General features: G+C 37.5%; 57 protein-coding genes, 3 pseudogenes and 1 riboswitch (1 of these 61 only partly in view). Of the genes and pseudogenes, 10 read left to right on the top strand and 50 right to left on the bottom strand.

Features of this window, described 5'->3' with window-relative positions:
- From MKZ14_RS13820 to nusB, 14 genes are all read right to left on the bottom strand, one after another.
- Positions 1 to 563, bottom strand: the start of a protein-coding gene (locus tag MKZ14_RS13820; RefSeq protein WP_312124230.1) for a FapA family protein. 1009 nt of this gene lie to the left of the window's left edge; the window shows 563 of its 1572 coding nt (coding positions 1-563); its start codon is at positions 561 to 563; its stop codon lies beyond the left edge, outside the window.
- A 298-nt stretch (positions 564 to 861) separates the two neighbouring features.
- Positions 862 to 1017: a hypothetical protein gene (locus MKZ14_RS13825; RefSeq protein ID WP_164835457.1), complete on the bottom strand. Its 156-nt coding sequence runs from the start codon at positions 1015 to 1017 to the stop codon at positions 862 to 864.
- A gap of 263 nt (positions 1018 to 1280) precedes the next feature.
- The gene (gene spo0A, locus MKZ14_RS13830) at positions 1281 to 2072 is read right to left on the bottom strand and encodes a sporulation transcription factor Spo0A (RefSeq protein ID WP_016993890.1); all 792 of its coding nucleotides are present in this window, start codon (positions 2070 to 2072) and stop codon (positions 1281 to 1283) included.
- Between the two features lie 385 nt (positions 2073 to 2457).
- Entirely contained in the window at positions 2458 to 3405 is a 948-nt protein-coding gene (locus tag MKZ14_RS13835; protein ID WP_339280127.1) for a SpoIVB peptidase S55 domain-containing protein, read from the bottom strand.
- Between the two features lie 122 nt (positions 3406 to 3527).
- Positions 3528 to 5219, bottom strand: coding sequence for a DNA repair protein RecN (gene recN / locus MKZ14_RS13840; RefSeq protein ID WP_339280128.1), 1692 nt, complete (start codon positions 5217 to 5219; stop codon positions 3528 to 3530).
- A 22-nt stretch (positions 5220 to 5241) separates the two neighbouring features.
- The gene (gene argR, locus MKZ14_RS13845; protein WP_016994727.1) at positions 5242 to 5691 is read right to left on the bottom strand and encodes a transcriptional regulator ArgR; all 450 of its coding nucleotides are present in this window, start codon (positions 5689 to 5691) and stop codon (positions 5242 to 5244) included.
- 100 nt (positions 5692 to 5791) lie between these two features.
- Positions 5792 to 6610, bottom strand: a complete 819-nt coding sequence (locus tag MKZ14_RS13850; protein WP_016994728.1) for a TlyA family RNA methyltransferase — start codon at positions 6608 to 6610, stop codon at positions 5792 to 5794.
- A complete protein-coding gene (gene dxs / locus MKZ14_RS13855) occupies positions 6610 to 8511 on the bottom strand; it encodes a 1-deoxy-D-xylulose-5-phosphate synthase (RefSeq protein WP_016994729.1) in 1902 nt (633 codons plus the stop codon). Before dxs ends, MKZ14_RS13850 begins: the two co-directional genes overlap by 1 nt.
- Before the next feature lie 163 nt (positions 8512 to 8674).
- On the bottom strand, positions 8675 to 9556 hold the full coding sequence (locus MKZ14_RS13860) for a polyprenyl synthetase family protein (RefSeq protein WP_016994730.1): 882 nt from the start codon (positions 9554 to 9556) through the stop codon (positions 8675 to 8677).
- A 3-nt stretch (positions 9557 to 9559) separates the two neighbouring features.
- Positions 9560 to 9793, bottom strand: coding sequence for an exodeoxyribonuclease VII small subunit (gene xseB, locus MKZ14_RS13865; RefSeq protein ID WP_008179899.1), 234 nt, complete (start codon positions 9791 to 9793; stop codon positions 9560 to 9562).
- Positions 9790 to 11148 (bottom strand): exodeoxyribonuclease VII large subunit, encoded by a 1359-nt coding sequence (gene xseA / locus MKZ14_RS13870; RefSeq protein ID WP_339280129.1) that lies wholly within the window; start codon positions 11146 to 11148, stop codon positions 9790 to 9792. Before xseA ends, xseB begins: the two co-directional genes overlap by 4 nt.
- 230 nt (positions 11149 to 11378) lie before the next feature.
- Positions 11379 to 12194, bottom strand: coding sequence for an undecaprenyl-diphosphate phosphatase (locus MKZ14_RS13875; protein WP_339280130.1), 816 nt, complete (start codon positions 12192 to 12194; stop codon positions 11379 to 11381).
- 130 nt (positions 12195 to 12324) lie between these two features.
- A complete protein-coding gene (folD, locus tag MKZ14_RS13880; RefSeq protein WP_016994733.1) occupies positions 12325 to 13179 on the bottom strand; it encodes a bifunctional methylenetetrahydrofolate dehydrogenase/methenyltetrahydrofolate cyclohydrolase FolD in 855 nt (284 codons plus the stop codon).
- A 31-nt stretch (positions 13180 to 13210) separates the two neighbouring features.
- Positions 13211 to 13594, bottom strand: a complete 384-nt coding sequence (gene nusB, locus MKZ14_RS13885) for a transcription antitermination factor NusB (RefSeq protein WP_004231146.1) — start codon at positions 13592 to 13594, stop codon at positions 13211 to 13213.
- 212 nt (positions 13595 to 13806) lie between these two features.
- Here nusB and MKZ14_RS13890 point away from each other — a divergent pair, with 212 nt between their 5' ends.
- The 3 genes from MKZ14_RS13890 to MKZ14_RS13900 all read left to right on the top strand — a co-directional run bounded on the left by MKZ14_RS13890 (position 13807) and on the right by MKZ14_RS13900 (position 16180).
- Entirely contained in the window at positions 13807 to 13971 is a 165-nt protein-coding gene (locus MKZ14_RS13890) for a hypothetical protein (RefSeq protein ID WP_016994734.1), read from the top strand.
- Positions 13972 to 13983: 12 nt separating this feature from the next.
- Positions 13984 to 14886 carry a MerR family transcriptional regulator gene (locus MKZ14_RS13895; protein ID WP_339280131.1) on the top strand — a complete coding sequence of 301 codons (903 nt, stop codon included), beginning with the start codon at positions 13984 to 13986 and terminating at the stop codon, positions 14884 to 14886.
- A gap of 124 nt (positions 14887 to 15010) precedes the next feature.
- Positions 15011 to 16180, top strand: coding sequence for an MFS transporter (locus tag MKZ14_RS13900; protein WP_339280132.1), 1170 nt, complete (start codon positions 15011 to 15013; stop codon positions 16178 to 16180).
- 92 nt (positions 16181 to 16272) lie between these two features.
- Here the strand turns inward: MKZ14_RS13900 and MKZ14_RS13905 are convergent, their stop codons facing one another.
- Together MKZ14_RS13905 and MKZ14_RS13910 are read right to left on the bottom strand one after the other, a co-directional pair.
- Positions 16273 to 16683 carry an Asp23/Gls24 family envelope stress response protein gene (locus MKZ14_RS13905; protein ID WP_004231142.1) on the bottom strand — a complete coding sequence of 137 codons (411 nt, stop codon included), beginning with the start codon at positions 16681 to 16683 and terminating at the stop codon, positions 16273 to 16275.
- 110 nt (positions 16684 to 16793) lie between these two features.
- Complete coding sequence (locus tag MKZ14_RS13910; protein WP_339280133.1) at positions 16794 to 17120, bottom strand: nucleoside triphosphate pyrophosphohydrolase; 327 nt, start codon at positions 17118 to 17120, stop codon at positions 16794 to 16796.
- Positions 17121 to 17222: 102 nt separating this feature from the next.
- Between MKZ14_RS13910 and MKZ14_RS13915 the strand changes: the two genes are divergently transcribed.
- The gene (locus MKZ14_RS13915; protein ID WP_339280134.1) at positions 17223 to 17630 is read left to right on the top strand and encodes a hypothetical protein; all 408 of its coding nucleotides are present in this window, start codon (positions 17223 to 17225) and stop codon (positions 17628 to 17630) included.
- 172 nt (positions 17631 to 17802) lie between these two features.
- Here the strand turns inward: MKZ14_RS13915 and accC are convergent, their stop codons facing one another.
- From accC to MKZ14_RS13980, 13 genes are all read right to left on the bottom strand, one after another.
- A complete protein-coding gene (gene accC / locus MKZ14_RS13920) occupies positions 17803 to 19170 on the bottom strand; it encodes an acetyl-CoA carboxylase biotin carboxylase subunit (RefSeq protein WP_339280135.1) in 1368 nt (455 codons plus the stop codon).
- A 14-nt stretch (positions 19171 to 19184) separates the two neighbouring features.
- Complete coding sequence (gene accB / locus MKZ14_RS13925) at positions 19185 to 19691, bottom strand: acetyl-CoA carboxylase biotin carboxyl carrier protein (RefSeq protein WP_339280136.1); 507 nt, start codon at positions 19689 to 19691, stop codon at positions 19185 to 19187.
- 200 nt (positions 19692 to 19891) lie between these two features.
- The gene (locus MKZ14_RS13930) at positions 19892 to 20446 is read right to left on the bottom strand and encodes a SpoIIIAH-like family protein (RefSeq protein ID WP_016994738.1); all 555 of its coding nucleotides are present in this window, start codon (positions 20444 to 20446) and stop codon (positions 19892 to 19894) included.
- Positions 20447 to 20866 carry a hypothetical protein gene (locus MKZ14_RS13935; RefSeq protein ID WP_339280137.1) on the bottom strand — a complete coding sequence of 140 codons (420 nt, stop codon included), beginning with the start codon at positions 20864 to 20866 and terminating at the stop codon, positions 20447 to 20449.
- A 62-nt stretch (positions 20867 to 20928) separates the two neighbouring features.
- Positions 20929 to 21072 (bottom strand): hypothetical protein, encoded by a 144-nt coding sequence (locus MKZ14_RS13940; protein WP_004231124.1) that lies wholly within the window; start codon positions 21070 to 21072, stop codon positions 20929 to 20931.
- A gap of 1 nt (position 21073) precedes the next feature.
- Positions 21074 to 21985, bottom strand: a complete 912-nt coding sequence (locus MKZ14_RS13945) for a stage III sporulation protein AE (protein ID WP_036076558.1) — start codon at positions 21983 to 21985, stop codon at positions 21074 to 21076.
- A 12-nt stretch (positions 21986 to 21997) separates the two neighbouring features.
- Positions 21998 to 22375 (bottom strand): hypothetical protein, encoded by a 378-nt coding sequence (locus tag MKZ14_RS13950; RefSeq protein ID WP_016994741.1) that lies wholly within the window; start codon positions 22373 to 22375, stop codon positions 21998 to 22000.
- 5 nt (positions 22376 to 22380) lie between these two features.
- Positions 22381 to 22590, bottom strand: a complete 210-nt coding sequence (locus tag MKZ14_RS13955) for a hypothetical protein (protein WP_012295089.1) — start codon at positions 22588 to 22590, stop codon at positions 22381 to 22383.
- A 90-nt stretch (positions 22591 to 22680) separates the two neighbouring features.
- Positions 22681 to 23688, bottom strand: coding sequence for a nitronate monooxygenase (locus MKZ14_RS13960; RefSeq protein WP_339280138.1), 1008 nt, complete (start codon positions 23686 to 23688; stop codon positions 22681 to 22683).
- A gap of 205 nt (positions 23689 to 23893) precedes the next feature.
- Entirely contained in the window at positions 23894 to 24451 is a 558-nt protein-coding gene (gene efp / locus MKZ14_RS13965; protein ID WP_004231115.1) for an elongation factor P, read from the bottom strand.
- Between the two features lie 17 nt (positions 24452 to 24468).
- Positions 24469 to 25530, bottom strand: coding sequence for a Xaa-Pro peptidase family protein (locus MKZ14_RS13970; protein ID WP_016994743.1), 1062 nt, complete (start codon positions 25528 to 25530; stop codon positions 24469 to 24471).
- A 2-nt stretch (positions 25531 to 25532) separates the two neighbouring features.
- Positions 25533 to 25967 (bottom strand): type II 3-dehydroquinate dehydratase, encoded by a 435-nt coding sequence (gene aroQ / locus MKZ14_RS13975; RefSeq protein ID WP_016994744.1) that lies wholly within the window; start codon positions 25965 to 25967, stop codon positions 25533 to 25535.
- Positions 25968 to 26089: 122 nt separating this feature from the next.
- Positions 26090 to 26515: a hypothetical protein gene (locus MKZ14_RS13980; protein ID WP_036076551.1), complete on the bottom strand. Its 426-nt coding sequence runs from the start codon at positions 26513 to 26515 to the stop codon at positions 26090 to 26092.
- 149 nt (positions 26516 to 26664) lie between these two features.
- Here MKZ14_RS13980 and MKZ14_RS13985 point away from each other — a divergent pair, with 149 nt between their 5' ends.
- Complete coding sequence (locus MKZ14_RS13985) at positions 26665 to 27597, top strand: DUF1385 domain-containing protein (RefSeq protein WP_016994746.1); 933 nt, start codon at positions 26665 to 26667, stop codon at positions 27595 to 27597.
- 85 nt (positions 27598 to 27682) lie between these two features.
- Positions 27683 to 29256, top strand: a protein-coding gene (locus MKZ14_RS13990; protein ID WP_128568306.1) for an IS3 family transposase whose coding sequence is annotated in 2 segments (ribosomal slippage) — positions 27683 to 28325 and positions 28325 to 29256 — 1575 coding nt in all. Because the reading frame shifts where the segments join, the coding sequence is not laid out codon by codon here.
- Positions 29257 to 29322: 66 nt separating this feature from the next.
- Here the strand turns inward: MKZ14_RS13990 and MKZ14_RS13995 are convergent.
- The 9 genes from MKZ14_RS13995 to MKZ14_RS14035 all read right to left on the bottom strand — a co-directional run bounded on the left by MKZ14_RS13995 (position 29323) and on the right by MKZ14_RS14035 (position 36123).
- Positions 29323 to 30057 carry an ABC transporter permease gene (locus MKZ14_RS13995; RefSeq protein ID WP_339280139.1) on the bottom strand — a complete coding sequence of 245 codons (735 nt, stop codon included), beginning with the start codon at positions 30055 to 30057 and terminating at the stop codon, positions 29323 to 29325.
- Positions 30054 to 30776, bottom strand: coding sequence for an ABC transporter A family member (locus MKZ14_RS14000; RefSeq protein ID WP_333005852.1), 723 nt, complete (start codon positions 30774 to 30776; stop codon positions 30054 to 30056). Before MKZ14_RS14000 ends, MKZ14_RS13995 begins: the two co-directional genes overlap by 4 nt.
- Complete coding sequence (locus MKZ14_RS14005) at positions 30769 to 31236, bottom strand: DUF3021 domain-containing protein (RefSeq protein ID WP_333005851.1); 468 nt, start codon at positions 31234 to 31236, stop codon at positions 30769 to 30771. The genes MKZ14_RS14000 and MKZ14_RS14005 overlap by 8 nt, the downstream gene beginning before the upstream one ends.
- Positions 31237 to 31246: 10 nt before the next feature.
- Positions 31247 to 31687, bottom strand: coding sequence for a LytTR family DNA-binding domain-containing protein (locus MKZ14_RS14010; RefSeq protein WP_048392281.1), 441 nt, complete (start codon positions 31685 to 31687; stop codon positions 31247 to 31249).
- A gap of 412 nt (positions 31688 to 32099) precedes the next feature.
- Positions 32100 to 33026 (bottom strand): alpha/beta hydrolase, encoded by a 927-nt coding sequence (locus tag MKZ14_RS14015; RefSeq protein ID WP_339280140.1) that lies wholly within the window; start codon positions 33024 to 33026, stop codon positions 32100 to 32102.
- 986 nt (positions 33027 to 34012) lie between these two features.
- The gene (locus MKZ14_RS14020; protein ID WP_339280141.1) at positions 34013 to 34150 is read right to left on the bottom strand and encodes a hypothetical protein; all 138 of its coding nucleotides are present in this window, start codon (positions 34148 to 34150) and stop codon (positions 34013 to 34015) included.
- A 10-nt stretch (positions 34151 to 34160) separates the two neighbouring features.
- The gene (locus MKZ14_RS14025; protein WP_257960702.1) at positions 34161 to 34637 is read right to left on the bottom strand and encodes a hypothetical protein; all 477 of its coding nucleotides are present in this window, start codon (positions 34635 to 34637) and stop codon (positions 34161 to 34163) included.
- Positions 34634 to 35440, bottom strand: coding sequence for a Nif3-like dinuclear metal center hexameric protein (locus tag MKZ14_RS14030; RefSeq protein ID WP_339280142.1), 807 nt, complete (start codon positions 35438 to 35440; stop codon positions 34634 to 34636). Before MKZ14_RS14030 ends, MKZ14_RS14025 begins: the two co-directional genes overlap by 4 nt.
- A gap of 158 nt (positions 35441 to 35598) precedes the next feature.
- The gene (locus MKZ14_RS14035) at positions 35599 to 36123 is read right to left on the bottom strand and encodes an ATP-binding protein (protein WP_339280143.1); all 525 of its coding nucleotides are present in this window, start codon (positions 36121 to 36123) and stop codon (positions 35599 to 35601) included.
- Between the two features lie 318 nt (positions 36124 to 36441).
- On the opposite strand from MKZ14_RS14035, the gene MKZ14_RS14040 reads away from it, so the two are divergent.
- Together MKZ14_RS14040 and MKZ14_RS14045 are read left to right on the top strand one after the other, a co-directional pair.
- Positions 36442 to 37485: an ArsR family transcriptional regulator gene (locus MKZ14_RS14040; protein WP_339280144.1), complete on the top strand. Its 1044-nt coding sequence runs from the start codon at positions 36442 to 36444 to the stop codon at positions 37483 to 37485.
- On the top strand, positions 37478 to 38692 hold the full coding sequence (locus MKZ14_RS14045; protein ID WP_339280145.1) for an MFS transporter: 1215 nt from the start codon (positions 37478 to 37480) through the stop codon (positions 38690 to 38692). The genes MKZ14_RS14040 and MKZ14_RS14045 overlap by 8 nt, the downstream gene beginning before the upstream one ends.
- 362 nt (positions 38693 to 39054) lie before the next feature.
- Here MKZ14_RS14045 and MKZ14_RS14050 read toward each other — a convergent pair.
- From MKZ14_RS14050 to MKZ14_RS14075, 6 genes and pseudogenes are all read right to left on the bottom strand, one after another.
- Positions 39055 to 40182, bottom strand: a pseudogene (locus tag MKZ14_RS14050) (hypothetical protein); the annotation flags it as partial.
- A gap of 61 nt (positions 40183 to 40243) precedes the next feature.
- Entirely contained in the window at positions 40244 to 41179 is a 936-nt protein-coding gene (locus MKZ14_RS14055; RefSeq protein WP_339280146.1) for a restriction endonuclease, read from the bottom strand.
- A gap of 205 nt (positions 41180 to 41384) precedes the next feature.
- Positions 41385 to 42038: pseudogene (locus tag MKZ14_RS14060) on the bottom strand (response regulator SirA); the annotation flags it as partial.
- A 228-nt stretch (positions 42039 to 42266) separates the two neighbouring features.
- Positions 42267 to 43148 (bottom strand): very short patch repair endonuclease, encoded by an 882-nt coding sequence (locus MKZ14_RS14065; RefSeq protein ID WP_258859891.1) that lies wholly within the window; start codon positions 43146 to 43148, stop codon positions 42267 to 42269.
- Between the two features lie 93 nt (positions 43149 to 43241).
- Positions 43242 to 44039: pseudogene (locus MKZ14_RS14070) on the bottom strand (ribonucleotide reductase N-terminal alpha domain-containing protein); the annotation flags it as partial.
- 200 nt (positions 44040 to 44239) lie between these two features.
- Positions 44240 to 45070, bottom strand: coding sequence for a biotin/lipoate A/B protein ligase family protein (locus MKZ14_RS14075; RefSeq protein ID WP_048392686.1), 831 nt, complete (start codon positions 45068 to 45070; stop codon positions 44240 to 44242).
- Positions 45071 to 45282: 212 nt separating this feature from the next.
- Between MKZ14_RS14075 and MKZ14_RS14080 the strand changes: the two genes are divergently transcribed.
- Positions 45283 to 45669: a rhodanese-like domain-containing protein gene (locus tag MKZ14_RS14080; protein WP_004231073.1), complete on the top strand. Its 387-nt coding sequence runs from the start codon at positions 45283 to 45285 to the stop codon at positions 45667 to 45669.
- A gap of 472 nt (positions 45670 to 46141) precedes the next feature.
- A riboswitch (glycine riboswitch) is annotated at positions 46142 to 46218 on the top strand.
- Positions 46219 to 46370: 152 nt separating this feature from the next.
- Positions 46371 to 47708, top strand: a complete 1338-nt coding sequence (locus MKZ14_RS14085) for an amino acid permease (RefSeq protein WP_339280147.1) — start codon at positions 46371 to 46373, stop codon at positions 47706 to 47708.
- A gap of 33 nt (positions 47709 to 47741) precedes the next feature.
- Here the strand turns inward: MKZ14_RS14085 and MKZ14_RS14090 are convergent, their stop codons facing one another.
- The 6 genes from MKZ14_RS14090 to MKZ14_RS14115 form a co-directional block, all read right to left on the bottom strand.
- Positions 47742 to 48707 carry a glutaminase gene (locus tag MKZ14_RS14090; RefSeq protein WP_036076526.1) on the bottom strand — a complete coding sequence of 322 codons (966 nt, stop codon included), beginning with the start codon at positions 48705 to 48707 and terminating at the stop codon, positions 47742 to 47744.
- A 69-nt stretch (positions 48708 to 48776) separates the two neighbouring features.
- The gene (locus tag MKZ14_RS14095) at positions 48777 to 50192 is read right to left on the bottom strand and encodes a M20 family metallopeptidase (protein ID WP_016992021.1); all 1416 of its coding nucleotides are present in this window, start codon (positions 50190 to 50192) and stop codon (positions 48777 to 48779) included.
- Positions 50193 to 50211: 19 nt separating this feature from the next.
- The gene (locus tag MKZ14_RS14100) at positions 50212 to 51432 is read right to left on the bottom strand and encodes an MFS transporter (RefSeq protein ID WP_312124267.1); all 1221 of its coding nucleotides are present in this window, start codon (positions 51430 to 51432) and stop codon (positions 50212 to 50214) included.
- Positions 51433 to 51745: 313 nt separating this feature from the next.
- Positions 51746 to 53047, bottom strand: coding sequence for a hypothetical protein (locus MKZ14_RS14105; RefSeq protein ID WP_339280148.1), 1302 nt, complete (start codon positions 53045 to 53047; stop codon positions 51746 to 51748).
- Positions 53048 to 53198: 151 nt separating this feature from the next.
- Positions 53199 to 56048 (bottom strand): hypothetical protein, encoded by a 2850-nt coding sequence (locus MKZ14_RS14110; protein WP_339280149.1) that lies wholly within the window; start codon positions 56046 to 56048, stop codon positions 53199 to 53201.
- A gap of 276 nt (positions 56049 to 56324) precedes the next feature.
- Positions 56325 to 57626, bottom strand: a complete 1302-nt coding sequence (locus tag MKZ14_RS14115) for an ATP-binding protein (protein ID WP_339280150.1) — start codon at positions 57624 to 57626, stop codon at positions 56325 to 56327.
- Positions 57627 to 57671: the final 45 nt, after the last annotated feature.

Raw genomic sequence — 57671 nt, forward strand, 5'->3', positions numbered from 1 at the left:
GCAGGAATCTTTTCACCTAGCCAAGAGCCTTCTGAAATTTCCGAAATAAAATTCATATCATAGTAATCCGCTTTACCGTCTTCACGAATGACTGGCTTTCTCTCGGGTTTAGGTAAGTATGTAATTTGTGCATCTATTCCTGCTATAGGTTGCTCGCCTTGAGCAATTAAGAATGCTTTTCCTGGTTCAGCCTTCAATATATCAAAATCCAATATTCCGTGTACAATTCCATTTTCATTAAGTGTTTCTCGGATTTGTTGTGTTAATTTTTCTTTATTATTTTGAATATAATCATGCGTTTCATATATAAAAACAGAGGCTGACATCTTATCACGTGCCACTTCTGCTTCAATGTTCGGAAGCCAGCGTCCAATTTCAACAGGATTTGTATTCTGGGTTGATAACACATTTTTTAAAATTGAAAAATTAGATAATTTCAGTCGTGGATGACTACGTAGGATGCTGTCAAATTCTTTTAATGGGAAACCAGGGCTAAAAGTAAGCATAAATACCTTGCCATTTTCCTCAGAAATTTCGAAGTTTTCATTTCGAACTAGAATCAAGCTACCTCCTCCTTCCCTCTATATGTAAGTATATACAATCCACTTACATTTGTTTAGAGACCATTGTCACTACCGAGAAAGAAAATAGTACCACCTAATCATTAAAACATGAGCCAATATTTTATTTTTTATAAATAAAAGTAGATAATTAATACCAATTAATTGTTTGTTTTTGAGTTTTTTTATTAAAATTACCGATAAATCCAAAGTAATTCCATTAGGCTATTTTAAATAAAACATCTCCCATTGACAGGTAATGAGGATTGCTTCTCGCTAAACTATAGGCAATTTAGGTATTTTAGACTATTTTATTGATATTACTTTCGATTTGGAAAGTAGAACCTAGTTGTTTCAATTGCTGTCGATTCATATATTGCATACTTATTTTACCATCGAATACTAAACGCACCTCAAATAGCTCTTCCTCAATCTGAGTGATTTCGAGCGAATTCATTCCCTCTAATTGAATATTTACACTTTTTACTGTGATCACCTACCATGAGAATAATAACTCCATTGCCCTTCTTACATGTATTTCGTGTATTTTTATCTGATTTAGACGTTCTTTTAACGGTTTCAATGTTAAAGGACAGCCACAGAAATTTCCATAGTATTTGTTGAAGTAACAAAAAAAGCGCCCTTTTAAACAATATGATTTAAAAAGGCGCTATACTATGCGAAGTATAATTGCTGTATATGTTAATGATTATATTGGTACTAGCTAGCCATCATATCAATGCGGATTTTGTCTGCGATCATGGCAATGAATTCGCTATTTGTAGGCTTTGATTTTAAGTGATGGACAGTATAACCAAACATTGACGAAATGGATTCATAATTGCCGCGATTCCATGCAACCTCAATGGCATGGCGAATCGCACGTTCCACGCGAGATGGTGTCGTATTAAACTTTTTCGCGATTTCTGGATATAAAATTTTTGTTACCGATCCTAATAATTCAATATCCTCAAAGACCATTTGAATGGCTTCACGTAAATAGGAGTAGCCCTTAATATGTGCGGGTACACCGATTTCTTTAATGATAGCAGTAATCGTACTGTCTAATTGATGCTGATTTAATTTTTGAGGTACTGTCGGTTGTAGTACGCTTGTCTTTTTCGGAAGTGTCGCCTTCTGTCCAGCGCAATGTAAAATCTTTTGTACCAATTGGTCGAATTCAAAGGGCTTTAGCATGAAATAGGAAGCTCCTAAATCTACCGCTTGTTTCATGACATCCTCTTGGCCAAAAGCCGTTAGCATAATGACTTGAATTGATGACATTTTTTCATTTTGATACATGGACTCTAAAACAGCTAAACCGTCAAGATGAGGCATTATTATATCTAGAAGTAAAATATCTGGTGTAAATTCCTCAAGCATTTGTAGACATACTTTTCCGTTTGAAGCAGTTGCAATAATTTCTATTTCGGCATGTCCTTGAAAATACTGCTCCATTGTTTTTAATAACTCACGATTATCATCTGCAATCGCTACTTTTACCTTTGTCATTTCAATTCCTCCTTCTGGACTTGCTTTGAACACCTCAAAGCGATAACCTAAACCCCTAAATGCCGTTTTTGGCACACTGTGGAATTTTCGACATTTTTGTTTTAAAAACCTTTTCTATTTCCAAAAATGAGTATGTAGTCCGATACTTTCTTTTAATATCGACAAGTTATGCTAAAGAACTGCGACCTGTCGAATGCTCTTATAACTTATTTTAGATAAATTTAGTAGATAAAACTACAGTTTTTTTAAATATCATGCCTTCTTCAGGAAATTATCGGAAATACATGTTGGATTCGATGAAATAAAGGTAAAAAATCCGTGTAGTTTCCCGCGGCTTTTGTCCTGCCTGGGGAAAATTAAACGGATTTTTACCTTTCATACCTTTTTATGAAGACCTTCTTAACATTTCCGCTACTGTTAGCGCTGCACCTTTTTTCGGCTCCTCCACAAACATATGTGTCACAGCACCGACAAAACGACCGTCTTGGATAATAGGACTGCCACTCATTCCCTGCAAAATGCCACCTGTTTTTTCAATGAGCTTCTCGTCAGATACTATAAATTCAAGGCGTTCATTTTCCAGTTTGGTAATTTCTATTGAAAAGGTTTCCACCTTACTGCCTTCAATGGCTGTATAGATTTCAGCTTTCCCCGTTTTTATATCTTTTTCATGCATAATTTCTATCGCTTTGGGTAATCTTTGTTGATAACCGTCTTCCCAGCGGCCAAAAATACCATAAATAGTATTTTTATCTATACTGCCTAGGCGTTCTTGATGCTTTTCAATGGAGGAAATTTTATAGCCTGGTTGGCCTGGTGTGCTTTTTCGGATTTGCTGAATAGAAGCTAAAAAAATGGAGCCAGCTCTAAAAACAGGGGCTTCTTGTAGGGTTGAATCGACAATTTGATGACCTAGTGCACCGTAATTTTTTGTCTCTGGATCAATATAAGTCAGTGTTCCTACTCCATCTGTTTCATCTTTTAAAAAGGAAATGACATGCTCTGCTTCTTGGTTTTGTAATTCCAATGTAATTTGTTGGCCTTCACTATTGATCGTCCATTTTTGTTGGCCATCTTTTGCCACAGCCTGCTTGGCTTCAGCAAGGGATTTTACTGGTATATCGTTTATTTTTTCAATAACAGCGCCTCCTTTCATCCACTGATTGGAAGCTAATAGTACATCGTGTGCGACAAATACATGTGACAATTGAAGTTGAATTCCAATTGCTTCGCCCATTGGTATAAGCTTTTTGGCGGCTAAAGCTTGTATAGGCATTACTAATAAAAAGATGAGCATAGGCAAAATGACTAATTGACGCCAATGACGATTCATACGACACCTCCTTTTCATTTTTGTCTTTTTACTATGTGTTGTTGTGACGTTCTTATAAGCGGTAAATATTTGCGCAAAATGAAAAAAGCCAGAAACAGCTGAAACTGTTTCTGGAATAATGGTTAACGCATTTGTTTTTTTCGTTCATCTGCCATTTTTAAAAGCTCCGTCGCATGCTGTAGTGTCAAAGCTGTAATTTCCGTTCCAGACATCATACGGCTAACTTCCTCTATACGAGCATCTTGATCAATTTCTGATAAGGAAGTAAACGTTCGATCATGCTCGACTTCTTTTTTGATGAAGTAATGATGATCTGCCATCGCTGCAACTTGAGGTAAATGGGAAATACATAAAACTTGAGAATTAACAGAAATCGCAGCAATTTTCTCTGCAATTGCTTGCGCAACACGACCACTGACACCTGTATCCACCTCATCAAAGATAATGGAAGTAATGCCATTGGAAGAAGAGAAAATGGTTTTCAACGCTAGCATCATTCGTGATAATTCTCCACCGGATGCAATTTTCGGTAAAGACTTTGGTGGCTCCCCAACGTTTGTGGAAATGTAGAAGATAATTTGATCTTTCCCATTGGCGTCGAAATAGGGTAATTCATCGAAATTGACAATAAATTTTGCTTTTTCCATATGTAATTCACGTAGCTCTGCCATAATTGCTTCACTCAATTGTTGAGCCGCAGCTTTACGTACAGTTGAAAGTTCACTAGCCAGCTCATTGAGTACAGCTTCCATTTCTAACACACGCCGTTCTTTCACCTGTAAAATCTCATCACGGTTCAACAGCTCATTTAACTCGTTTTTAATTTTTTCATAATAAGCCAAGATCTCTTCCACTGTCGTACCATATTTGCGTTTTAAAGTTTGCAACAACGCTAAACGCTGCTCAACCTCGTTTAAACGTGCAGGGTCAAATTCCAATTCATCTAACACATTTTTGACCTGATAGGCTGCATCCTGTAATGCATAAAACGCACTTGTAACTGCCTCCGATGATTCTTTGAATTGCTCATCAACCATTGCAGCATCTTCTAAAGCACCCATTGCTGTTCCGATCCAATCAAGCCCTTTTGTTTCGCCCTGTATGGCCTCATAGGCTGCACTAGAACGTTCAAAAATTTTATTAAAATTCATCAGACGACGGCGTTCGTCTAGAAGCTCGTCTTCCTCACCTAACTTTAAATTAGCTTCGTCCAACTCTTTAATTTGAAATTGATACAAATCGATACGTTGTGCCATCAGCTGCTCATCAATGGATATAGAAGCTAAGTCTTTTTTGAGCAAACGGTATTCATCATATTGGGCGCGATAGTTTTTTTGAATGGGCAATAGCTCTTCTTCTGCAAACTGGTCAAGCAAATTGATGTGTTGCTTTTCATCCATTAGCTCTTGATTTTCATGCTGACCATGAATATCAATGAGACTTGCCCCAATGTCTCTAAGCACCGATAAGGGCACAAGCTTTCCATTCACACGACAAATACTTTTACCAGTGTCATTTAAATCACGACGTAAAATAATCGTATCTTCTTCTATTTCAATGCCTGCTTCTTCTAACTTTTTCAGAACAGGATGAGCTGAACTCGAAATTTGAAATAAGCCACCCAATTCTGCTTTTCTTGCGCCATGTCGAATAAATTCAGTGTTGCCTCGTCCACCTGCAAGTAAATGCACCGCATCAATGATAATGGATTTTCCGGCACCTGTTTCCCCTGTGAGAACTGTTAAGCCTTCTAAGAAGCTGACAGTCAAATCCTCAATGATGGCAAAGTTTCGAATACTAAGCTCTCTTAACACAAAATGTCACCTCTAAATCAAATTAAAGCATATCTAATAAGCGATTTTTTGTATTTTCACGCTCATTTTCATTTCGACAAATAATTAAAATGGTATCATCTCCAGAAATCGTACCTAAAATTTCTGGCCAATCTAAATGGTCAAGTAGGGAGGCAATCGCATTCGCATTCCCAGGAAGAGCTTTCATGACTAAAAAATGAGATGCTCCATCAATACTTACAAAAGCATCTGCTAATGCACGATGTAATTTTTGGACTGGGTTGAAACGCTGATCTGCGGGTAAGCTATATTTATAACGCCCATCCTGTAATGGTACTTTCACTAAATGAAGCTCTTTTATATCCCTTGATACTGTAGCTTGTGTCACATTATAGCCTGCATCTTTTAAAAAATCGACTAAATCATCTTGTGTTTCAATTTCATGATTGGCGATAATATCCCGAATCCGTATATGTCGTTGTCCTTTATTCAACGAAATCACCTCTTATAAATAATTGTATATGTGTATAATCACACTACCATTTTCAACAAAAAAGCACAAGAAAAAACACGGCTCTATAAGCGAGCACGTGTTATTTTAAAGAATTATGCGCTTCTTCAACGAGTGCATTAAAAGCTGTATATGCAGGTAGATCTTCTTGTCCAATAGGATTCACTAAATGGAATAAAAATTCAATATTTCCTTCTCCACCTGTGATTGGAGAGAAGGAAGCATCTTTCACTACAAAACCAATCTCTGTTGCCATTGCTGCCGTTTTTTCCAAAACTTCTAAATGGACTTTTTTATCACGAACAATTCCTTTTTTACCTACTTTATCTTTCCCAGCTTCAAACTGAGGTTTTACCAATGCCATAACATCCCCACCTGGCAGCAATAATGTTTTTAATACTGGTAAAATCAGTGATAACGAAATAAAGCTGACATCGATTGTTGCAAAATCAGGTAAACCTTCTGATAAATCGGCTGCCGTTGTATAGCGAAAATTCGTTTTCTCCATTACTGTCACTCGTTCATCTGAGCGAATTTTCCATGCTAATTGATTCGAACCAACATCTAGTGCATAGCAATGTCTTGCACCATGCTGTAAGGCACAATCTGTAAAGCCACCTGTAGAGGAGCCAATGTCAAGCATCAGCTTCCCCTCTACAGACATATCAAAAATTTGTAGCGCCTTTTCTAATTTAAGGCCACCACGACTCACATATTTTAAATCTGAGCCCTTTACTTGTAGCGGTGCATCGATGGCAATTTTCTCGCCTGCCTTATCAATTCGTATTTCATTCGAAAAGACAAGGCCCGCCATAATGGAGCGTTTTGCTTTTTCTCTTGTTTCACATAGTCCACGCTCTACAAGTAAAATATCTACTCGTTCTTTTGGTTGTTTTGTCATTATTTATTTAAACCCACTTGCTGTTTTTGTTGAAGTAATACGTGCATACGTGCAACCGTATCCTCCGCTGTCATATGAATTTCTGCGAGTAGCTGATCTACGTTGCCATGCTCAATATATTGATCTGGGATACCCATTCGATCAATAAGCGCATTTAAATAGCCATGGTCATGAGCAAATTCTAATACACCACTACCAAATCCACCTTGTAGAACAGCTTCTTCAATAGTTAAAATCGGTTTTTGGCTAGATAATATACGGTGGAGCATATCTTCATCCATCGGTTTGATAAAGCGTGCATTGACTACTTCAATATCGATCCCTTGTTGCGCAAGCATTTCTGCAGCAGCCATTGCCATTGGAATCGTTGTTCCAAATGTCAAGATAGAGGCGTCTTTCCCCTCACGTAAAACTTCCCAGCTACCAATTGGTAAAGCTACAAGCTCATCATCTAATGGTACACCAATTCCATTACCACGTGGATAACGAAGTGCAATTGGACCACCATCATAATCAATCGCTGTTTTTACCATATGTTGCCCTTCATTCTCATCCTTTGGCATCATGATTGTCATGTTTGGAATATGACGAAGGAAAGCAATATCAAATACACCTTGATGTGTTTCCCCATCTGCTCCCACTAAACCAGCACGATCAATACCAATAAAGACATTTAAATTCGGGCGAGCAATATCATGCAATACTTGGTCATATGCACGTTGCAGGAATGTGGAATAAATCGCTAAAAATGGTTTCATCTTTTGCGTCGCTAATCCTGCAGCCATCGTTGCCGCATGTTGCTCCGCAATCCCTACATCAAAGAAACGATTTGGGAAGTCCTTTTGAATACCTTGCAATTTTGAACCTACAGGCATGGCAGGTGTAATCGTTACCACTCGCTCATTTTCATGAGCAATTTTACGAACTGTCTCAGCAATTAAACTACTCCATGCTGGTCCAGTAGTCTCAGACTTCACAAAGGCACCATTTTCAATTTTATAAGGACCTGTTCCATGCCAATTCCCAATTGTATCATCCTCGGCTGGTTTATAGCCCTTTCCTTTTTTCGTAATAACATGAACAAGGACTGGCCCTTTTACTTTTTTCGCATGTGATAATGTCATTTCAAGCGCTTCAAAATCATGTCCATCAATTGGACCAAGGTATTTAAAGCCTAGCTCCTCAAAAAACACACCAGATACTACTAAATATTTTAAGCTATCCTTTACGCGTTCAACAGTAGAGGCAAGCTTTCCACCTAATACTGGAATCTTATTAATAAGTGATTCCAGCTCTTCCTTGGCTTTTGAGTATTCCTTGGCTGTACGTAGACGACCTAAAACATTGTGTAATGCGCCAACATTTGGTGCAATCGACATTTCATTATCATTGAGGATGACAATCATATTTGTTTTTGCATGGCCAATATGATTTAATGCCTCAAGTGCCATACCACCTGTTAAAGCCCCATCACCAATAATAGGGATAACAAAGTTGTTTTCTTTTTTTATATCACGTGCTGCTGCCATACCCATGGCTGCTGATAAAGATGTCGAGCTATGACCTGTTTCCCACTCATCATGTTCACTCTCCACGCGCTTTGGAAATCCACAAAGCCCTTTGAACTGACGTAGTGTGTCAAATTGACTCGCACGACCTGTTAAAATTTTATGCACGTAAGCTTGGTGGCCAACATCCCACAAAAACTTATCTTTAGGACTGTCAAACATTTTATGCAGCATCATCGTTAACTCAACTACGCCTAAATTCGGCCCGATATGCCCACCTGTGACAGAACATTTTTCGATTAAGAAGGTACGAATTTCTTGGGCAAGCTGCTCAAGCTCCTTCTTATTTAAGTTTTTTAAAAAGGATGGACTAGTTATTTTATTTAAATCCACCTTTCTCACACACCTTTTCAATAAAATATTCACCGCAATTGTGTTTCCACCATTATAGCAGTGTTATCAATATGCTAAAAGTACGAGCACTTCATTGTTTGCATATTGCAAACGTTCCCACCTATTCTAGCATATTCTTTTCCTTCAACGCCTTGATTTTCTCTTAGTTTTTACGATGAACTATATAAGCAGCAAAGTCACGTAATAGGCTTACATCTATTGGTAATTGATCGAGTGCGTTAATGGCATGTTGATAATGCTCAGCAAGCTTTTCTTTTGCTCCCTCTAATGTTAGAAGTGCTGGATAGGTGCTTTTATCACTAGCGACATCTTTCCCAGCTGTTTTTCCTAGTTCTTCAGTCGTTCCCTCAATATCTAAAATATCGTCTTGAATTTGGAAAGCTAAACCAATATGATGCGCATACTCCTTCAATGTAGCACGGTCTTGTTCTGATACATCTGCAAGTACGGCTCCCGCTTCAATACTAAAACGCAATAAAGCACCTGTTTTATTGACATGGACTTGTTCCAATTCAGCTAAATTAAGCTGACGTTGCTCCCCTTCCATATCTAGTACTTGACCACCAACCATGCCTTCTGCACCTGCTGCAACGCTTAGCAATTGGACAAGTTCAATACGCTTTTCAGCAGAGATATTCATGCGTGCTAAAATGCCAAATGCCAGTGTGTTTAACGCATCACCAGCAAGCGTAGCCAGCGCTTCTCCGTAAACTTTATGATTTGTTGGCTTGCCTCTTCTGAAATCATCATTATCCATGCTTGGTAGATCATCATGGATTAAAGAATACGTATGAATGATTTCAATCACTGAACCGACAATCAAACCGTCCTGGAGATTTTCACGGTAAAGCTCTAGTACCGCTAACACAAAAAGTGGACGAATTCGTTTACCGCCTGCCTTTAATGAATAAAGCATGGATTCCTTTAAATCTGCTGGTGCATCAATTTGTTCAACAAGTGCAAACATCGTCTCTTCAATTTGTGGTGTATTGCTTTCAATAAAGTACTTTAATGGCTCATTCATTTCCTAATTCTCTCCCTTTAGTGGATCAAATGCTGTTGTTTCACCAGTCTCTTGGACAATTGATACAAGCTGCTCCTCTGCATGTTGCAGCTTACTATGGCAAAACTTTGATAGCTCCATTCCTTGCTTGTATAAATCAATGGCATTTTCCAATGGCACATCACCTTGTTCTAACTGGCGAACAATTTCTTCTAGTGCCGTCATGGCTTCTGCAAATGTTTGTTGTTTTTCTGTCACAACAATTCCCCCTCATTCTTTGGCAAGATATTCGTCACTTCAGCCACAACCTTTCCATCATGGAAGGTCAGTGTCAGTTGATCCTGCTTTTGCACCTCAGTGGATGATTTGATCATTTGCTGATCTTTATATGCTACTGTAAAGCCTCTTGTTAGAATGGACAGTGGATTTAAAGCTTCTAATGTTCTAACGTTTGACTCAAATTGTTGTTGCTGTTTCGCCACATAATACGTAGTCGCACGTGTTAATTGTTGGACGCGCGCTTCAAGCTCTCTCTGATGAAAAGCAAGTGCCTTTTTGGGTGAATGTTGCTCCACCGTACTATGTAATTGTTGAAGTTGGGCGGTTTTTTTCATCAAGCTTACTTGCATCGCTGTCTGCAATCCTGATTCAAGCTGTGCCAATCTTTCTGTAAAAGGGCGATAAAGTCTTTCTGGCATTGACAATGGATAAGACTGCTGGAGCTTATTTAGACGCTGTCGCTCTGCCATAAGTTGCGACCTAACCATTTGATGAAGCTGTGATTTCTGCGTAAGCACCCGTTGGTAGAGCTCCGCCTGATCTGGCACAGCCATCTCAGCAGCTGCTGTTGGAGTAGGTGCACGTAAATCAGCTACATAGTCGGCGATCGTCGTATCTGTTTCATGGCCAACCGCACTTATAATAGGGATTCGGCTTTCAAAAATAGCTCGTGCCACAATCTCTTCATTAAATGCCCATAAATCCTCGATGGAGCCCCCTCCTCGCCCAACAATCAACACATCACAGCTTGTCTCTTGATTAGCACGTTGAATATTTTGCACAATATTCGGTGCTGCTTGAGCTCCTTGCACAAGTGTTGGATAAATCAAAATTTCAGCAAGTGGGTAACGTCTCTTTAAGGTTGTACAAATATCCCGTATAGCTGCACCAGTAGTTGAAGTAAGCACACCAATTTTTTCAGGAAATTTTGGTATTGGTTGTTTCCATTCAGATTTAAAAAGACCTTCTTTTTGTAATTGCTCTTTTAATTGATTAAAGGCAACAAACAGGCTGCCAATGCCATCTGGCTGCATTTCCTGTACATATAGTTGATAGGTTCCATAGCCTTCGTAAACGTTTACATCCCCACGGATAAATACTTGCATGCCTTCCTTTGGTTCAAACGCTAATTTGGTAGCTGCTGTTTTAAACATCGTAGCAGCTATTCGGGCACCATCATCCTTTAATGTAAAGTAAATATGGCCGGATTGATGAATTTTCACATTCGATAATTCACCTTTTACATACACTTCACGCAAATGTGGATCTGCATCGAATTTTCGTTTAATATATTTTGTTAACGCTTTTACTGTTAAATAAGAAGCAGAGGACATGTTTTCGGCTCCTTTACTAAAATCAAGTTTTTCACAAAACTACACCTATCATAACATTTTTTACAGTCGTTGACGTGCTAAAATGCAGTTTCGCTAGAAAAAATGACTGTCTTTCTTCTATCGAAAAACAACTATAACACATTCCTACACGTTCTCACTATTAGAAACCGTATATTATGACAAATAACAAACAAAGCCTCATAACTTCATACGTTATGAGACTTTATATTTTAATAGAATAGTAATAAAAGAGTTCCGACAATAAAACAATAATACGTAAAGTAGCTAAGTTTACCACTTTTCATAATGCCCATAAACCAACGCATTGCGAAATAAGTCATGATGAGTGTTGCCAAGAAAGTGGCGGCATAAGGAAGAGCTAAGGCACCTTTATTCGGCTCATCTAAAAAATCTGTAATGCCAAGGACTACCCCACCCAAACTTACAGGAATATAAAGCATAAAGGAAAAACGTAAGGCTGTATCCTGCTTCATCCCTACTGCTATGGCCGAAATAATCGTAGCTCCTGAACGGCTGATTCCCGGCGTTAAAGCGACTGCTTGCCCCAACCCAACAATGATGGCATCTTTTGCACGCAAATCTGCATCTTTCTTCTTACCATGCATATTACGAATTAGCCATAACGCAGTCCCTGTCACAAATAGCATGAGCGCAATCGTCGTCATACTTACGTTATCTGCAATAACATCACTTAATAACACCCCTAAAACGCCAGCAGGGATTGATCCGATGACAATATAGAGAGCAAAGCGAAAATCGGCGTTATAACGCTTTTCTCTAGTTTTCAAGTAAAGAAAAAAATGGCTGATTAGACGAACAATATCCTTACGATAAATATACATAATAGCGAGTAACGAAGCTGTATTTGTTAAGATGGCAAAAGTAAAGCCTTGTTCACCTAGTCCCAGTATTTCGCTGGCAATCATCACATGTCCACTCGACGATACAGGAATTGGCTCTGTAAAGCCTTGTACAAGTCCAATAATGATATGCTTGACAATTAACATTATATCGATATTTTCCATAAAAACCTCCTTCTAAGTATGTATGTCCCAAACGTTACATTAGACGACCAAATCGAAGAAAAGTTCGGATTTTACACAACAAAAAAAGTCACCTCACACAATGTTGAGATGACTTATTTCAAAAGGTTTTTTATTGTACAAGCGTATTTTCAGCTGCTTGCACTGTGTTGAATAGTAACATCGTGATGGTCATTGGTCCTACGCCACCTGGTACAGGCGTAATATGAGACGCAATTCCATCCACTTCTGCAAAGTTTACGTCGCCGCATAATTTATTGTTGTCATCGCGATTAATACCTACATCAATGACAACAGCCCCTTCTTTCACGTGCTCTTTCGTAATAAAATTTGCACGTCCAACAGCAGCAATTAAAATATCTGCTTGTCTTGTGAATGAAGGTAAATCTGGTGTTTTAGAGTGTGTATAGGTCACTGTTGCATCTTTTTGTAAAAGTAGTTGTCCCATTGGTTTACCAACGATATGACTACGCCCAACGATTACAGCATGTTTTCCTGCGATTTCAATTCCTGAATACTCAAGAAGCTTCATCACGCCAAACGGTGTACAAGGTAAAAATGTTTCTTGGCCAAGCATCATTTTCCCAACGCTTACAGGTGAGAATCCATCGACATCCTTCTCGACAGCAATCGTTGCAATGACTGTATCCTCATCAATATGTTTTGGGAGTGGTAATTGAACTAAAATACCATGAATATCCTCACGCTGATTTAAAAGCTCAATTTGTGCTAGTAATTCCTCTTGTGTTGTTTCTTCTGGTAATTTAATGAGTTCTGAAAACATACCAATCGCTTCACAAGATTTTTGTTTATTTCTCACATATGTAGCTGATGCCTGGTTGTCTCCAACTAACACAACCGCTAAACCAGGTGTTAACCCTCGCTCTTTTAATCGAGTGACACGCTCTGCTACAGCATTACGAATTTCTTGACCAATCTCTTTACCATTAATAATTGCACTTGACATAAACCTTCGTTACTCCTTCCAATTCAACACATTATTCTTGTTCTGTAAATTTAGAAAGTACACCATTGACGAATTTAGATGAACTATCATCGCCAAATGTTTTACATAACTCGATTGCTTCGTTTAGTACTACTCTTTTTGGGGTTTCTGGCATGTATAACAATTCATATACAGCTAAACGTAAAACCGTTCTTTCAATTTTGGGTAGACGGGCAAGTGACCACTTTTCAAGATGCTGTTCTAAGGTAGCATCGATTTCCTCCAAATGTTCAGCTGTTCCATTCACGATCTTTTCGTAGAAGGCATTGGTAGGTTGACCTTTAATATGGCCCATTGCTTCTTCAACTGTTAGATCCGTATTGTCTAGCTGAAACAAAACTTGCAACGCTTTTTCGCGTGCTTCATGTCGTTTCATGTAAAGCTCTCCTTCTTAAGTGGCATTAAGGTTTATAATAGCATAAAATCACACGAGAATCACGATTTCAAGCAAGTTTTCAATAATCTGAACCTTTTTCAAGGAACTTTTTGTTTAAGCCTACTTCTCATCGAATAGTGGTATTCAAAAATGAATGTTTCCTGTTCGTAATGGTATAATAAAGAAAATGAAAATCTTTAGAGGTGTTCACTATGCAACATGAAGCTACATGCCCTAGCTATAAAAAATTTAAATCAGTTGAAGGTGAAGAACAATGTAAACAAATGAAGGAACGCAAACCGCTCCTATTTTACTGGGAGGATTGCAAGCATAAAATTCGTTTTGATGCCTTTCAAAACGTCTTTAGCTTTTATTAGTGGAGGCCATTTATGAAGGAACATTATTATACGATAGGTGAGGTTGCCAAACTTTCAAACTTATCGGTTCAGACATTACGTTATTATGATCAAATTGATTTATTTAAGCCTGCTTATATCGATACCTTCACCAATTATCGGTATTATAAAGGCAATCAGCTCTTCTATTTAGACATTATAAAGTCCCTTAAATATATCGGCGTAACGCTTGATGATATAAAAAAAGCACTTAGATTAACCTCCGAGGAATTGCTTGATTTTTTAGCTCAGCAGGAGCTACGCATCAATGAAAAAATTTCACGTTTAAACGAAGCAAAAAATACTTTATTGAAAACAAAAAAGCAATTACAAGAGCAAATTGATATCCCAGTCTTCGGTGAGATTTATGTGCAGATTGAGGAAGCAATGCCTGTTCTTCAAGTAACCACTACTGAATTAACACCGACATCGAGCACGAGTACATACTATGCCACTTTAATTAAAATTATCGAAAAGGAAGGCAGTGTCTTAAACAGTCGTTATGGCTGTATTTATCCACTAGAGCCTTATAAAGATGTCAATGACATCATTTATGATGCTATTTTCACTCCCCTATTAACGGAGCGCACATTTTCGCAGCTTTCACCAAACATACAACAAACTATTATTCCTGGCGGTAAATATGTATGCATTGCCTTTATTTACGACCCTGATACTTATTTTTCATACTATGAAAAATTGAGAAATCATGTATTGGCTCAGCAGGAACTATTTGAGTCGCAAGTGTATGAGCTATATATGCCAGCAACGCTCACTATGGAGCAAGAAAAGAAATTTATAGTAGAATTAAAGATTAGGCAAAAACAAGTGACACAAAATTTCTCCGAAAAAGTAGTGGCGCATTCGTATAACTCTCTACCTGAACTCCCAAACTAAGAAAAATTTTAAAAAATAAAAACAAATCTTTTGACCCTATAGTTACTATAGGGTTTATCGTATTACATGGAAATATTCTAGTAGATTGAAAACATGTATCGCGAACCATTAGAAGGAGAAGTTTATGAGCAAGAAGCAAAATATAACCTTAGCTATTTTATTATCTAATCTTTTCATTGCCTTTTTAGGGATTGGTTTAGTCATCCCTGTTTTACCAACCATCATGAATGAGCTACATATTTCAGGCTCTGTTGTTGGTTATATGGTGGCAGCCTTTGCCATTACACAACTAATTGCATCACCAATTGCAGGTAAGCTTGTTGATAATATTGGCCGCAAAGTTATGATTGTTGCAGGTCTTTTTATTTTTGGACTTTCTGAGTTTTTATTTGGGTTTGGTCGTTCTGTTGAAATTCTTTTTGTCTCTCGTATGTTAGGTGGCGTGAGTGCAGCTTTCATTATGCCAGCCGTAACCGCCTATATAGCTGATATTACGACATTGGCACAGCGCCCTAAGGCACTTGGCTATATGAGTGCAGCCATTAGTACAGGTTTTATTATCGGCCCAGGGATCGGTGGATTTTTGGCTGAAATTGGTACACGTGTCCCATTTTATGCAGCTGGAGTACTTGGTCTGTTCGCAGCGATTCTGTCATTGCTGTTTTTAAAAGAGCCAACACGTGCTACAGACAATGAAGAGGCAACACCATCCATGTTAGGTAGTGTCAAGCGTGTGTTTAGTCCACTCTACTTCATACCATTCATTCTTATTTTCGTGTTATCATTTGGCCTCGCTGCATTCGAATCATTGTTTAGCTTATTCGTCGATCACAAATTTGCATTTACACCATCGGATATTGCCATTATTATTACAGGAAGTGGGATTGTAGGTGCACTAGCTCAATTAATACTATTTGATTGGCTGACAAAGAAAATGGGTGAGATTAATGTTATTCGTTACTCACTAATCCTTTCAGCAGTATTAACATTCGCCATGACGATTGTGAGTCATTATTTTGCCATCTTATTCGTTACATTCTTTATTTTCGTAGGCTTCGATTTAATTCGACCTGCTGTTACTTCGTATTTATCGAAAATTGCCGGAAATGGACAAGGATTTGTTGGTGGAATGAACTCTATGTTTACAAGTCTTGGTAATATTTTTGGCCCTATCCTAGGTGGTGTATTGTTCGATATCAATCTGAACTATCCATACTACTTTGCTACAATCGTATTGGTGCTTGGCGTCATACTTGCGTTATTCTGGAGAAAGCCAAAGCATATAGAATTATAAAAATAGCGATACACACATGAAACCTAGAGAAATCCATATAAAAAGGACTGCCCTTTGATGAACAAATCATCATCGGGCAATCCTTTTCTTTTTTATTCATGCACTACTGTTTCTTCTTTTTCAAAGTGAATACCTGTAATATGCACATTTACTTCTGCTGTTTCTAGTGCCGTCATATTAAAAATAGCCTGACGGATTTGCGTTTGAACTTCTTTTGCTACCTTAGGAATGGCATATCCATATTTCACAGAGCAAAATACATCAATCGCAATTTCACCAGTTTCCGTTACACCTGATTTAATGCCTTTATTGTGTACTTTTTTACCGAAACGTTCCACGACACCCGTCGCAATATTTCCACGAGTTGCAGCAATGCCTTCTACTTCATTAACAGCAATCCCAGCCACAACTTCGATCACCTCTGCCGCTACCTCAATTTTTCCAAGCTCTTCTTTACCAGAAGGTGTTGGTTGTACGAAAGATTGTCCTACTTTCTCTGCCATACAAATATCATCCTTTCCTTACACATCACAAACAAGTGCTGTACTTACATTTATTATACTATAAAAAGGAAGGTTTGGCTGTCGAAAGCCGTTTTAATTTAAAACCGACTTTACTGATCCTCTACATCGATTAAATAAATTCCCTTTTCAAATCCCCCACGAGCTTTCCTCTTGTGTACACGGGTCGCTTCTAGCTCCTCAAAGCTTACACCTAGCACACCGATAGCTGAATGAATAAGCTCCAGTATGTCTGCGAGCTCTTCAACACTATCTTCTTTGTGCTCGGCTTCGTAAAATTCTGTAGCTTCTTCTATCATTTTAGCCTTTATCGCCTTTACCAGCTCACTAGGTTCTAAAATGTGTGCATGATAGGATAAACCCTTCGCTTCAATTACTTCCAAAATTTTATCTCTCACTAGCTTATTGTATACAGGCATCCATTGTTTAACTCCTTTTCAAGGAATGACTATTTCTTTCTTCTATTATATAGTATTCTTTCTATAATATAGAATTGATTTGAGATAAAGTAGAGGTAGAGTATGTTACAAAAATGGTTGTTTGGTATCGGTGGGGTTGTCCTCATGTTTATAATGCTTTTTTTATTTTTGGGGAATAATGCTAGTGAAGATACATTGCTTGCGAAAAATATAATGGAAAAAGCAAATAGTGGTACAACAGTAGTTTCACTAAATAAATTAACGGATTTTGATTGGGAAAAAGCGCAAATTTTTGGACCTTATACAACGAAAGAGGTGATTGAAGAAACACTGGACATTCAATTTAAAGGTAGTATTAGTGGATTAGATGTACGGGAAGATATTTTCCTTCTTGTCTTTGCGAAAGAAGGCCATGCGATAAAGACAGCTGTGCTTTACAGAAACATAGGAGACTATTCAACAAAGAATGGTATGTTAACACCAGATAACGATCTTCTATCTATAAAATAGAACTTTTATACTCTTCACCACACTTCAATTATTAACGGTTTAAGCTTCTATAACGGTCAATCTTTCTTCTATGATTGATCTTCCTACCTGCAAGTAAGTCTTCTATCTAGTTATGCTTAGACATAAAAAACCTCCTAACTATAATAGCTAGGAGGTTTAAACTTGCGAACGCTTACTTCACTTTTTCTGCTACACCCAATACATCGTTCTCTTCAAGGAACTTCGTATTGAATTGTGCTGATTTGAAGACGTCATTGTTCATCAAGGCTTGGTGGAATGGAATAGTTGTATTGATTCCAGGACCAGATACTTCGAATTCACTTAAGGCGCGGTTCATTTTCGCAATCGCTTCTTCACGTGTATCCGCATGAACAATTAGTTTTGCTACCATTGAATCGTAATATGGTGGGATTGTATAGCCCGCATAGACAGCAGAATCAATACGTACACCATAGCCACCTGGTGTTATATACGTATCAACAGTTCCTGCTGAAGGCATGAAGTTTTTATAGGCATTTTCTGCGTTAATACGGCATTCAATCGCCCAACCATTTAATTTTATATCATCTTGTGTAAATGGAAGCTTCTCACCAGATGCAATTTTTAATTGTTGTTGTACAAGATCTACACCAGAAATCATTTCTGTTACTGGGTGCTCAACCTGAATACGAGTGTTCATTTCCATGAAGTAGAACTTGTCCTCTTGATAGTCATAGATAAACTCGATTGTGCCAGCACCTTCATAGTTACATGCTTGTGCCGCTTTTACTGCAGCTGCACCCATTTCAGCACGACGCTCAGAAGATAGGGCTGGAGATGGAGCTTCCTCTACTAACTTCTGCATACGACGTTGAACCGTACAGTCACGTTCGCCTAAATGCACCACGTTACCGTAGGCATCTGCTAAAACTTGGATTTCACAGTGACGGAAGTACTCGATAAATTTCTCTAAATATACGCCAGGGTTACCGAATGCTGCAGCAGCCTCTTTTTGCGTAATTTCAATACCTTTTACAAGATCTTCTTCTGTACGTGCTACACGGATCCCTTTACCACCGCCACCAGCAGTTGCTTTGATGATGACAGGGTAACCAATTTTAGCAGCCCATTCTTTACCTGTTTCGATATCTGGCACAATACCAGTACCTGGAACAAGTGGAACACCTGCTGCTTCCATTGTTGTACGTGCAACGTCCTTGATACCCATAATTTTAATAGAATCAGATGACGGACCGATGAATTTAATGCCAGCGTTTTCACACGCTTCAGCAAAATCAGCGTTTTCTGATACGAAGCCATAACCAGGATGGATGCCGTCAGCACCTGTTTTTTCAGCTACGCTAAGTAGTGCTGGGAAGCTAAGATAAGAATCTTTTGATAGCTTCGGTCCGATGCAATAAGCTTCGTCTGCTAACTTCACATGTAATGCGTCAGCATCTGCTTCAGAGTATACAGCAACCGATTGAATGCCTAACTCTTTACAAGCACGAATGATACGCACAGCGATTTCGCCGCGGTTTGCAATTAAAACTTTTTTCATTTGTTTTGCACTCCTTACTCAGCTTTTACAAGGAATAATGGTTGGCCGTACTCTACTAAGTCGCCATCTTTAACTAGAATTTCAACGATTTCCCCTTGCACTTCTGCTTCGATTTCGTTGAATAATTTCATTGCTTCTACGATACATACGATTGTTTCGTCCCCTACTTTGTCACCCACTTTTACGTAAGCAGGAGAATCTGGGTTTGGTGCTTGATAGAAAGTACCGACCATTGGAGATACAATTTTATGTAACGATGGGTCGTTAACTGATGGTGCCGCTGCAGCTGGTGCTGGCGCTTCTTCTTTCGCTGGTGCAGGTGTTACTGCTGGAGCTTCTGCTGGTGCAGATTGTTGTACAACAGGGGCTACTGCTTCTTTTTTAGGTGCTACAGTTTCTGTAACAACAACGTTATTCTTTTTAAGTTTTACTTTTGCGCCATCTACTTCATACACAAACTCGTCAATTGAAGAAGAATCCACTAATTTGATAATTTCACGAATTTCTTGAATTTTGAACATTTCTAACTCTCCTTATGAATTAAAATCTACTACAATAACTATTCTATATTTTTTCGTATCAATTTGAAATAGTTAAATGAAAATTAAGTAAATATGAACAAAATAAAAGGCTTTCCTTTACTAAGCGAAAGCCTTTTCATGAAGCTGATATATAACAACCTTTAATGAATTAACTAAAAATTTATTTTTTTCCCTATTTTTTAATAATTATTTGCACTGAACTTTACTTGCACATCATTTGCGCCTTCCATCTCTGTTTTTACCAGATAAATAATTTCGTTTGCTTGTGCTTTTGACAATTCCTCTGCCATCACTGTCACCGACACTTTTTCTCCCTCAGCACGAACAAACGCATCCGAGTAGCCTAATGATTTAACGAGCATCTCCAGCATAGCTTCCGCTGATTCTCGTTTAATCAGCCCATCCATTTCATTAAATGCCTCATTTTTTTCTTCAGCAGAAGCTTCCTGAGAAGCAATTTTTTGTGTTAACTGTTCACGAAGCTGGCTTCTCTCATCACTAACCTGCATACGCATTTCTTCGAATAAGTGACTTGGTGAAGATACTTCTTGTGTTATATCATTTGTTGCTTTCTGATCTGTAACACCTGTGACAGCTGTTTGTTGTAGTGTATCATCTGTAAAAATAGTAAGACCATTGAATTGCTTTGCTGGATCAACCAAATAATACACTGAAATGACTGCTACTAAACTTAATAATGTCATAAACCAAACTGTTCTTCTACGTACGCGCATTTACTTTTCCTCCTTATTTTCCATTGGAACGATAATAATTCGATGAATCGGTAATTGCATCACTTGACTGACGACAGCACGAATTTCATTTTTCACAAAGATATCGGAAGCACCTTCTGACACAACGAGCATTCCTGTTACGTTTTTCGTGCCTTGCTCAGTCCCTCGAAAATATTGGCTGAATAGTTTATTGGCATCCTGATCATCTGTCATCTCTCCATAATAAAAGTAGACTTTAACCTCCCCAACACCTTGCATTGCCTTCAGTGTTTGCTCAAGTTTTTCTTCATTCGTGAGCGGTGAACCATTGTCGCTTGTTGAATTCGTTTGATACATAGGTAAAATGATGAATATTCCCACGGAGGCAGCTATCAAAATTAAAACCATCAATGACGTTGTTTTTTTTCGTGTCTTTTCCACATCACTTGTACATTGCCTCCTTTCATCTTCTCTTTTTCAAGTGTATGTACGCTTGTTTCTTCCTATGAATTGATAAATGGAATCTTTAATAGCAATTGCAAAAATACTAACGTGATGACCAACTTTGTTAGAGAAATTATTTCCTTATCATCCGTTAGAAACACAAAAATCTGACAGACAAAGAGCAATGCCAATAAAAGAATCAATCTATCTACCCCCTGCCATAACTTGTACGAACACAATGAGGAAAAAACAAGAAAACATAAATGAAAAAGCAATTAAAAATGATACAGCACATAAAGTAAATAGCGATTTGCTAACTTGATCTAGTAGTCTACAAATATCATCAAAGGCAATTGGTTCTAAAATAGCAGCGAGCATTTTCAATGAATAGGCACTGACTACAAGCTGCATGGTTGGGATAAAAGACACCGTAATGACAGCGATAAAGGCACTAATACTTGTAAGAGAAGATGTAAATTGCGTCATATGCTGAAAAATCGAAAAGCTATCCACAATAAAGGAGCCAACAACTGGAATATTTTCTTCAATGAGCTTTTTCACAGGCTCCGCTACAGCCGCATTGACACTAAATGCTGCTACACCGCTTGCGGTCATCAGTAAGACATAGCAAATAACTGAGGCCGACACGATGCTCATAATTGTAAATCGAATCAATTCAGCTATTCGAGTAAAGGATATTTCCTTGACGATCACACTGCATACATCAAAGACAATGGCCAAAAGCACGCCAGGAATAAGCCACTTACTACTGATAATGGTGAGGACTTGTACAAAAAACAGTAAAAAAGGCTGCCAGGAAGCAATCGCTGTAATACTACTGGATAATAAAAAGCTTGATGTAAGAATCGGATAAAATGCTGTAAATAGATGGGCTAGTCCTTGTGCAATTTCATCAATTAATGTAAAGGAGTTGACAACAACAGGACCGATTGTTGCTAAAACGATAAGAAAAAAAAGTATCCTTGTCCCTTTTTCAAACTCTGGTAATAGCATGTTCACAATCAAAATGATGATGACGTAGCTACAAAGCATGAGCGTCATCTTGAGCAAGAGAAAGAATGGGTCGATTAAAAACGATAATATTTGCTCCTGCAATGGCTTCGCTCCTTAGTTTAGCCTTTTTAAAATGGCCGACACCTCCTGTAGAACAGCCAAAAATTCTTTGAACCAATACAGTAAAATTACAATTTTTACTGCAGCAAAAACGATGTTCCCGAGCACTTTATAATTATGTTCTGCCAGAAGCAATGCCACCCACTGCCCGACATAGAACATACTTGCACTGATTAAAATAGCCTTCGCATAAGGTAAAAACGCAAGTGTTTCTAACAGTTGTTTGGCGAAAGGCAATAAAAGTGTCGAGAACAACATGCCAAAAAGCAAAAAAGAAAACATCACACTGATTAGCGCATGGAGTGGCTGTATAACTTCTTTTATCAGCAATAATAAAAGCAGCATGACAACAGCGACGATGACTATTTCCATTTACATTACCCTGAAGAGGTAAGCCACTGGAAGAATGTTAAAATCTCATTAAAGAATAGACGTAAAAATCGAAGTAACTCTGCTGTCATATATAAGTAGGCAATGAAAAAGAGGAAAAATGAAAACTCCTTCTTCCCTGTTTGATCAAAGAAAACATGAAGAAGCGCAACGACTAGTCCCACTCCAGCAACTCTTAATACGTCTTGTAATTCCATTCCTACGCCCCCTCGTGTACAGCAATATATGTCGCTCTACAAAAAAAAAGACCTCTATACAGATGTATAGAGCTCTTCTATGATTAAAAATTATAATAGTTTGCGCACAATGTTTTTGACCGTATCTGTTTGCTGTATAAGATAACTATTTTCACCCATCCACATGGATAAATATTCAGCATTACCTTGCTCTGCACTTTCCTTACGAATGGTAGTCGTTAGATAGTTTTGTAGTGGATAGGGTGCTACTGTCGCATCCTCCATACGTTTCGTGAAATCATTCGCTAAACCTCTTGCTGGCTTCCCAGTAAATGCAAGCGTAATCGTCGTTTGTTGTTCTTTCGATGCCAATACAGCATTTTTATAGAGCGGTGAAATTTCGCATTCATCCGCCACTAGTAAAGCCGTCCCAATTTGAACTGCCTGTGCCCCACTTTCAAGTGCCTTTTGAATATCCTCTTTGGTCACAAGGCCACCTGCAGCTATAATCGGAATCGCAACTTTTCCCACTACTTGTTGTAGTAAGTCATGTAATGGAATTAATTGCAGAGGGTCAATAAAAGAGCCTCGATGACCGCCAGCCTCTCCCCCTTGTAATACAACTGCATCCATCCCTGCTTGTTCCACTAGTATAGCTTCCTCTAATGTCGTTGCAGTACCAATGGTATAGACACCATGATCCTTTAATTGTTTGAGAATAGCTGGAGATGGCAGCCCAAATGTAAATGAACAAATCGCTACCTTTTCTTCAATCACCGCTTGAACCTGTCCTGCAAAAACTTCCTTTGATATTACGCTCTGTACAGGCGATAATCCTAACTCATCATAAAAAGGTTGCAGTGCCATCCGTGCTTGTTGTAAAACCTCGACATCAATTTTGGGTTCCTCTTGCACAAATAAATTGACCGCAAAAGGCTTTGTCGTTAACTTCTTCACTTCTTGAATAAACTGCTTTGTTTGTTCACCATCTAAATAACCTGCACCAATTGAACCTAATAGCCCTGCCTCAGCACAAGCCGCCACAAATTTCGGGGATGTCACGCCTGCCATTGGTGCTTGTATAATTGGATATTGAATATCAAATGTTGTTTGTAGCATACCTTTCACTCCTTACTCTGATTGTAAACAATTCTACCAGTAATGACCATCTATCTGATGATAGAAACTTGATAGTACCTCAACAAAAATTAAATAGTGCTTCTATCTATTATCACATTAAATGAACGATTTGACAGTATATGTATAAGAAAAAAATAAAAACCTACTCTTTAATCCAAAAGAGTAGGTTGGCTATTATTGGGCATTATGCACGAGAAACGTAAGAACCTTCATCTGTGTTAATGATTAAAACGTCACCTTGGTTAACGAAGAATGGTACTTGTACGATTAGACCTGTTTCAAGAGTAGCAGGTTTTGTACCGCCAGAAGCTGTATCACCTTTGATTCCTGGTTCTGTTTCTGTTACTTCTAATTGAACAGTGTTTGGTAATTCAACACCTAACATTTCACCTTGGTAAGATTGAATATGCACTTCCATGTTTTCTTTTAGGAATTTTAATTCATACTCAATAGCAGATGAAGCTAGTTCAGTTTGCTCATATGATTCCAAGTCCATAAATACATGCTCGTCACCTTGTGCATATAAATATTGCATTTTACGATTATCGATTTGTGCCTTTTCAACTTTTTCACCAGCGCGGAATGTTTTTTCATTCACTGAGCCGTTTCGTAGGTTACGTAATTTAGAACGTACGAATGCAGCACCTTTACCTGGTTTCACGTGTTGGAAATCTAACACGCGGTATAATTGGCCATCAACAATAATTGTTAGACCTGTACGGAAATCGTTTACTGAGATCATTTGTGTTCCTCCAAAGTTTATAAAATAATGAGTTCTTTTGACGAATGTGTAAGTAGTTCATTACCCGTTTCTGTGATTAAAATATCATCCTCGATACGGACACCACCGATTCCAGGTAAGTAAACACCTGGTTCAATCGTCACGGCCATACCTGGCTCTAGCACTGTATCAGAACGCATCGATAAGCCAGGGCCTTCATGTACTTCAAGACCAATACCGTGTCCTAAAGAATGACCAAATGCTTCGCCATATCCTTTTTCTTTTAAGTAGTCACGTGCAATCGCGTCCGCTTGAATGCCTGTTAATCCAGGACCCACTTTTTCAAGTGCTAACAGTTGAGAAGCAAGGACTGTATTGTACATATCTACCAATTTTTCAGATGGTTCTCCCACAGCCACAGTACGTGTAATATCCGAAATATAGCCATTATAAAGCGCACCAAAGTCTAATGTAACAAAGTCGCCTTTTTCAATCACTTTATTCGTTGCAACGCCGTGTGGTAATGCTGAACGAAGACCAGACGCAACAATCGTGTCAAACGAAGACTGAGTTGCTCCTTGTTTACGCATGAAAAATTCTAATTCATTCGAAACCTCAAGCTCGGTTTTACCAGGCTTGATGAAGCCTAAAATATGTGTAAATGCGTGATCTGCAATTTCACACGCAGCCTTAATAATATTAATCTCTTGTTCCGTCTTAATCAAGCGAATTTTTTCAATTAGCCCAGAAATCGGCACTAAATCTGCTTGGACCTTCGATTTATACAGTTCATAAGTGCCATAGCTTACAGTATCTTTCTCAAAGCCCAATAATTTGATACCCATATTATTTACTTGAGTAGCTATTTCTTCAATAATTGTGGCTTCATGCTTGACAATACGGAAGTCCTGGATTTGTGCAGCAGCCTGCTCTGTATAACGGAAATCTGTAATAAATACAGCATCATTTTGAGACACAATTGCTACGCCTGCTGTCCCTGTAAAACCTGTCATATAGCGACGGTTGTACCCATTCGTTATTAAAATACCATCGATGCTTTGTTCTTGAAGTGCTTTACGTAGCTTTTGTAATTTCAACATAATCAATTCTCCCTCTCGATAAATGTACGTAGTGCCAGTTCATAGCCTTTCGTACCTAGTCCGCAAATTTGACCAAGGCAGGCCGGAGCAAGATAGGAATGATGTCGGAAAGCCTCACGTTTGTGGATATTGGAAATATGTACTTCGATAACCGGCACAGAAATACCTGCTATCGCATCATGTAACGCGATGCTTGTATGGGTATATGCACCAGGATTAAAGATAATACCATCATATTTTTCGTCCTCTGCTTCATGCACCCAATCTATTAGTACCCCTTCATGATTGGATTGACGAAATTCAACTGTAGCACCTAAAGAAGCCGCAAGATTTTGAACATTTTCGCGAACATCATCCAATGTTTCATGTCCATAAATATGTGGCTCTCGTTTACCAAGTCGATTTAAGTTAGGTCCATTCAAACATAATAACTTCACGCTTCTATTCGCCTCTTTCTATGTACTTGCCATTTATTTTATCATACACCGTGCATTCAGCAACTAATTTCAACTAGTGGTGCCATAAATATCCCCTTAAACGAAGGGGATATTTTGTACCTTTAATTTTGTTTTTGTGCCGTATGTTCCCTCTGATGGAAATTGGCGGTTTCCAGCAAGAAACGTAATAAACAAATGACGATCACCATAAATGGAATCGACAGTTTTTTAAAAGACGTAAGTTGTAATGGCAAATCTAAAGCAATCCACTCCAATGTGATGGTCACCAAAAGACCTAATAAAAGGGAAGAAAAGACAGCCGGGATGATATATACATAGCGCATAGTCATGTATAAAAATAAGCCGATAATAAATAGTAGAAAAATAAAAAAGGTCCATTGAAATAATTTGGAGCTTTCTTCAAACCAATTCCATTTTTTATAAAACCCTATCGGATGCCATTTAATGAGATGGAAATAATGTAAACCCTTTAAGCACAGCGCTAAAACAAGCGCGTTGACAAGTGCTGTAATCGTCGCTACTTTCACTATATACCTCCTTTATGCATACTAATCATTTCCTAAAATGTACGATTAGTGTAGCCATATAGAAAATTTACTATGCGTAACGGTAGAGGTTTTTCACTAAATTTAGTACAATGGTACAGTTGAAATATATAAAGAGAGTGGTGTTAGCCTTGAGCAATTCACCTGTATACGGGGGACAAGCACAATTAGAAGGTGTGATGTTCGGAGGAAAGGAACATACTGTTACAGCCATTCGACGTAACGATGATTCCATTGATTATTATCATTTCAAAAAAGTACAAAAACCTTTGTTACAAAAGCTTAAAAAAATTCCATTTGTACGAGGCGTTGTCGCGCTAATTGAATCCGCTGGCTTAGGTTCTCGTCACATGCAATTTGCTGGGGATCGTTATGATGTGACACCTGGGGAAGAGGAAGATCATAAAGAAGAAGGCTCTAAACTTCAAATGATACTGGGCGTTGCTGTAGTAGGTATTCTTTCCTTTTTATTTGGAAAATTTGCCTTTACATTAATTCCTGTTTTTATAGCTGATTTTTTCTCAAAATGGATTGAAGGAAAAACGGGACAAATTTTACTGGAAAGCGGTATTAAACTATTATTACTGCTAGCCTATTTATATTTTATCTCGTTAACGCCCCTCATTAAACGAGTTTTTCAGTACCATGGTGCAGAGCATAAGGTGATTAATTGCTATGAGGCTGGCTTAGACATTACCGTAAAAAACGTCCAAGCTCAATCCCGCCTACACTATCGTTGTGGCAGTAGCTTCATTCTATTCACAGTGTTCGTCGGCATGTTTTTATATTTCTTTGTGCCTACAGATCCACTGTGGCTTCGTATTTTAGATCGTATTCTATTAATTCCTGTTGTTTTGGGTATCTCATTTGAAGTCTTACAAGCAACAAATGCTTGTCGTAATATTCCAGTGCTACGCTTCCTTGGCTACCCAGGCTTATGGCTACAATTACTAACAACCCGTGAACCAAAGGACGATCAAGTAGAAGTAGCGATTGCTTCCTTTAATATGCTACGCCAAGTAGAGCAGCAACCTGAAATTGCTGCAACATTAAATCATGATTAATAAAAAAGGCAGCCCAACGTGATATGCTCCCCATTAGGTAGACAGATTAAAAAATAAAATCTGTTTATCTAAGGGGAGTTTTTTCATGGCTCGAAGTAAGCATACAATTGAAGTGAAATTAAACGTTCTTCATTTATTAAATGAAGGCTATTATTCTATCAACGAATTATGTGAAAAATTCTTAGTAACTAAGCAAACTATTCAAATTTGGAAGATTAAATATGAAGTACACGGAGTAGAGGGACTTATCGAAGCAACCTCTTGGACGAAGTATTCCAAAGAATTAAAACTAGAAGCGGTAGAAGATTATCTTAAAGAAAGGTTAACTTTACTGGAGATTCTCGCTCAATATAAGATTAGCAGTATCTCTGTTTTAAAAAGCTGGGTGAAAAAGTATACTAGTCATAGTGAAATAAAAGATTCGGGTAAAGGAATGAGCCAAACTATGACTAAAGGAAGAAAGACAACGTTTGAGGAACGTATTCAAATTGTCAACTACTGTTTAAAGAGCCAGAAAAATTATCAATTAGCAGCACAAGCCTATGATGTTTCGTATCAACAGGTATACCATTGGGTGAAGAAATTTGAAGCGACTGGTGAAGAGGGATTACGTGATCATCGCGGTCGAACAAAAAATGAAGTTGAATTAACAGCCGAAGAAAAATTAAGGTTAGAAATCAAACGAATCGAGCGTGAAAATGAGCGCTTACGTGCTGAAAATCTATTTTTAAAAAAGTTAGAGGAAATCGAAAGGAGGAGTCACTAAGCCAAATTCGCTTACAACAACGCTATTTAGCAATTCAAGAATTACACCAAGAGGAGAAACTTGCGATTCTTTTATTATGTGAAATCGCGGGTGTTTCGCGCGCTGCTTACTATAAGTGGCTAAGTCGCAAGCCATCTAACAGAGAAGTTGAAAATGAAGCCATTTCAAAGGATATTGATCTCCTTTACCACCAAGTAGATGGCATTTACGGCTATCGTCGTATGACGTTGACAATCAATCGTCAACGAAAAGAAAATAATCAAGCGACGGTTAACGAAAAGCGTATTTATCGTTTAATGCAGGTGAGTGGATTGAAGTCCGTTATTAGGCGAAAGAGAAAGCCTTATCGTAAATCCCCAGCACATCATGTGGCGGAGAACGTATTAAATCGGGCATTTACCTCGGAAAAGCCAAATGAAAAATGGTGTACAGATGTCACAGAGTTTAAGTATGGAAACGGGAAAAAAGCTTATTTAAGTGCAATTATCGATTTATATGATGGTTCAATTGTAAGTTATGTGTTCGGTCATTCGAATAATAATTCCCTTGTTTTCAAAACAATAAAATCAGCTATTCAATCATTACAATCAGGCGAGCAGCCATTAATACATAGTGATCGAGGTTTTCAATATACATCGAAGGGATTTAAACGAATTGTGGAAACAGCCAATATGACACAAAGTATGTCCCGTGTTGGTCGATGTATTGATAACGGACCAATTGAATCATTTTGGGGCACATTGAAGTGTGAGAAGTATTATTTGCATAAGTTCGATTCATATGAAGAGTTAAAACTAGCGATTGATGATTATATTCATTTTTATAATTACTATCGTTATCAGAAACGATTAAACGGCTTGAGTCCTTTAGAATTCAGGGCTCAAGCCGCTTAATACATTTTTTATTATTTCCACTGTCTACTTGACAGGGAGCAGTTCAACGTCGGAGCTGCCTTTTTTTCATGTTGTACTGCCTTGCATTTTCTGCTTAAACATAAAGATGGCGAGAATTGTCATAATTATTGTATAACCAATGACAATAATAAGTGAATAAAACACATTAGCATACTCTGCATGTAAGATATCCCTAGCTACATTGACTGCGTGCATGAAAGGTAAAAGTTGCGCAATCTTTTGAAATGTTCCACCAATCATATCTAATTCGAACCATGTTCCACTTAACCAAGTTGTCACATTAACAAAGATGGCAAATATCCCTCCTACCTGCTTATCTGTAAATAATGTCCCAAATAATAATCCACAACTAATATAGAGTGGTGAAATTATTAGAAGTACAAGAATCATAAAGAGGATAGACTTATTAAATGGCAACCCTAAAAACATGGCGGTAGCTAAACAAACAAAAATTTGTAGCAGAGCTATTGGTAGTAAAGGTATCATATACCCTAAAATGTAATCAGCGGCAGACAAAGGAGAAACAAAAATCCTCATTAAAAAGGATGAACTTTTATCTTTTCCTAGTAACATTCCTGAAAACAGTGTGAGAAAAGAAAAACTAAATACAATGACGCCCGGTGTTAGGTTATTCATTTCATATAAAGCAAATGGCATATTTTTTTGCATAACAGAAAATAAGCCCAATAAAAGAATTGGTAAGCCTATACCAAATAATAAAGTGATTGGATCACGGACAATCTCTTTATGATTCCTTGTTGCAAACGCAGCTACCCTCACAATAACGCCTCCTCTGTTTTTTCCAAGAATACCTCTTCTAAAGAATGCTTGCCTGTTTCACTGATCAATTGTTGGATCGTGCCTAGTGCACATATTTGCCCATGATGCATAATTCCTACACGATCAGCTAAAGCCTCTATCTCCTCCAAATAATGGGAGGTCAAAATAATCGTGACATGTCCTTTTAAGTGCTTCAATATGTTCCATACATCATTCCTTGCCCGTATGTCCATCCCTAAAGTCGGTTCATCGAGGAACAATACCTTTGGGTTTGACATTAAAGCCATTGCTACACTTAAACGACGCTGGTAGCCGCCAGATAGTGTCTTAGCCTTGTCATGCTGATATGGTGTCAGTCCGAATAAGGCCATTTTGTCATATACTTGTTGTTGTGCTTTTTCTTTTTCGTAGCCATAAATCTGACTGAATAATAATAGATTTTCATATACCGTTAAATTAGGCGCAATGGCCGTTTCTTGAGGAGAAATATTAATAACTTGTTTTACAGCCTGTGTATTTTGCACAATGCTTTTTCCATCTATTGTGGCATCCCCATCTGTAGGTGAAAGGAGCCCACACAACATTTTGATTGTGGTTGTTTTGCCAGCACCATTTTGTCCTAAAAGAGCGAAAAGTTCACCTTGATGGATTTGTAAATTTAATTGATTAACGACTATACGCTCTTTATAAAGCTTTGTTAAATCTCTTATGTTAATCATCCTGCTCTTCACCTCGATTGGTAAGAATCGCATTAATTTTTTCTATGTCACGTTGTGAAAATCTATATTGTAAAACCCATGTCACAATATAAGTTCCGAGAAAGCTGGATACGAGAGAAAAAATATTAGCCATCGTTTTTGGCATCCATAGTAGCGTTACAATCGGTATCCAAATCATTGCCGTTATGAAAAAGTGGACGAAATATTGCTTCAACATTCCCCAGCTAGCCATTTCAAAAATAAGTGCAGCAAGAGCAAAGGTAATGCCAATAACACCCGTTAATAGAATTTGAGTAATTATTGCACTTATTTCATCTGTAAAGTAAGCACGAAATTCTGGCACCACCCAAACATATTTTCCTTGCCCTATGCCCATTGATACAAAGAATTGCACAATTTGTCCCATCACTATACCGATCAAAAATCCACCAATAATACGTGTTAAAATGTCTTTTCGCATATTTATCACCTCAGATTCCTAATTGCTTCTTAATTTTGCTTACATAACGCCTAGAAGCGTATGTTTTCGTGCCATTCTTCAATTCAACTCCGATTGTACCTGTTCTACTAATGTCCATATGCTTGATCATGTAGCGATTGACTATTTCAGCATTTGAAATACGGAGAAACATTTGAGGATTGAGCTTTTCCTCCAGCTCATAAAGACGCAAACGTACCGTATAAACACCGTGAATGCTCTGGACACAAACCTTTTTTTGCTCTGTATAAATACGCACGATCTCCTTACTATCGATCAATTCAACGCCTTTATGGGAGAAAGCTAATAAAGTGCTTTCTGCTGTCGTAGTAATAATTTGCATAAGATGCTCAATGTCATCAGTCATTTTATCTGTGAGAATGATTACTTTGGGTTCTTTATATGTAGGGTCAATCGATATTTCCACCTTCATATGATCACTGTCCTTTCTACGCCTCACTATAAATTTTTCCATATATGTTGTAAATGGATTATCGACAACTGGTCGTTATCAAGGAATAAGTGGTCAATCTAAAAGATTTTTTTGAACGATAAAAAACACCCCTCTAGATAGGGCTATCCAAAGGGGTGAAACGTACAACTTAGCTTACTTAGAATGTTTTTTACTTACTATAAAGGCTGTAAAAATACCCATCATATTCAGGAGCTTTTAAAATATTGGAGGTAAGCTCTAATGATTGATTAAATTTTCCCAAATCAATTGCAGTGATTGAGTGTTTTGAGACACTTTTATTTTTCAAACATCTACAGATAAATAAACCTTGCTAAAAATGTACATAGAAAAAAACGTATTTTGAATGGCTCAAAACACGTTTTTCTGTGAATTATTTACTTAGGGTATTGATAATCTTCTGTTGCGCATCCACTGCCTCAGGGATCGGCATCACAACAAACACATGATTCATCTTAGGATAAACAAAGGTATTGATTGCAACGCCTTGTTCTGTTAGCTTTTCATCAAACTGTATTGCATCTGGATATAAGCTTTCGTGGGACCCAATAAAATGAGTAATCTTGCCAACTACTTGAAAATCGCCGTAAATTGGACTAATTATTGGATCCTTTAGAGCTTTATCAGCTGCCCATATTTTTGTTATGACTTCCATTCCTTCACTAGCTAACATGGGATCGTTTTCTTCATATTCCTGAATAAGTGGATTTTCTAAACTCATATCAACACATGCCGACAATAAAATAATATCTTGTGGTTGAGGCAGACCGTCTCGCTTCAACAGTTGAATTAGACCAAGTGCTATATTTCCACCTGCTGAATCTCCTATAATGGTTAATTGATTGGAGCTTTCAATAGATGCTAGAATCTCTTTATATAAGCTGAGCATCTTTGGGTACGTATCTTGATAGCTAAAATGAGGGACTTTTGGATAGATAGGCGCAATAACTTTTGCATTTAAGGCTTGTGCCATTTTATCCATGAACAACCAGTGTAAATTTAAAGGTTGATTCGTCCAAGCTCCACCATGAATATAAAGAATCACCATTTGTGATGAAGACTTTTGGTCATTTAAAATAAAAACCTGCATATCCTCGAATGTTTGCTCCTTCAAATCGCTTAAAAGATTGACATCCTCCCCAATCACATAGGGGTGAATATTTTCTGTTCCTCTTTGCTTAATAAATTGTTGAGCATTTTCAATACTAGAAAAGCTCTTTTTATTACTTTGTGAAAACAATAATTTTTCAAATTGCACACTCTCTACAGATCGTTCTCCATTAAAAATTTCTATACTCATGTTTTTCTCTCCTTTTATTGTTCATTCTGTTTCCAAACATGTAATGATTAATAAAGTGATGTGCCAAACCACTAAAACTGAGTATCGACGATGGTAAAATGCATCTTTTTAGCGAACTTTATTTTAATTCCACATTTTGAACAATACTCCTTCCAAAATCTATCATCAAATAAAAGACCTTCCTGTTGTAATCCCTAAATGTAAAGAGCATTGATTGTGCTGTATATAAAAAGCTGCCATTTTGAAACAAAATGACAGCTTTCATGTTGTTGAAAAAAGATGATGTCAACAGCAGAAAAAGTAACTTCGCAAGGTGAGAGGTTGATTTCCGTTCCGCCAGCGTCCTTTCCAGTGGGCGTCCGATGAGCCGCTTCACTCACTTCCGTTCGCTGCAGGGTCTCATCTGTGACGCTAAATCCCCTAGGAGTGACGCTGGCTCCACTCCAATCAACTATTCTGCAAAATGTCTTTACTTTTTTCATAGTAGTGGAGCGATCAAATCGCCCATTATCTATATTCTTAGAGGGTTATTTTCAATGTGGAGATGTGATGCTTGACAACACCACTTCATAAAGAGTAGTGAACACCTTCAATTTACTAAAAAACTTTCGCTAAAAAGGTAACACTTTGGTGGGTTGGAGTGGAAGGCTACTTGACTCCCGTGGGATAGAGAGACAGGCGAGCCACTAAACGGAGCGGTAGCGGAGGAAGCGGCTTGGCGGTCGCCCACAGGAAAGCAAGTAGCTTGCAGCGAAATCCATTTCTACCTTTCAATTGACTGTTTTATTTTTCAACACTAAGAAAGCTGCCTTTTTGAAACAAAATGACAGCTTTCGATTAGGTATCTGTTCCCTCAAACCTACCGCTATATTATTGGAGGTGGATTTGATAATGGCGAGTAACTATACCTATCCCATTTTCTAACCTCTTCCACTCTGTGAATGAGGTTAATCAATTTTGTCTTGCTAACATGTAGATAGTTAAGATTAATTATCCTGAAATAATTCATCTACTTCTTCTGATAAAATTTCTACCTCATCTTCTAAATTTGGAAATAGCGCTTGATTTGCCTCATCATCTATTGCTTTATGTTTTTGCTTGTCTATTATGTGGAGTTCCATCATTCAGAGGTAGCTATACAAAAGCGACACGTATGTATTCCTCGTTCTTTAAGCTTTCAAGGTGATGCAATTCAAGGTCATCCATCGTAATACGACGGATTTTTAGTTTTTTATCATAATCCCCTGCCCAGAACCTAATTAATTCAGCACCTTGCTCTGGTTGTATATGCTCCTTCAAATAACTTAAAAAATCTTCTAAAAATTGAGGACCCCAATTTCCCTCGATGCCGTATACAAAGGATTTTTCATTATAAAACTCTAAGTCGTAAGGTGGATTATTCCATTCGAATATATTCAAATTTCCAAAAGCCGATTCATCTGCTGCATGTAAAACTCGTGCATCATCATCCATCAAATGCCACGGCTGTGTTGGTGTACTCTCTGTAATTGGATATAATTTTTTTAATTCTCTTACTGTTATTTCAGCAATTCCTGTACAATCAACTGTTTGTAAAGCACTGTTCGCCACTAGGACAGAATATAACGTCATATGCTTGTCTCCTTAAGCTTTATTCTAATATTCGCTTCATAATGTTCTTCATTTAGTCTCACTACTTCAAGTTCTTTTTTATTGTCATTCAATTTTAATGCTAAACTTTGAATGCCAAAGAATTCTGTGAAGGTATGGCTTCCAATGATAAGATTTATTCCTTTAAATTGAGCATATTGAATTGTATATAAATTATATTCTCCTGTAATGTATACATCACATTTATTTTCAACCGCTTCCTTCAGGCAAGTTGTTGTGCCTCCATTTCCACAGACTAAGCCTACTCGATTCACCATTTTGTCATTGAACTGCCAAAATCTAACGGGTTCTTCAAGTAAAAATTCAAGTTTTGTTACGAAATCTTTAAATTCAATTTCTTTCTCATATTGAGCGATTCTACCGAAGAACAGTCCTTCCCATTCATGGGTTCTTTTAATAATCTCTAAATTCAATTTTTTTAATAAGCTATCATTTGTGCCAAAGTTACAGTCATCAAGTGGTAAGTGATTATAGTAATGGCTTATACCATACGCTGCTAGTTTTTCAGTGCATGCCTCTTTTAATCCATATATTTCATCCCATGCATCATGGTGTGTTATCATCATGTCCACTCCATGAATTCTTGCTTCCTCTATCGTTTCAAGCGTTAGGTTAACACAGTATCCTATTTTCTTCACTTCTTTATCTGCATGGTATGTAACCCCAGATTCACTAGCATAGATTTCCTTATTCGTTACATTAAAAAGTTCATTAATTCTTTCAACTATTTGTGAAACATCTATACTTCCATCCCCCCTTCTCATTTCAAAACTTCTTATCCGAATTAATAAGTAAATATTACCACTTAAACAAAAATACCTCTTTAGCAGTTTTAAGTTAGGTTTTTATAAAAAAGCTTGATTGTTTTCTACTTATGTTGCTCCACAATCGCGCCCTTTAATTGAATAAAAATATTTACAACTCATTTCTTTATGTAATTTACAACGTCATTAATATAACTATCGATAGGTTCGCCAGTATTTACAACTATGCACTGATAATCAGTGGGTCTTTTACTATTGACTAATGTATATATAAAATTCTCTTCGGAAGTTACCTCACTTATTTGACTTATCATTCTTTCTCGATTTTTCAATCTAAAATTAATCTCTTGAAGATCATCAAGGTAGCACTCAACATATTTGTACTTCACATTATATTTTTTTGACATAGCAATTCCTCGATCTACCATTTCTTGATAAAGGCAAGGGCTATCAAATACTACATTTTGTCCTTGTGATAAGTAAAATTCAATTAAAGACCAATCAATATTATATGAAATCTTACCAGTTAATTTTGAATCGATTTGAATTTCTTCTGTTGACTGTAATAAAGCAGATTTTACAATGTCGTGGTCTATTATGACTGCTCCTGTACGCTCAGCAATTTGACGAGAAAGTGTAGACTTTCCAGACCCAGGAAAGCCAGACATTTGAACAAAAAACATGTTAATCCCTCACTTCTTCTACTATAAATAAAGTATCTATTGCAATAACGGAAAACTCTTATTAAATAACCAAGTTGTTTTCAAGAACTACACCTAAATTTTAACATAAATGTACAAATCTCTTTAGAGGCAGTTATTCAACTAAATGGCCCTTTAAACGAAAAAGACGCGTTCCTAAATAAACGCACCATTTAATAGAATTATAATATGCTCAAATATCTTCTTTAGGGAGCGAGCAGAAACTATTATTCTAAATTTATTGAATAATGAATTCTATTATATTAGAATTTAGGAAATACATAATAAGGAGGCTCTTTTATGAAACACCTTTATTCCCCATATCCAGCTGAAAGTATTTCCTTACAAGTAGAATCCTCACCTGTTTGGGAAGTGATACTTGGTATTGCAGGTTACACACATAGGCAACTTCGACATACATTCGATTTAGATGGAAAGTGGTTATCAGAGCAAGATTCAATGCCTTCATCATTATTAAAACATTTAAAAGTGATTGAGGAGACCAATTTATGGTATGGACTGATTATGCTTCAAGATAAACTATCTGCATTATCTGTTCAAGATTTTTCGAATCAACTTTCAGAAATTCCAATTGCTCGCTTTTATGACATACTTTTGCCGTACAAAGATCGGAATACTGAGCCTATAAGAAAAGCGACAGCCACTGAACATCATCGAGGTGAATTATTTGAGAAGTATGCGACATATTTTGAAGGCCACGATTACTTAGGTGGGTATGTGCGTAATCTTAATCGTTATACACAACAAGAAATTTGTGACCTATTCAACAATACATTGGTTGAGTGGTACATGTGGGTAAGTCAACAAGAAGAATGGGAAAAATGGACTCATGCGCTTTCTTTTGAACAGAAACAATACAAATCATTGGATATAACAAACCCTATTGAGGAAATCGAACGAATTACGGGAATCAAGTATCTCCCTGAACCTTCTGTCTGGAATGTCAAATTAATTCCACACGTATCTTATCGTCCTTGGATCTTAGAAAAACGCACACCTGATACCAAACTTTTCTTTTATCCTTTAAAGGAAGAATATTTGATAGAGCCTGGTGTTCCATCAAATGAGTTAATTCGTGGTCATAAGGCCTTAGGGGATGAACTTCGATTGAAATTGCTTTATCAACTTTTAAAGGGACCTTTATCACTTCAAGAATTGAGCGTGCAGTTTAATACATCTAAAACAACACTACATCACCAACTTTCTATATTGAAAGCAGCAAAGTTTATTCGTGTTGATAAAGGTATCTATTCAGCAAATCTAACGCAGATTAACGCTTTTTCTGGACGACTCACTCAGTACCTGGGGTTCACAAATGAATAAGTTCTCTAATTCATTTAAAGCACTTTGGATAGGTGAAATTGTATCCGAATTTGGTGGAGCAGCTGGAGGAATCATGAATGGATTGTTACTTTATGAATTGACAGGTTCAAGGGAATGGATGGGTGTACTTTGGCTTGTATATTTTATCCCCTCTTTAATTTTGCAAGGCATTAGTGCGCCTTTCCTAAACCATGTTGTGAAGGAGAAAATGCTTCAAAACATACAGTTGATTCGTGCTGGAGCCTACATCCTTCCAATTGTTGGTTATTTAATTGGTACAGACGTGGGGACCATTTTAGGATTAGTCGTTTTACAATGTTTGTTAGGCTTGATGCAACCAATTTACGCAAGTCTATCTTTTTCACTTCTACCAGAAATTTGTAAAGAGAAAGAACTTGTCGAAGCAAATGCATTACTAGATGGAACTATTCGACTTATGAGTTTTATCGCTCCTGGAGCAACTTCATTATTGCTGTTGGTCAGTCCTGTACATTTTATATATGGATTTTCATCTGTACTGTTCCTCGTCAGTTTTCTCGCACTTTCACGTATCCCTCAATCAAGTAAGAAGAAAGTGGCAACTTGGACAAAGAAATTTTGGTGGGCAGAAATGAAGGAAGGCTATCGAACATTCTTTAAATATCCAAATCTTTTTCGACTTACCATTCTTTCTTCCACGGTACAGTTTGCAGTTGGAGCAACGATGGTTTTAAGTATTCCTTTTATACGAGGAGACCTTAATGGTCATTCTTGGGAATATGCGATCTTTTCTGGGTCTTTCCCGGTCGGTTATGCTGTAGGTATGGTACTACTTACGAAGTTACCAAAAACTTATCAAACTATGTACCTAGGTTTAATAGGAGGAGGTCTTTCATTCGTACTCTTGTTTTTTGTAAATTCAGTTCCTATTGCATGGGTGTGTGAATTGCTTGGAGGAATGGTATTTCCTTTATTCAATGTTCAAAGTGCAGCAATTTTTCAGCGTGAAGCACCTAGAGATCGTTTAACCCAACTAAGTGCAGTTCGATTACTATTCATTCGAGTTACCATGCCATTAGGGATATTGTTTGCTTCCTCAACATTTTTAGATTTAAGTACGCGACAAATATATGCGATTGTTGGTATGTTAATTGTCTTACCTGGATTATTTCACCTCCTTGCTTCATTTTCCCAACCAAATAAAGATTTACTTACAAATAAAAAATAAGTGAATATAGCTTCAGAATATAGATTGATCAAAAATTTACCTTCAGACTTTATTTATCAGCAAATGCAAAAACTCCATTTTGAAAAAAGATTGGTCAAAATGGAGTTTATCTTTATCTAACTCTATATTTCAACAATAAATCCATTGAAAACGTTCCTCAACAATTTGGTCCGATTGCTGAATAAGGAAAAAATCCTGCATTTAACAGGATTTTTGATCAAACTATTATAAATTATTATTCTAAGATCTAAAAAACAGTTCATCTTTTTTCAAAACGGTATAACTTTTTTCAAAACGGTACAACTGTATTACAAACGGTTAAACTTTGTTTTAAAGATACAACAACTGTTATTAAATCTAATTTATAGACCGCATTTCAACTGTGCGCCACAGTTTGTACATGTATTACAGCCGCCCATTTCTTCGACTGTGCCTTTACGGCATACTGGGCATGTATTCCCAACATCTGAGCCAATAACAGTTGTTGACTCTAACGCTTGAATCGTATCTACTAATACGACTGGACGTTTTGTATGTTCTTCAACCAATTCCTCTTCAAATGAAAGTTGATCCATATCATTTTCTTCTGCTTTTAGTGTAAGTACTTGTGAATCACGGCTACCGTCAACATAAACCGTACCACCCTTAGCGCCACCTTTATATAGTCGCTCGTACACTTTTTCAACTTGCTGTACTGTATAGCCTTTTGGTGCGTTTACAGTTTTAGAAATAGAGGAATCGATCCATTTTTGAATAATACATTGCACATCCGCATGTGCTTCTGGTTTTAGCTCCATTGCTGTCACGAACCATTCTGGAAGCTCTTGCTCATTTACTTCTGGATGACGGTTCAAATATTCTTGGACAATTTCAGCTTTTACTTCAATGAATTTACCTAGACGACCAGAACGATAGTATGTGAAGGAGAAGTATGGCTCAAGACCTGTTGCTACCCCTACCATTGTTCCTGTTGACCCTGTTGGTGCAACCGTTAATAAATGTGAGTTTCGGATACCAGTCGCTAAAATTTGCTCTTTGATATGAGCAGGCATTTTTTGCATAAAGCCTGTCTCTGTAAAGGCTTTACGTAAACGAGCTGTTTCTTCGTCTGTAGCACCTACTAAGAATGGGAAGCTACCACGCTCTTTCGCAAGCTCTGTAGACGCCTCATACGCAGTTTCAGCGATTGTTTTAAAGATTTCATCAACTAACGCATTACCTTCATCTGAACCATATTCTTTTTCACAGTAAATCAGCAAATCGGCTAAGCCCATAACGCCTAAACCAACACGACGCTCACCAAGAGCTTGTACACGGTTTTCTTCTAAGAAGTACGGTGTCGCATCAATCACGTTATCCTGCATACGAACACCAACACGAACTGTTTCACGTAGTGCTTCGTAATCAACAGATTGATTTTCTTTATTCGCAAACTGTGCTAAATTCACAGCAGCTAAGTTACACACAGAATATGGTGCAAGTGGTTGTTCCAATAATTGTTATCCTAAAGGCTTTTTATCCTTTAGTTCTTACAGTTCAATTCCTGCAAGTTCAGCATACATTTTCATTACACACTTTTTTCATAAACCTTAATAATTCTTTTCTTCCTCTATCTTCACCAAAGACTGCTTTTGAAATTACTCTAAAATCTTTAACACCAAAATCTTGATAAATATGCTCAATTAATGGATTAAGGGTTGATTTTATTTTATTCAAGGGTGTTACCGTTATTATTTCAGTATGATCGATTGCCCATTGTATGACAGTTTGTTTGATTTCTTGATGTATACTTGCTCGATTTTCAACATAAACTTGTGTGGCGATTTTTATATTTGAATTTCCAGCGCACACTTGAGTACAAAACAATTTGGATGAAGTAACAATTACTTCAAATTCACGCCCACAACTTTTGCAAGTTCTTTGCTCTCTGGGCTTCTTCTGCTTACCTTTTTGTACCAAGCCAGATTTTCTTAAACCTTCAATCATTCTAGCTTTTGCTGGACTATTGGATTCCCACAACTTCTTAGTGTGCTGACCGATTTTTCTTTTTGTTTGGTCAGTATGTTTTTGATTGAAATGTCCGTTGTATTTACCAAATACAGCTTTGTTTATTGTTGTATTATTCGACTCTATCCATTCTGTAATCGTTGATGTGAGTGAAAATGGAACAAATTTATACATATCGAGCAACTCTTCATAGGAAATCAATTCGCAATCAATACCATAAGTTGTTTTAATAACATTTAGGTCCTTTAGAGCTTTCTCTTTCGCCTCGTAATCGCGAGACTTAATCTCTACAATCTTTACAAGATTGCCGGCATCGTTATAAAAGAAAAAATCAGGTTTATAAAATTTGTATCCTATATTAAATACTCTATCCTCATAGACCCAAGAAATGGAATGATAATCTAGAAATTTGGCGTATGCATACTCATATGAACTTCTTAAATAATATGATTTATAAAAGCCTGCATAACCTCTATTCATTTCTATCACAGCCTTTCTTACACTAGGCAATTTTGGATTTTAATGAATGTGTAATGTTGCGGTCTCGTGCCCGGATTATAGTCTACTAAGTAGGATCACCGGGTATGCGTTGCCCCTGACTAAAGCTTTACCATTAGCCTTCGGTTCGGATTAGCATCTCAGCCTTCCCGCTTTATCCCGCAATTTTTAACGTGAGGCGAAGTCCACCACACGGGTTCGTCGCTACAACACTTTGACCATATGCCTTTGCATTTGTCATGTCGTTGGCGTTGTCGATAAAGAAAATACCTGGCTCTGCCGAGTATGTTGCACATACATTAATTAAGTTCCATAACTCTTTTGCTTTAATTGTACGGTATGTGCGGACTTTATAGCCCATTTTCTCCCATTCACGAACATCACCAACTTCATGCCATTTCGTGTTGTAAACGCTCATTTCTTCCTTTGTATATTCTTCAACAGCTGGGAAACGAAGCTCGAAGTCTTCATCTTTTTCAACTGCTTCCATAAATTCTTTTGTTAATGTCACAGAAATGTTGGCACCTGTTAAAAACTCTGGGTTATGCACAGTGTACGTGCCACCATCACGTAATTTATTTTCAGCCTCACGAATGATCGCTGTATCAAATCCACCTAAGCCTTCAATGTTTTTATAATTCACGATGCCTTGATACATCGCTTCTTCTTGCATAGAAAGTGGCTTGAAGTTTAATTTTTCTTTGGCTAGACGGATAATTGTTTCATCCGTTGTATTTTCGATCAGGTAACGCAGAATACGTGGATTTTGCATTTTGGAAATAATAAACTCCACAATATCTGGATGCCAATCTGCTAGCATAATCATTTGTGCCGATTTCTTACGCGGGTTCGCTACACCCACTCTCTATGTCACCATAGAAGTTGAGACCATATCTTACATCTTATTAGATGCCCTCGCACTTCGGAGTGGCTTCACTCCTACTCTACTCACTTCCGCTAACTTAGCGTGTTTTCGATGGTCGTTGAACCTTCCCCTTTAAAAGGAGCTTGGCTGCTGATTGTCTTTATCCCACTACTATTTTCAAGCATTCACGTTTACCGTTTCCGATTACGTTGTAGCTAGCAGTGCATTTATAATGCGTTTTTTAACATTTTCAAAATCATTTTTTATCTCATCTTCCCAAAAACGGAGTAAAGTGTATCCATTAGCTGCTGCAATTTGATTTTTTTCGATATCCCTAGCTTTTATTCTCTTTTGTACTTCATAAAAAGAGGAATAAAATTTTGGATTCCCGTGCCAAAAATCACCATCACATTCAATTAGAATATTTGTCCCAACTAGTAAGAAATCAAACTGCGCACCTTCAAATATAAAGGAATATTTGTAGGTGATTGATTGTTCAACTAAGAAATTCTCTAAAGCTTTTTCAATACTAGTTTTTCTAAACGTTTCCCTCTCTATTTGCTTTAATGCAGCTTGTCGAATCTTTTCAATGGTTTCTCTACTATAAACTCCTGTTTTACCACTATTCCATGAAGGCGTTCCATTTATTTTTCTAGTTTTAGCTGTTTTTGAAATGATATTTTTAAAATGAACCTTTTTTTGTTCATTTGGCATGTCATTATGCCACTTACCTGTATTTTGTGATCGAAGTCTACTCGCACACTCTTTACTACAAGTTTTAGTCTGCCGATTTTTTTCATCGAATAGTTTTCCACAAATTACACAAGTTAATGGCTCACCTTTTCCTCGACAGCTTCTACTACAAAATTGATTTGGAATACCTCGCCTCAGTTTAACCTTTTTATTACATAAAATATATTGGCAGATCACCATTTCTATTGGGTAAAAATAAGATATTAAATAATTATCTAATGTTAAGTTATGCTCATTTTTCAAATGAGACGTAAACCATCCTTGTTTATTATGATTTATTGTAAAACCACATATTATACAAGTTTGTGGTTGCATCGCATCATAAACATCCATATTTCCCACCTCGATTAAAGTGACAATATTTCCGTTAAAGAGTTCCCAGCAATTCACGAGGTTTGTTTACGCAGAAGCACCTAGATTATGCTTACCTCTGCGGCTACCACCTTGTTCGACAAGATGAGTCAGCTTCGCAATATCATCTAACCATGAGACAGAACCAGATGATTTACCGTTTACACCACGAGCTAATGTGTTGCGTGGACGTAATGTTGAACCATTTGTTCCTACACCACCACCACGGCTCATAATTTCCATTACTTGCTTACGATGATCACTGATCCCTTCACGAGAGTCAGCGACAAATGGCATCACGTAACAGTTAAAGAAAGTTACATCTGTTTCGGAACCAGCTCCATAAATCACTCGCCCAGCAGGGATGAATTTTAAAGAGACTAATTGGTTATAAAATTTCTCAAACCACTCCTGGCGTTTTTCTGGTGTTTTTTCAACAGCAGCAAGGCCTGTTGCATTTCGTTTTGCAATTTGTTCATAAAATATCTCAAGAGGCTTTTCTAACACGTCAATTGAACGCGTAATCACTCCCGTTTCTTGCTCTTGCGGATCGTCTAATGCGCTACGATAATCCTCTTCAATTAAAATCTCTGCTGTTTTTGTGGACAGATCCAATTTTTGAATTGTCCCTAAACCACGTGCAGGAAATTTCGGATCAGCTTTTACCGTTAATACAACAAAGTCGCCGGCTTTCAATGTTTTCTTTTCTGTGTCTTTAAACGAATAGCGATCGATCATGACAAGTCTCGATACACCTTTGTGTGTAATATGCATATCAGATGTTACGGGGTGTACCTGCGGGAATTGTTCAATATCTTTGTTTAACTGTTCAAATTGATTGTTTACTTCGGGTTGATGATTTGTGAGTACCATCGTTTAGCCTCCCTTGTTTTCTTCATTACAAAATAAATACACAATATCTTGTGTCGTTAAACACTACATATTGTGTATATGTCTTTAAAAAAGATACTATATATAGTTTTTTAATTCAACTCTTGCTTTTTTTAATAGATTCAGAACTACTTGTTATGACTAGGATTGAACGTTAAAAAATATTTTTTTCATACCATTTTTTACTTTTTAAAGTTCCACTCATCTGAAGCATATTTTTTTTCTTCTAAAGCTTGGACATATTCTAATTGCTCCTCAGAAAGTGTAAATGGTTTTAATTCAATTTGCAACGATTTTGCAAAGCCATCTCTAAAAGCTGTCACACATTGTTCAACTGTCACTGGCTCTTTTACAAGACTGTTGATGGCAACAGCCTTTTCTGGTAGCTTTCTACGCATACGATTCTTCGCTTCTTCACTGGAGAAATTAAATACGGATAATAATTTCTCTTGATCCAAATCTAATAAAATGGCGCCATGCTGTAAAATGACACCCTTTTGACGTGTTTGAGCACTTCCAGCTATTTTTTTCCCTTCTACTACAAGTTCATACCAACTTGGTGCATCAAAGCAAACAGCACTTTTCGGACTCTTCAGGTCAGCTCTTTTCTCCTCTGTATCAGGTACACTAAAATAGGCATCCATACCTAAGTTGTGGAAGCCTTGCAGGATTCCCTCACTTAACACACGATATGCCTCTGTCACAGACTCTGGCATATTTGGATAGCTTTCCGTCACAATGACACTATAAGTTAGCTCATGTTCATGTAGGACAGCTCGTCCACCAGTCGGACGTCGCACAAACCCTAAGCCTTGTTCACGCACAGCATCTAAATTAATATCTCTTTTGGCTTGTTGAAAATAACCTATGGACAATGTCGCAGGCTCCCACTCATAGAAACGAATTACTGGTGGAATTAACCCCTCACTATGCCAATCAAGTAATGCTTCATCTAGTGCCATATTAAAAGAAGGACTACATTTCCCTGAATTTAAAAAATACCAAGTTGTCATATGTTCATCTCCTACAAATATAAAATGATCCATCAGGCCCCACCTGTGGTTCAACTTTAACGAATATTATGCTATTGTTCAAGTTGCGAACGATTGCTTTTGTAACGAAAAAGACGATTTCGCCACAACCTAGTTAATTTTATCAAACTCATTGGACTATCGCTAGCGCATCTTTTATAATAATAGAGAAGATAGAAAGGGGTAAGAAAATCTTGGACATACTTATCACAATCGGTGTCGTTTTAGTAGTCACAATTGCATATATCGGAATTAATGCACTACGACTCAAAAAAGCCGTAACCAACCTAACACAAGAGCAATTCATAGAAGGCTATCGTAAAGCCCAGCTGATCGATGTTCGTGAGCAAAAAGAATTTGATGCTGGTCATATTCTTGGTGCACGAAATGTTCCTTCGACAACATTACGTCAACGTTATAAAGAAATCCGCCCAGATTTACCAGTATATCTATACTGTCAAAATACAGGCCGTAGCTCACGTGCTGCACTATTTCTTAAAAAACGTGGGTACAACCAAATTTACCAACTACAAGGTGGCTTCAAAACTTGGACAGGTAAAATAAAAGCAAAAAAATATTAATTCTCTCACGAAAAAAAGTCGTCTCAAAGAACTATGAGACGGCTTCTTTTTTATAAAATTTAGAGTTTCTACTATATTATATCTATTTCAGCTGAGCACGTTTATCTTCTTTTGGAGCAGGTTCCTTATAAAATGAGCGCTTCGACAGCTATGTTGAGCAATCCTCCAATAAAAAAGAGCACTTTACACTAATTCCCCCATAACCTTACTCATTATCACCCTATTTGCTTCCATAAAATTAGCCAATTCACCTCATATTTTAAAAACCCCTTCATGAAACACTTTGTATGACCAAAAATACTATTTTTCGTTAGGGATAGACCCGTTACGAACCCTATTCTTCTATTTTTCTGAAAATAGTTAAAATTTATTGTTGAATAATTTTTTAAGCACTGTTAGGATGTATAATATCTTACAATAATAATAGACTATAAAATGAATAAGCTATGAATGCTATGGATCAAACTATAGCAGGAGCAGTTCTGGAGAGAGCGCACATTGCGTCGCCGAAGGGTTCACTATCTCAGGCAAAAGGACAGAGGAGTAATACAGCTTTTATAAGCGATGCTACACTATTTCATGTAGACATCTGCGAATAAATGGTATTTGTTATTCTGACGTTTTTCCGAGACTAGTGTCACAACTAGTCTCTTTTTATTTTTCCAGTCATAGTTTTTTATGCATCTTTGAGGGGGATTAACGTGGAACAGCAACAATTAAAACGAGATTTAAAAAATCGCCATGTGCAGCTTATTGCCATTGGTGGAACAATTGGGACTGGATTATTTTTAGGCTCTGGGAAAGCCATTGCCTTAGCAGGGCCTTCGATCATTCTAGCCTACTTAATTGTAGGGACCGCGCTATTTTTTTTGATGCGCGCCTTAGGTGAATTGTTACTATCCAATGCAGGCTACACTTCATTTACAGATTTTGCATCTGAATACATAGGGCCTTGGGCGGGTTATGTAACAGGATGGACCTATTGGTTCTGTTGGATTATGACAGCGATGGCGGACATTATTGCGGTGGGGGTTTATGCACAATATTGGTTTGATATCCCCCAATGGGTGCCAGCCATTGGTTGCCTCGTCTTGTTATTACTACTAAATCTATTAACCGTTAAACTTTTTGGTGAGTTAGAATTTTGGTTCGCTATTATTAAAGTTATTACGATTGTAGCACTTATTATTATTGGTCTTATTATGTTAATAACTGGCTTTCAAACTAGCTCAGGAACAGTATCGGTTGAAAATCTGTGGGCACATGGGGGCATGTTCCCAAATGGTATATACGGCTTTTTAATGGCGTTCCAAATGGTTGTCTTTGCATTTGTTGGTGTGGAATTAGTGGGGGTTTCAGCAGCTGAAACAGCAGATCCTCAAAAAAATATTCCTTCTGCCATAAATAAAATTCCATTTCGCATTTTGCTTTTCTATGTAGGGGCATTATTTGTCATTTTATGTATTAACCCATGGTATGAAATGTCTGCGTCAAGCAGTCCTTTTGTCCAAGTGTTTACATTAGCAGGTATCCCGATTGCTGCTGGTATTATAAATTTTGTTGTGCTTACTTCAGCGGCTTCAGCAGGTAACAGTGGGTTATTCTCCACAAGTCGGATGCTCTATAATCTTGGTAACAATAAACAGGCATCTCCAGCATTCGCAAAGCTCAACAAAAACAGTGTGCCAAGTAATGCACTCGTTATTTCTGCTATTGTTGTATCAGTTGGTGCGCTGCTAAGTAAGTTGATGCCTGAGAACGCCTTTAGTATTGTGACGACAATCAGTGCGATTTGTTTTATATGGGTGTGGAGCATTATCATCATTTCCCACATTATCTACAAACGAAAAAACCGTGCCTTACATGAAGCTTCAATCTTCAAAGCACCGCTGACACCTTTTATCAACTATGTCATACTTGCATTTTTCGCCTTTTTATTAATTGTGATGTTCATTTCTGAGGCTACACGAACAGCACTACTATTAACGCCGATTTGGTTTATCGCTTTATTTATTATTTATAAAATGAAAAAAAGATGACTTCAGACTAAGCGCTGAAATCATCTTTACTCATTAAAAAATAGTCATATCCCATTCTGTTGCTAGCTGTTTTAGCAACTTTACACCTGCCACACTGTTTCCTATTGGATCAATCGCCGGTCCGTAAATTCCAATGCCACAGCCAGTAGGGAACGGCGAGTGTAGGCCTGCATGTCCTGGAACAGCCGCAAGAATCGCGCCTGATACACCACTTTTGGCAGGGAGGCCGATGAATGCTGCAAATTTCCCAGAGGCATTATACATACCGCATGTCACCATCAAAGCCTTCGCTAATTTCGCCACTTGCTTAGGGAATAGCTGTTTCTTTAACAATGGGTGATAGCCATCATTGGCAATAACTAAGCCAATCATAGCTAAATCCGATACATTAACCTCAATTGCGCATTGCTTCAAATAAACCTCAAGTGCCGCTTCTACTGGACAATCTAGAAACCCAGAATCCATTAAGTAGTAGGCCAATGCTCGATTACGGTTAGCTGTATGCCACTCTGACTCGAATACTTCTTCATTGATACTTAATTGCTTGCCGATGATTTGTTCTAAAAATTGTAGAATCTTTGTGACCTTCTCTTGTGGAGAATGACCAGCCAACATGGAGGATACCGTAATAGCCCCTGCATTAATCATCGGGTTAAAGGGTTTTCCTGGCTGATGGCTTTCTAAGCGAATAATTGAGTTAAAGGTATCTCCTGTTGGTTCAACATCTACTCTTTCTAAAACATATGGTAAGCCTCGATCCATACAGGCTAAAATAAAGGTAATGACCTTGGAAACGCTTTGCAGGGTAAATAGTTCTGCAGTATCTCCCGCTTTGATTTCGTGGCCCTCAGTCCCAATAATCGCCACAGCTAATTGGTTGGGATCTTTTTGGGCTAAAGCTGGGATATAACTAGCGCATTCCCCTTCTTTGGCAGCAGCACGATACTGTGTTACCCACTGTGCTAAAAGTTGATGCTGGTGATTGGGTTGTGTTGACATGTCGCGTTCTCCTTTCAAAATGAGGCAAAAACAGAGCCTTCATAGTTCTCCTATGAAGACTCTATCCTGTTAGCGCTTAGGTGGCTGTGTACCCTCTGGAATTAAAGATTGATATGTTTCTCCATCAAGACGTTCTTGCCATTCCTTTTTCGCTTCTTCAATGTATAGAGGATTATCCAGCAACGCTAAAGCTGTACAAGCCATAATTTTAGCAGCCTGTAGCATACCTTTATGCGCGATTGGCGTAACTCCCTGAGACACTACCTGCCATGTGTGTAATGGTGTCCCTAATGCCATACATACCGTTGTACACTGTACGGTTGGTACGTTCCAGCTGACATCTCCAACATCCGTAGAGCCACCCATAACAAATTCAGGTAGCATGCCTGGAACATGATCAGCAATCACTTTTCCTTGTAATTGCTTGGCATCTTCTTTACGTAAGCCCACTAATGAAGCAGCTTGTACTTCTGGCGTAAATGTATCGAAAATAGCCTGTGCGTACTGTTCATCCTCTATTGTATAGTCTGGCATGCCAATTTCAAGTATTTGTTGATACATTACATCATAAAGTGTTTTATTTGTAATAAGATTCGAAGCAGCACCTTCAAACTCAATGTCCACTGACGTCCCTGTCATCATTGTGGCACCCTTTGCAATGTCCTCAACGCGCTGATAGATTTCCTGTACTTGCTGCTTTTTAGGTGCTCTAACAAGATACGTTACCTCTGCATATGGTTGAACGACATTTGGCGAAGTTCCGCCTGAATTCGTAATCGCATAATGCACACGCGCTTCTGGGATGATGTGTTCTCGTAAGTAGTTTACCCCAACATTCATAAGCTCAACAGCATCTAAAGCACTTCGTCCAAGATGTGGTGCAGCCGCCGCATGAGCACTTTTGCCTGTAAACTTAAACGTTGCAGCATAGTTTGCTAGAGAACTACACGTCATCACAGTTGAAAATGTACCTGGATGCCAAGAGATCGCGATATCAACATCATCAAAAAGTCCAGCCTTTGCCATATAAGCTTTACCAGACCCATTCTCCTCTGCAGGGCAACCATAAAAACGGATTGTTGCTGACTGATGATGTTGCGCTAAATAATCCTTTACAGCTACAGCAGCTGCGAATGCACCTGTACCTAATAAGTTATGACCACAGCCATGACCGCTTCCACCATCCACAAGAGGCTCATGTTGTGTTGCCCCACCTTTTTGACTCAAGCCTGGAAGCGCATCATATTCACCTAGAAAGGCAATGACAGGCTTGCCAGAACCATACGTTCCAACAAGCGCCGTTTCAAGACCAGCCACCCCGACTTCTGTTTGAAAGCCCTCTTTCTCTAGTGCCTCTTTCATATATAGCATCGATTTCTTCTCTTGAAAATGAAGCTCAGGCACAGCCCAAATCGCATCGCTTAATGCCACCGTAGCTTGCTTTTTTGCTTCAATTAACGCCGAAATTTTTTCATGATAACTCATTTTTGTTCCTCCCATTTCATTATGCTTTTAACAGTGTTCCTTTTTGGTCGTTTAGTGTGACAAGCGACACAATACAGATAAGCGCAAAGCCAATTAACATCCAAAAGGCTGCATCAAAGGAGCCATTAAAGGCATCAACCATAAATCCAATCGCCATTGGCGTAACAAACCCTGCTAATTGTCCACCTGTATTGGCAATCCCCATTGCAGAACCTGTGATAGAAGAAGGTAGCTTCTTGAGTACAATAACAGGTAATAATGTAATGACGAACGCGATAAAGATCGAAACGACTGTTTGGTAACCAATAAATAACGTCACTGTTTTGGCAGTAAACATTAAATACAATAAAAGACCGATGACTGCACAGGAGATGGAGCCTAACACTTTCTCCATACCTTTAGGTAGCTTATCAATGATATAGCCACTACCGTATACACCAATAATCGTTGTGATGGCAGGTATTGTTTGTGCCCAACCAATGGACATTAAATCCAAGCCTCTGTTTTTTTGAAGATAAGTTGGAATCCAAGAAACTAATCCCCAGTTCACTGCATAAATACAGAAATAAGCAATGATTAAATTCCACATTAGGGGTGTTTTCAATAACTCTTTAAAATTCACTTTGTTCGAAGTATCTTCTGTTCCAACTGTAGCTGCCTCATCTTGCGGGAGTTGAATGTATTTCCAATATAAAAAGGCAATTATTGCTCCAATTGCCCCAATGATGATAAACATCATGCGCCAGCCAATCGTTCCTAATAAATAAGCAGCTAGCAAAGGGACGATGAGTGAAACAATCCCACCAGAAGTAAGCATGATGGACATCGCTCTGCCTCTTTCCTCTTTCGGGAAGATCGTAGCAATAATTTTAGAGCTTGATGGCTGGAAACCACCCTCGCCAATGCCAAATAAGAAGCGAATCACAATCATTGCTGTTAAAGACCAAGCAATAGCCGTTAGGCCCGTAAAAATAGACCACATGATAACAGCCATTAATAAAACTCGTTTTGCGCCAAATTTATCCGCAAGCCAGCCACCTGGTATTTGCATAATGGCATAGCCTAAAAAGAAAGCGCTTAAAATAATACCCGTAGAAGATGCATCCAGCTGCAAATCCCCTGTAATCGAAACCACTGCATAGTTCATAATATAGCGATCCAAATTCCCTAAAGACCAGCCTAAAAATAAAAGCGCAAGGATGACATTTCTAGATTTCTTCGTTACTTCATTTGTTGTCATTCATATCCCTCCCATATATAAAAATCCTTCTTAATTGCCATGACTTTATTTGATTATCAATGCCCCCCAACAAATCCCCTCTTATATACCGACATTTTCGTTATATATTCGTATAATAATCAAAGTTTAATAAAAAGACAATATTTTTTTGAAAATTTCTAATAAATAGTCGTGTTCGCAAATCCATATTATTTACCTAATAAACCGATGAAAACATTGATTTATCTGTATTTTTAAAAAGAGATTCTTCTAAGAAATAGCAGAAAAAAAATGTCCCACACCACTTATTGGCATGGGACATTTTTATAATTTTTTAGACAAGTTGGTACATTTTTATCGGTCTGCCTCGAGTATGCTGCAACTCTTCTCCACAAATTCTCGCTAAATCTACATTACATAAATCTGCCACGATTCGTTGGGCATTTCTTTCACTCATTTGCAGCTGTGTCGCTAAATCCTTTGTCGTAAAATGCTTCCAGTGCATTTTTTGTACAAGTGCATGGATTTTCATATAGGTTTTAATACTAATATTTCCTTTTTTTAGTTTTTCTAAAATATAAGGGTCTTCAGCTCGGTAGGAATAGGATAGCTCTTCTACATTCCCTACCGATTCAATAATGGTGCCATCATCCTGAATCATTACGATATCAATAGCCTCATTTTCCTTCGTCTGTCTTAGTCCTCGGTGGGCATGTAACTCAGCATTGAACACTGTTTGAGCAAAACCAATACCTGCTGTCACCTTTGCCTCCATTTCAATCGACAACTGATACATTTTTTCTTGTAAAAATCGTATTTGTCCTTCAATCGCACCTCTTGTACTAAAGATGGTATATTTACCATTCCCCTCTTCAATAAGAGAACCATCAATCTGTTCACAGAGCTGTAGTAGATTTTCCTTCGTACGCAACTCTAAATATTGAATACGATAGCCTTGCTTCATGCGCTCTTTTAATGAATCGAAGTCCTTTATTTCAAGCATGACTGCACCAATTTGCGTTTCTTTATAATAGGACGTTTTGATTTTTTCAGTAAAAAGCTGAACCGTATGATAAATTTCTGTTTTTGTCGGGGAAACCCAATAAGATGGCACACCTCGTTTCTTCAGCTCTTCATCAACAGAAGGATAACAAGTAATCGCAAAATCAATTTTGCCCTTCTGCCAAAGATGATAGTGGAAATCAAATAGCTCTTGTGGATCAATCGCCACATCAAATTCCTTTAGATACATATGATGGACATTATGCTGAATCTCCGCAAGACTTTCTGAAGCCATTTGAGAAGGCGAAGGAATAATATCGATACTAACATTTTCTATAAACTTTTTTTGCTGATAGGACTGCTCTAAAAACCCCCGATAAATAGCCGCTTCGGAAAAAATAATATGGGTCAATTTATCTTTGGATACATTCGTTTGACTAGCAAGCTTATAGGGAATGTAACCAGAAAACAGCCAGAAATCGACAGCCTGATTATGTGTCTCCACAAGATGCTTTGTTTCTGTCGCCACTTCATATATATACGGAATAAATTCCATATCCTGTTCGATTTCACGTGCTAAGGCAATGATTCTTTCAACGGATTGAATGGGTCCAACAACACCTATTTTATACATCTTTTGTTCCTACCTTCTTTGTGAAACTTCAATCTTATGTAAAATATTTCTTCCCTTGTTATACCTAGTATAGCGGACAATCAAATTACTAGACAAATTTTATGGATAAAGAAAAGCCCCGAAAACTGTTCGAGGCCATCTGGAAGTAATATTATTGCTCAGTTGGGTACATGTTTGTATAGAGTAACTCTAATCTTTTAGAGAGCTTTCCAAAGGCAGTTTGCCATGCTTTACGTGCTGTATCATTGCTACTCCCTGCTGGTTCGTATATAGCATGCACCTCTTCAACCTTTTTCAAGTCACCTTCTGCTTGTGTGAGCTTCGAATAATTTTTAACAACCTTTTTATCAGCGTCACTCAAAGCATCATAGGCTTTACGGATTTCACTTACTTTTTCCTGTAAACCATCGATATATTCACCTTTTACAAGGAGTGAATTGATGGATTCAATTAGCGACAACGCATTTTCATTCGTTTGCTGTTGTCCTTTTTGCTTATCAATAATCAATTGTCTAGTTCCTGCATCAATTAGACTCACTTGTTTCGATGTAAGCTTTTCATATGCCTTGATCACTGTGCTTGGATTTGAAGCAAAGGATTTCTCATAGGTCTTCATAAAGCTTTCCACTTTTTTCACGTCTGCAAGCGCAGTTTTTAAAATATCATAGTTCGTAATCAGTTTTTTCTCACTTGAACTAAGGCTACTATATTGTGTAGAAAGATTTTTAATACTTTCAATTGTTACGACATAGTGATTATTGGAAACAATTGTGGCAATATCATTATTTAGCTGTGTAATTTTCGATGCATTTTCATCGATATTTTGATTTTTTAATAAAGCGTCATATTGTTCTTTTGCTAAATGCTGCTGATTCGCAGGTAATTTCGCATAAGCTTTTTGCACTGTTTCAATTTTTTTTGCCTTTTTTGCAGCATCTGTTTCTTCTCTAGCGGTCTGTATTTTTTTATAGAATGATTTTACACCTGTAATATCCTTATTTGCTGCTGTTAATAAATAATAATTTGTCACGTATTTTCTTGCAGCTGAAGACAATTTTTTATAGGATTCTGAAGCTGTATTAACAGCGGTTTCTAATTGATTGAATGAATATTTCGTCACATCCGCTAATTTGGCGATATCCGCCTTTAACGCCTCTGCTGCTGCTTTATCAGTAGGCACTTTACCATTGCCATCAACTGAAATCTTTGGCGTGTTAAGTAAAAATTCATCAGCATTATATACAAGGGATTGCTGTAAATTTGTAAGATTATTATAAGCTTTTAAAGTACTTGTATAGCTTGAATTAAGTTTACTTTCCGTTACACCAGTTGTTGCAGATAACTTTTGATAGGCATCCATATCTTTAATTACTTTTTCAGCTGCTTTTAAATCTTTCTGTAAGGTAACAAGATTATCGTAGCCAATAATTTGTGCTGCTGAGGCTTTCGTTAAGCTCTTGTATTCCTTGATTATTTGATTGACATTATTGACATGACTTTGCCATGAACTAGCAGACGGATCGAATGGATAAACATCATCACCAATATAGCTATCTATGACATTATTTAGATTTATAATTTGGCTTTCTTCTGCACGTTCTGCAGTAGTCAAACGCTGCACGTACACATCTGGCACTAATTTTAATTGTTTATACGTCAATTTTTCATAGGCTGTTCGAATAGATTTAGCAGTCGTCACTTGCTTATTAGGTGTAAGATTTGTAGCTAATTTATCAAATGATTTAATTAATTGCTCGACCTTTTTAATATCTGATTTAGCCTCAGTCAAAATTGCTTGATTTTGAACAGCAGCTCGATAGCTTTGTGATAATTTCTCAATATCTGCTTCGATTGTCTTCACTGCCTCTTGTAAGGAATCAATATCAGAAGCAACATATTTCACAAGGGAATGCTCATAAGATAATAAATTAATAATAGCTTGATTGAGTCTTCGCACTTCTTTTATCTCTTCAAGATCATTTGGCTCTTTTAATAGGTTTTTAATGCCCGTATATAAGGTCTCATCTACATCTAAGCTACGCTGTAACAGATCTAGCTTATTATAAGCCTCTTCTAGTTCCTTTATTTCTTTTTCATTACTAGTCTCTATTTTGCTCCATTTTTCATTTAACTTAGTTATTAATTCAACATCAGCAAGTGCTCGCTTTAAGACATCATAATTAGACACATTACCTTTAGCCGCTGTTGATAAAGATTGATAGTTTTTTTCTAGTTCCGCAACTTTAGCACCAAATTCTGTAAAGCTTGATACATTGTATTTATTATCATTGACCAGTAAATCTTTAATCTCTTTCGTTAAAGTATCAGTGGGTTCTTTAGAGACAGTGATGGTATCCGATAGTTTAGATTCTGCAAAAGAAAGACCAACTTTTGCTTTGACTGTGACAGCAATATTCTTAATATCCTTTTCAATGGCATCCTTCGGAATCGTATATGTACTACCTGAAGCTCCCTCTATGATAGTGAAGGAGTTATCACCTAATTTATAAAACCATTGATAACTATATGTAATTTGATCACTTTGCAATTTTGCACCATTCTTATCAGTTACAGTAATTCCAGCTACTTTCACTGTTTCTCCAGGTGCTACAAAGCCAGCAGATTGACCCTCTAACGTTGGAATGGTGATATCAAGCTCTAATGGCTGAATAGTGCGCGGTTCACTTTTAAATTTTTTACCGTCTGTCGTCGTTGCTTCCACAAAAATGCTTTTTCCAGCTGCTTCAACGGGTACTTTTAAGTAAATAGATGTTGCACCAGAAATCGGCTTATTTGTTGATCCCTCTTCACCGGTAATTTCCTCTAGATAATACCATTGATAAGCATTGACAATTGTATCATTCGGTAATTTATCCACTTTTAATGTTGCGTTAACAATATTATCTCCCGTGACTGAAACTGTTTCAGCCGCACTTGCTACAGTGGGAACAATAAGTGTAACAGGAATGGCTGCTGCTGTTAAAAATAATTTTTTATTCAAATCTATTGACCTCCTCAATCCTTCTCATGAATTATATCGGTCATATGGCCATAATTTCCTTGAATATTAGGTAAATACTCCAAAAAGTGTATTTCTTACTGATTTACTATTTATCAAATAATATATTTTTGATAATATTTTATTATTTTTGATTTATTCATATATATAAATAAACACAATTTCAAACAAAAGCCTTCTAATCCACATTCGTAGCGTCGACGAAGAGATTAAAAGGTGTTAAAAAAATGTATGCACTTATGCTTCCGCTTCATCTGGTTATCCTCGTATCATATAAGTTGGTCGGGTCAGGGTCTTATAGGTATAGGGATTCGTATGTTGGGTTTCACTTACTTGGATACGAATCGTCATCCCTTCTCCTACTTTGCTATCTAATGCGAATTTCCCATTAAAAGCTTGAACTCGCTCCTGCATTCCTTGTATGCCCATGGAATCAGCAAGTAGAATATCATCTATATTACAACCTACACCATCATCGTTATACAAAATTTGGAACCCCTCTTCAGTACCCAGTAAATGTATTTCAACTGTATTAGCATAGGAATGTTTTAACGCATTGTTTAATAATTCTTGGAACAGTCGATAAATCATTAAATTTAAACGCTCATCCTCTAAATAGAGGCGGTCAATCGTATATATCAAAACAAAATTAGCTCGTTTATGAATTTTTTGGATTAATTTTTCAAGGGCAGCATTTAAGCCCAATGTATCTAATAGAGGTGGCTTTAAGTTTTCGCAGTAGCCCCTCAAGTCATTCAGTGAGATAATCATATGTTCATGAAGCTTTATAAGTTTAGATGGGATCTCCTCTTTTTCTTTGGTATGCATGAGGACATCCATTTCCCTTGCAATGTGCAGTTGTTCTTGCAAAATCGTATCATGAAGTTCCTGTGCTAACTGATATTTTTCTTCCTCGAACCGTAGCCAGAGTAATTTATTGAGCCATGGTAGCTGTCGATTATCGGCCTCTTTCATATGCTTTAACTGATTTAAAAGCTCCTCAACCATTTTTGTGTTTTCGATAAAATTATTTAAATAGAGCAGCAATAATTCTAGCCATAGCAGCTCCTCATCCTTGAGATAAATTGTTTTATTATGGTCCACAACAAGGATCCGTTTATAGTTCACATCCTGATGAATAAAGGCGATATAGAAATGATCTGTCTTTTTAATATCCCCTAAGCCTAATCGTTCGACTAGCACCTCATCTATTTGATGCTGTGTATATTCTTTGGATTTATTTGTTAAGGTAACTTGATGTGTTTGAAAATCGTAAGTGAGCACATACACACTTTCCATTTCAAGCTGAACCACAACCTCCTGTACAAATTTCTCCAATAAATCCTCAATCTTCACCACTCTACCAATACTCTCAACGGTCGTATACAAGCGGTGGATGTAGTCGCCTTTTGTAGAAAATAAAATTTTCCGCTTACGATAATCAATCCGCTCTTTAATGTAGAACAACGCCATTAACGATAGAAAGGCAAAAAAGAAAATCTCTGTCATACGCGTAATTGAAAGATCAGTGAGTAAATATAGTCCTATTAACAACCACATAGTAAATCCAAATGAGAAATTGAAGTAATATCGTAATCGTGAAAT

Origin of the sequence: Lysinibacillus sp. FSL P2-0066 (genome assembly GCF_037969495.1) — a bacterium.
GTDB lineage: Bacteria > Bacillota > Bacilli > Bacillales_A > Planococcaceae > Lysinibacillus > Lysinibacillus boronitolerans.

Bases quoted from the DNA above. Each gene is read 5' to 3' on its own strand.
- spo0A (WP_016993890.1), bottom strand. From the start codon at position 2,072: ATGACAAAGGTAAAAGTAGCGATTGCAGATGATAATCGTGAGTTATTA.
- accC (WP_339280135.1), bottom strand. From the start codon at position 19,170: ATGAAAAAAGTTTTAATTGCAAACCGCGGCGAAATCGCTGTGCGTATC.
- efp (WP_004231115.1), bottom strand. From the start codon at position 24,451: ATGATCTCAGTAAACGATTTCCGTACAGGTCTAACAATTATTGTTGAT.
- MKZ14_RS13930 (WP_016994738.1), bottom strand. From the start codon at position 20,446: ATGCGCGTACGTAGAAGAACAGTTTGGTTTATGACATTATTAAGTTTA.
- MKZ14_RS13905 (WP_004231142.1), bottom strand. From the start codon at position 16,683: ATGGCAGAGAAAGTAGGACAATCTTTCGTACAACCAACACCTTCTGGT.
- nusB (WP_004231146.1), bottom strand. From the start codon at position 13,594: ATGAAACGACATGAAGCACGCGAAAAAGCGTTGCAAGTTTTGTTTCAG.
- MKZ14_RS14095 (WP_016992021.1), bottom strand. From the start codon at position 50,192: ATGAGTTATCATGAAAAAATTTCGGCGTTAATTGAAGCAAAAAAGCAA.
- MKZ14_RS13955 (WP_012295089.1), bottom strand. From the start codon at position 22,590: ATGGAATTACAAGACGTATTAAGAGTTGCTGGAGTGGGACTAGTCGTT.
- MKZ14_RS13915 (WP_339280134.1), top strand. From the start codon at position 17,223: ATGTTACAAAAATGGTTGTTTGGTATCGGTGGGGTTGTCCTCATGTTT.
- accB (WP_339280136.1), bottom strand. From the start codon at position 19,691: ATGTTCAAAATTCAAGAAATTCGTGAAATTATCAAATTAGTGGATTCT.
- MKZ14_RS13860 (WP_016994730.1), bottom strand. From the start codon at position 9,556: ATGAATGAGCCATTAAAGTACTTTATTGAAAGCAATACACCACAAATT.
- MKZ14_RS13875 (WP_339280130.1), bottom strand. From the start codon at position 12,194: ATGGAAAATATCGATATAATGTTAATTGTCAAGCATATCATTATTGGA.
- MKZ14_RS14005 (WP_333005851.1), bottom strand. From the start codon at position 31,236: ATGCGAAAAGACATTTTAACACGTATTATTGGTGGATTTTTGATCGGT.
- folD (WP_016994733.1), bottom strand. From the start codon at position 13,179: ATGTCAAGTGCAATTATTAATGGTAAAGAGATTGGTCAAGAAATTCGT.
- MKZ14_RS13850 (WP_016994728.1), bottom strand. From the start codon at position 6,610: ATGACAAAACAACCAAAAGAACGAGTAGATATTTTACTTGTAGAGCGT.
- xseA (WP_339280129.1), bottom strand. From the start codon at position 11,148: ATGTCCTCTGCTTCTTATTTAACAGTAAAAGCGTTAACAAAATATATT.
- MKZ14_RS13825 (WP_164835457.1), bottom strand. From the start codon at position 1,017: ATGAATTCGCTCGAAATCACTCAGATTGAGGAAGAGCTATTTGAGGTG.
- MKZ14_RS13895 (WP_339280131.1), top strand. From the start codon at position 13,984: ATGAAGGAACATTATTATACGATAGGTGAGGTTGCCAAACTTTCAAAC.
- MKZ14_RS14065 (WP_258859891.1), bottom strand. From the start codon at position 43,148: ATGGATGTTTATGATGCGATGCAACCACAAACTTGTATAATATGTGGT.
- MKZ14_RS14030 (WP_339280142.1), bottom strand. From the start codon at position 35,440: ATGAGAAGGGGGGATGGAAGTATAGATGTTTCACAAATAGTTGAAAGA.
- MKZ14_RS14035 (WP_339280143.1), bottom strand. From the start codon at position 36,123: ATGTTTTTTGTTCAAATGTCTGGCTTTCCTGGGTCTGGAAAGTCTACA.
- MKZ14_RS13970 (WP_016994743.1), bottom strand. From the start codon at position 25,530: ATGTTGAAATTACAAAAGCTACGTAAAGCACTTCAAGAACAAAGCATC.
- MKZ14_RS14100 (WP_312124267.1), bottom strand. From the start codon at position 51,432: ATGACAACAAATGAAGTAACGAAGAAATCTAGAAATGTCATCCTTGCG.
- MKZ14_RS14045 (WP_339280145.1), top strand. From the start codon at position 37,478: ATGAATAAGTTCTCTAATTCATTTAAAGCACTTTGGATAGGTGAAATT.
- MKZ14_RS14105 (WP_339280148.1), bottom strand. From the start codon at position 53,047: ATGTATAAAATAGGTGTTGTTGGACCCATTCAATCCGTTGAAAGAATC.
- MKZ14_RS14090 (WP_036076526.1), bottom strand. From the start codon at position 48,707: ATGTCAACACAACCCAATCACCAGCATCAACTTTTAGCACAGTGGGTA.
- MKZ14_RS13835 (WP_339280127.1), bottom strand. From the start codon at position 3,405: ATGAATCGTCATTGGCGTCAATTAGTCATTTTGCCTATGCTCATCTTT.
- MKZ14_RS14020 (WP_339280141.1), bottom strand. From the start codon at position 34,150: ATGATGGAACTCCACATAATAGACAAGCAAAAACATAAAGCAATAGAT.
- MKZ14_RS14010 (WP_048392281.1), bottom strand. From the start codon at position 31,687: ATGAAGGTGGAAATATCGATTGACCCTACATATAAAGAACCCAAAGTA.
- MKZ14_RS14075 (WP_048392686.1), bottom strand. From the start codon at position 45,070: ATGACAACTTGGTATTTTTTAAATTCAGGGAAATGTAGTCCTTCTTTT.
- MKZ14_RS14015 (WP_339280140.1), bottom strand. From the start codon at position 33,026: ATGAGTATAGAAATTTTTAATGGAGAACGATCTGTAGAGAGTGTGCAA.
- MKZ14_RS13910 (WP_339280133.1), bottom strand. From the start codon at position 17,120: ATGCCTGTATACAATAAGCTAGTGAGAGATAAAATTTTGGAAGTAATT.
- MKZ14_RS13950 (WP_016994741.1), bottom strand. From the start codon at position 22,375: ATGGAAATAGTCATCGTCGCTGTTGTCATGCTGCTTTTATTATTGCTG.
- MKZ14_RS14115 (WP_339280150.1), bottom strand. From the start codon at position 57,626: ATGTGGTTGTTAATAGGACTATATTTACTCACTGATCTTTCAATTACG.
- MKZ14_RS13960 (WP_339280138.1), bottom strand. From the start codon at position 23,688: ATGCTACAAACAACATTTGATATTCAATATCCAATTATACAAGCACCA.
- MKZ14_RS13900 (WP_339280132.1), top strand. From the start codon at position 15,011: ATGAGCAAGAAGCAAAATATAACCTTAGCTATTTTATTATCTAATCTT.
- MKZ14_RS14000 (WP_333005852.1), bottom strand. From the start codon at position 30,776: ATGATTAACATAAGAGATTTAACAAAGCTTTATAAAGAGCGTATAGTC.
- MKZ14_RS14055 (WP_339280146.1), bottom strand. From the start codon at position 41,179: ATGAATAGAGGTTATGCAGGCTTTTATAAATCATATTATTTAAGAAGT.
- MKZ14_RS14025 (WP_257960702.1), bottom strand. From the start codon at position 34,637: ATGACGTTATATTCTGTCCTAGTGGCGAACAGTGCTTTACAAACAGTT.
- MKZ14_RS13890 (WP_016994734.1), top strand. From the start codon at position 13,807: ATGCAACATGAAGCTACATGCCCTAGCTATAAAAAATTTAAATCAGTT.
- MKZ14_RS14040 (WP_339280144.1), top strand. From the start codon at position 36,442: ATGAAACACCTTTATTCCCCATATCCAGCTGAAAGTATTTCCTTACAA.